The organism is Streptomyces sp. NPDC033178 (assembly GCF_055577685.1).
Genome location: NZ_JBVIPT010000016.1, coordinates 223,588 through 281,258, shown reverse-complemented (window position 1 = coordinate 281,258; position 57,671 = coordinate 223,588). Strand labels below are relative to the sequence as shown.

At 69.5% G+C, this 57,671-nt stretch carries 40 protein-coding genes, 1 pseudogene and 2 riboswitches (2 of these 43 only partly in view); of the genes and pseudogenes, 25 read left to right on the top strand and 16 right to left on the bottom strand.

The window, feature by feature from the left end; all coding sequences use genetic code 11:
- From ACZ5VQ_RS34920 to ACZ5VQ_RS34910, 3 genes are all read left to right on the top strand, one after another.
- Window positions 1–2,997, top strand: partial view of a LamG-like jellyroll fold domain-containing protein gene (locus ACZ5VQ_RS34920; RefSeq protein WP_469108456.1) — the 3' portion only. It extends 717 nt beyond the left edge of the window; only the last 2,997 of its 3,714 coding nucleotides appear in the window; its start codon lies off the left edge, out of view; its stop codon occupies window positions 2,995–2,997.
- Window positions 2,998–3,100: 103 nt separating this feature from the next.
- Window positions 3,101–10,105 carry an RHS repeat-associated core domain-containing protein gene (locus ACZ5VQ_RS34915; protein WP_469108441.1) on the top strand — a complete coding sequence of 2,335 codons (7,005 nt, stop codon included), beginning with the start codon at window positions 3,101–3,103 and terminating at the stop codon, window positions 10,103–10,105.
- Window positions 10,102–10,524 carry an Imm10 family immunity protein gene (locus ACZ5VQ_RS34910; RefSeq protein ID WP_469108440.1) on the top strand — a complete coding sequence of 141 codons (423 nt, stop codon included), beginning with the start codon at window positions 10,102–10,104 and terminating at the stop codon, window positions 10,522–10,524. The genes ACZ5VQ_RS34915 and ACZ5VQ_RS34910 overlap by 4 nt, the downstream gene beginning before the upstream one ends.
- 610 nt (window positions 10,525–11,134) lie before the next feature.
- Here ACZ5VQ_RS34910 and ACZ5VQ_RS34905 read toward each other — a convergent pair.
- From ACZ5VQ_RS34905 to ACZ5VQ_RS34870, 8 genes and pseudogenes are all read right to left on the bottom strand, one after another.
- A pseudogene (locus ACZ5VQ_RS34905) lies at window positions 11,135–12,057 on the bottom strand (transcriptional regulator).
- Between the two features lie 222 nt (window positions 12,058–12,279).
- Window positions 12,280–12,792 (bottom strand): DUF1990 family protein, encoded by a 513-nt coding sequence (locus ACZ5VQ_RS34900; protein ID WP_469108439.1) that lies wholly within the window; start codon window positions 12,790–12,792, stop codon window positions 12,280–12,282.
- Between the two features lie 98 nt (window positions 12,793–12,890).
- Window positions 12,891–14,543, bottom strand: a complete 1,653-nt coding sequence (locus tag ACZ5VQ_RS34895) for a M4 family metallopeptidase (RefSeq protein ID WP_469108438.1) — start codon at window positions 14,541–14,543, stop codon at window positions 12,891–12,893.
- 356 nt (window positions 14,544–14,899) lie between these two features.
- Window positions 14,900–16,936 (bottom strand): M4 family metallopeptidase, encoded by a 2,037-nt coding sequence (locus ACZ5VQ_RS34890; RefSeq protein WP_469108437.1) that lies wholly within the window; start codon window positions 16,934–16,936, stop codon window positions 14,900–14,902.
- Between the two features lie 414 nt (window positions 16,937–17,350).
- Window positions 17,351–19,123 carry an ABC transporter ATP-binding protein gene (locus ACZ5VQ_RS34885; protein ID WP_469108436.1) on the bottom strand — a complete coding sequence of 591 codons (1,773 nt, stop codon included), beginning with the start codon at window positions 19,121–19,123 and terminating at the stop codon, window positions 17,351–17,353.
- A complete protein-coding gene (locus ACZ5VQ_RS34880; protein ID WP_469108435.1) occupies window positions 19,120–20,937 on the bottom strand; it encodes an ABC transporter transmembrane domain-containing protein in 1,818 nt (605 codons plus the stop codon). Before ACZ5VQ_RS34880 ends, ACZ5VQ_RS34885 begins: the two co-directional genes overlap by 4 nt.
- Before the next feature lie 89 nt (window positions 20,938–21,026).
- Window positions 21,027–22,883: an ABC transporter ATP-binding protein gene (locus tag ACZ5VQ_RS34875; protein ID WP_469108434.1), complete on the bottom strand. Its 1,857-nt coding sequence runs from the start codon at window positions 22,881–22,883 to the stop codon at window positions 21,027–21,029.
- On the bottom strand, window positions 22,880–24,937 hold the full coding sequence (locus ACZ5VQ_RS34870; protein WP_469108433.1) for an ABC transporter ATP-binding protein: 2,058 nt from the start codon (window positions 24,935–24,937) through the stop codon (window positions 22,880–22,882). The genes ACZ5VQ_RS34875 and ACZ5VQ_RS34870 overlap by 4 nt, the downstream gene beginning before the upstream one ends.
- Window positions 24,938–25,203: 266 nt before the next feature.
- On the opposite strand from ACZ5VQ_RS34870, the gene ACZ5VQ_RS34865 reads away from it, so the two are divergent.
- Genes ACZ5VQ_RS34865 through ACZ5VQ_RS34850 form a run of 4 tightly spaced genes read left to right on the top strand, consistent with a single transcriptional unit; the run spans window position 25,204 to window position 28,893 of the window.
- Window positions 25,204–26,166 (top strand): ABC transporter ATP-binding protein, encoded by a 963-nt coding sequence (locus tag ACZ5VQ_RS34865; protein WP_469108432.1) that lies wholly within the window; start codon window positions 25,204–25,206, stop codon window positions 26,164–26,166.
- Entirely contained in the window at window positions 26,163–26,942 is a 780-nt protein-coding gene (locus tag ACZ5VQ_RS34860) for an ABC transporter permease (RefSeq protein WP_469108431.1), read from the top strand. Before ACZ5VQ_RS34865 ends, ACZ5VQ_RS34860 begins: the two co-directional genes overlap by 4 nt.
- Before the next feature lie 27 nt (window positions 26,943–26,969).
- The gene (locus ACZ5VQ_RS34855) at window positions 26,970–28,223 is read left to right on the top strand and encodes a sensor histidine kinase (protein WP_469108430.1); all 1,254 of its coding nucleotides are present in this window, start codon (window positions 26,970–26,972) and stop codon (window positions 28,221–28,223) included.
- The gene (locus ACZ5VQ_RS34850; RefSeq protein ID WP_469108429.1) at window positions 28,213–28,893 is read left to right on the top strand and encodes a response regulator; all 681 of its coding nucleotides are present in this window, start codon (window positions 28,213–28,215) and stop codon (window positions 28,891–28,893) included. The genes ACZ5VQ_RS34855 and ACZ5VQ_RS34850 overlap by 11 nt, the downstream gene beginning before the upstream one ends.
- Before the next feature lie 205 nt (window positions 28,894–29,098).
- On the opposite strand, the gene glgX is transcribed toward ACZ5VQ_RS34850, so the two are convergent.
- Entirely contained in the window at window positions 29,099–31,411 is a 2,313-nt protein-coding gene (gene glgX, locus ACZ5VQ_RS34845; protein ID WP_469108428.1) for a glycogen debranching protein GlgX, read from the bottom strand.
- Window positions 31,412–31,614: 203 nt separating this feature from the next.
- Here glgX and ACZ5VQ_RS34840 point away from each other — a divergent pair, with 203 nt between their 5' ends.
- From ACZ5VQ_RS34840 to ACZ5VQ_RS34810, 7 genes are all read left to right on the top strand, one after another.
- A complete protein-coding gene (locus tag ACZ5VQ_RS34840) occupies window positions 31,615–32,847 on the top strand; it encodes a L,D-transpeptidase (protein WP_469108427.1) in 1,233 nt (410 codons plus the stop codon).
- Window positions 32,848–33,082: 235 nt separating this feature from the next.
- Window positions 33,083–34,330: a L,D-transpeptidase gene (locus ACZ5VQ_RS34835; protein WP_469108426.1), complete on the top strand. Its 1,248-nt coding sequence runs from the start codon at window positions 33,083–33,085 to the stop codon at window positions 34,328–34,330.
- 229 nt (window positions 34,331–34,559) lie between these two features.
- Entirely contained in the window at window positions 34,560–35,327 is a 768-nt protein-coding gene (locus ACZ5VQ_RS34830) for an enoyl-CoA hydratase/isomerase family protein (protein WP_469108425.1), read from the top strand.
- Between the two features lie 229 nt (window positions 35,328–35,556).
- The gene (locus tag ACZ5VQ_RS34825) at window positions 35,557–36,165 is read left to right on the top strand and encodes an ATP-binding protein (protein WP_469108455.1); all 609 of its coding nucleotides are present in this window, start codon (window positions 35,557–35,559) and stop codon (window positions 36,163–36,165) included.
- 363 nt (window positions 36,166–36,528) lie between these two features.
- Entirely contained in the window at window positions 36,529–37,320 is a 792-nt protein-coding gene (locus ACZ5VQ_RS34820) for a polysaccharide deacetylase family protein (protein ID WP_469108424.1), read from the top strand.
- A complete protein-coding gene (locus tag ACZ5VQ_RS34815; protein WP_469108423.1) occupies window positions 37,320–38,570 on the top strand; it encodes a YncE family protein in 1,251 nt (416 codons plus the stop codon). Before ACZ5VQ_RS34820 ends, ACZ5VQ_RS34815 begins: the two co-directional genes overlap by 1 nt.
- Window positions 38,571–38,658: 88 nt before the next feature.
- Window positions 38,659–39,303 carry an ADP-ribosyltransferase gene (locus tag ACZ5VQ_RS34810; protein ID WP_469108422.1) on the top strand — a complete coding sequence of 215 codons (645 nt, stop codon included), beginning with the start codon at window positions 38,659–38,661 and terminating at the stop codon, window positions 39,301–39,303.
- 85 nt (window positions 39,304–39,388) lie between these two features.
- Here the strand turns inward: ACZ5VQ_RS34810 and ACZ5VQ_RS34805 are convergent, their stop codons facing one another.
- Window positions 39,389–40,027 (bottom strand): GNAT family N-acetyltransferase, encoded by a 639-nt coding sequence (locus tag ACZ5VQ_RS34805; protein WP_469108421.1) that lies wholly within the window; start codon window positions 40,025–40,027, stop codon window positions 39,389–39,391.
- 65 nt (window positions 40,028–40,092) lie between these two features.
- Here ACZ5VQ_RS34805 and ACZ5VQ_RS34800 point away from each other — a divergent pair, with 65 nt between their 5' ends.
- The 3 genes from ACZ5VQ_RS34800 to ACZ5VQ_RS34790 all read left to right on the top strand — a co-directional run bounded on the left by ACZ5VQ_RS34800 (window position 40,093) and on the right by ACZ5VQ_RS34790 (window position 42,140).
- Window positions 40,093–41,007, top strand: a complete 915-nt coding sequence (locus ACZ5VQ_RS34800; protein WP_469108420.1) for a helix-turn-helix domain-containing protein — start codon at window positions 40,093–40,095, stop codon at window positions 41,005–41,007.
- Window positions 41,008–41,049: 42 nt separating this feature from the next.
- On the top strand, window positions 41,050–41,262 hold the full coding sequence (locus ACZ5VQ_RS34795; protein WP_362075349.1) for an EF-hand domain-containing protein: 213 nt from the start codon (window positions 41,050–41,052) through the stop codon (window positions 41,260–41,262).
- A 215-nt stretch (window positions 41,263–41,477) separates the two neighbouring features.
- Window positions 41,478–42,140: an NADPH-dependent F420 reductase gene (locus ACZ5VQ_RS34790; protein WP_469108419.1), complete on the top strand. Its 663-nt coding sequence runs from the start codon at window positions 41,478–41,480 to the stop codon at window positions 42,138–42,140.
- A gap of 30 nt (window positions 42,141–42,170) precedes the next feature.
- On the opposite strand, the gene ACZ5VQ_RS34785 is transcribed toward ACZ5VQ_RS34790, so the two are convergent.
- The 6 genes from ACZ5VQ_RS34785 to gcvT all read right to left on the bottom strand — a co-directional run bounded on the left by ACZ5VQ_RS34785 (window position 42,171) and on the right by gcvT (window position 47,803).
- Window positions 42,171–42,713 (bottom strand): MOSC domain-containing protein, encoded by a 543-nt coding sequence (locus ACZ5VQ_RS34785; protein ID WP_469108418.1) that lies wholly within the window; start codon window positions 42,711–42,713, stop codon window positions 42,171–42,173.
- Window positions 42,714–42,723: 10 nt separating this feature from the next.
- Window positions 42,724–43,278, bottom strand: a complete 555-nt coding sequence (locus ACZ5VQ_RS34780) for a glycoside hydrolase family 25 protein (protein WP_469108417.1) — start codon at window positions 43,276–43,278, stop codon at window positions 42,724–42,726.
- A gap of 91 nt (window positions 43,279–43,369) precedes the next feature.
- Entirely contained in the window at window positions 43,370–44,737 is a 1,368-nt protein-coding gene (locus ACZ5VQ_RS34775; RefSeq protein WP_469108416.1) for an L-serine ammonia-lyase, read from the bottom strand.
- A gap of 137 nt (window positions 44,738–44,874) precedes the next feature.
- Complete coding sequence (gene glyA / locus ACZ5VQ_RS34770; RefSeq protein WP_469108415.1) at window positions 44,875–46,152, bottom strand: serine hydroxymethyltransferase; 1,278 nt, start codon at window positions 46,150–46,152, stop codon at window positions 44,875–44,877.
- Between the two features lie 13 nt (window positions 46,153–46,165).
- The gene (gene gcvH, locus ACZ5VQ_RS34765) at window positions 46,166–46,543 is read right to left on the bottom strand and encodes a glycine cleavage system protein GcvH (protein WP_200395756.1); all 378 of its coding nucleotides are present in this window, start codon (window positions 46,541–46,543) and stop codon (window positions 46,166–46,168) included.
- 132 nt (window positions 46,544–46,675) lie between these two features.
- Window positions 46,676–47,803, bottom strand: coding sequence for a glycine cleavage system aminomethyltransferase GcvT (gene gcvT, locus ACZ5VQ_RS34760; protein WP_469108414.1), 1,128 nt, complete (start codon window positions 47,801–47,803; stop codon window positions 46,676–46,678).
- Between the two features lie 33 nt (window positions 47,804–47,836).
- Window positions 47,837–47,965, bottom strand: a riboswitch (glycine riboswitch).
- A riboswitch (glycine riboswitch) is annotated at window positions 47,966–48,073 on the bottom strand.
- A gap of 233 nt (window positions 48,074–48,306) precedes the next feature.
- Between gcvT and ACZ5VQ_RS34755 the strand changes: the two genes are divergently transcribed.
- The 8 genes from ACZ5VQ_RS34755 to ACZ5VQ_RS34720 all read left to right on the top strand — a co-directional run.
- Window positions 48,307–48,993, top strand: coding sequence for an AAA family ATPase (locus ACZ5VQ_RS34755; RefSeq protein ID WP_362075391.1), 687 nt, complete (start codon window positions 48,307–48,309; stop codon window positions 48,991–48,993).
- A 116-nt stretch (window positions 48,994–49,109) separates the two neighbouring features.
- The gene (locus tag ACZ5VQ_RS34750; protein WP_469108413.1) at window positions 49,110–49,898 is read left to right on the top strand and encodes an enhanced serine sensitivity protein SseB; all 789 of its coding nucleotides are present in this window, start codon (window positions 49,110–49,112) and stop codon (window positions 49,896–49,898) included.
- A gap of 184 nt (window positions 49,899–50,082) precedes the next feature.
- Window positions 50,083–50,874: an enhanced serine sensitivity protein SseB C-terminal domain-containing protein gene (locus ACZ5VQ_RS34745; RefSeq protein WP_469108412.1), complete on the top strand. Its 792-nt coding sequence runs from the start codon at window positions 50,083–50,085 to the stop codon at window positions 50,872–50,874.
- Between the two features lie 405 nt (window positions 50,875–51,279).
- Window positions 51,280–52,293 carry an ABC transporter permease gene (locus tag ACZ5VQ_RS34740; RefSeq protein WP_200395751.1) on the top strand — a complete coding sequence of 338 codons (1,014 nt, stop codon included), beginning with the start codon at window positions 51,280–51,282 and terminating at the stop codon, window positions 52,291–52,293.
- Window positions 52,294–52,354: 61 nt separating this feature from the next.
- Window positions 52,355–54,145, top strand: a complete 1,791-nt coding sequence (locus ACZ5VQ_RS34735; protein WP_469108411.1) for an ABC transporter substrate-binding protein — start codon at window positions 52,355–52,357, stop codon at window positions 54,143–54,145.
- Window positions 54,146–54,262: 117 nt separating this feature from the next.
- Window positions 54,263–55,261, top strand: coding sequence for an ABC transporter permease (locus tag ACZ5VQ_RS34730; protein WP_200401494.1), 999 nt, complete (start codon window positions 54,263–54,265; stop codon window positions 55,259–55,261).
- The gene (locus ACZ5VQ_RS34725) at window positions 55,258–56,355 is read left to right on the top strand and encodes an ABC transporter ATP-binding protein (RefSeq protein WP_398896443.1); all 1,098 of its coding nucleotides are present in this window, start codon (window positions 55,258–55,260) and stop codon (window positions 56,353–56,355) included. The genes ACZ5VQ_RS34730 and ACZ5VQ_RS34725 overlap by 4 nt, the downstream gene beginning before the upstream one ends.
- A 23-nt stretch (window positions 56,356–56,378) precedes the next feature.
- Window positions 56,379–57,671 carry the 5' portion of an ABC transporter ATP-binding protein gene (locus ACZ5VQ_RS34720; protein WP_469108454.1) on the top strand. 18 nt of this gene lie beyond the right edge of the window, so the window shows 1,293 of its 1,311 coding nt (coding positions 1–1,293); it begins with the start codon at window positions 56,379–56,381; its stop codon lies off the right edge, out of view.

Below are 57,671 nucleotides of genomic sequence, written 5' to 3'. Positions count from 1 at the left end.
GAGGAAGGCGTTGCCGCCGATCCGGCGCATCCTGGCGAGGGCGATGCCACCGCGGAGCTGCCGGTCTCGGTGGGCGAGGGCACGGTCTCGGTGAAGCCGGACCTGGATCTGCTGCGCGGACAGAAGACGGTGTACCCGGTCTTCATCGATCCTTCCGTCGGCCTGGGTGCCTCCGAGTGGACCAAGCTGTCGTCGGACGGCGACAAGTTCTGGAAGTTCAGCGAGCCCAAGGGTGTGGGCCGTTGTGGTGTCGCGGACGGATTCGCCTGCAGCACGGGCGGCTACACCGACCGGATGTACTTCGAGTTCGGCGCCGGGAAACTGGCCGGTGAGCAGGTGCTGGACGCGACCTTCCGGGCGTACGAGACCTGGTCGTTCAACTGCACGCCCTACTGGGTCGATCTGGAGCGCACCGACAACATCGGCGAGGGCACTCGCTGGCCAGGGCCCAAGCAACTCGACCAGATGGGCGACCGGTACGTGTCCGCGGGCCGCGGCGACCTGTGCAGTCCCGACCAGCCCAATGCCTGGGTCGAGTTCAATGACAACCCTGACGAGTCGGACGAGAACCTGACCTCCACCGTACGGGCCTTCGCCGATGGCAAGATCTCCCGGCTGACGCTGATGCTGCGCGCCAAGGACGAGGGCGAGCCGCGGGCGTGGAAGCGTTTCGACTCCAACGCGGAACTCAAGGTCTGGTACGTGCACAAGCCCGGTGTGCCGACCTCCGTGGGAGCGATTCCCGGGACGGGCAACACGGCTGTGTGCCGTCCGGCTTCGAATCCGCTGACCGTGACGGTGATCACGCCGACTGTCCAAGCGCGGGTGCAGACACTGGTCCAGCCTGGTGCGGGCGAGGAAAAGGGCAGTCTGCAGGCGGAGTTCGTCATGCAGCGCTCCAGCACCGACACCACGTCAGGTACGTGGTCCCAAGTGTGGAGTGATTACAAACCGGACTCCGGTTGGCATCCGGACGGGACCCTTGAGGAGACCACGACGACCAATCGGGCCGACGGAGGCCTGTACCGGTTCCGAGCCCGCACTCAGTCGCACTGGAGTTACAGCGGTAAGTCCGGTGACCTCTTCTCGCCGTATTCCTCCTGGTGTTACCTGAGGATCGACTCCACCGCCCCCAAGGTGCCTACTGTCACCTCCGGTGGCCCGTACACCGAGTGCCTCACCAACGACTGTGCGGCCGGCGGGAATCCCGGGATACCCGGCACGTTCACCTTCAAGCCGAATACGGCCGACGGCGATGTGAAGGCGTATCGCTGGCGCCTGCTCACCAGCGACGCCGATGCCACCAGGCAGACCAACGCCGCCACCACCAACGCTCCCGTCACGGTCAAGGACGTGACGCCGGGTCTGTCGGGTACGCAGACGCTGTCCGTGGAGGCCAGCGACCTGAAGCTGGACAAGGACGGTCGTGTGCGCTGGGGCCCACCGGCGGACTTCGTCTTCAAGGTCGGTCTCGCTCCCGGCCCGACAGGCCGCTGGCGGTTCGACGACTCCATTCCCGGATCTGCCGCGACCGTGGCCAAGGACACCGGTGAGGTCGGTGTGCGACACGATGCCGTACTGCGGGACGGGGCCGGCTGGTCGACGATGGCCCGCCGCGGAGCCGGTGACCGCTCGCTGTGGCTGAACGACACCTCCGACACGACCAAGCAGGCGGGATACGCGGCGACCAACGGAGTGGCGGTCAACACGCAGGACTCCTTCACCGTGTCCGCGTGGGTGTATCCGACGGAGATGTCCGCGAACCGGGTCGTGCTGTCCGCGCCCGGCGAGTACGGGTCGGCGTTCACGCTGTACTACTCGTCGGCGTACAAGAAGTGGGTGTTCAACCGCACCGCCCAGGACAAGGAGAGCGGCGCTGTCTACATCCGTTCGCTGGCGAACGACGCAGATCCACCGCTGAGGACCTGGACCCACCTGATCGGTGTCTTCGACACCAAGAGGGACACCGACAAGAGCAATGACACCATCCAGTTGTTCGTCAACGGGCAGCCGCAGGGTGCCCCGGTCGTGGCGGCGCAGGCGGCATCGACGTACGAACCCTGGGTGGGGCACGAGAACCTGATGATCGGCCGCTCGAAGGTGGGCGGGTCCTACGGGGAGTACTTCCGCGGCCGGGTCGACGAGGTCGCTGTGTGGCAGGACGCGCACCAGCCCGACCAGATCCGCGACGAACACCGCCTGACCAAGGACGGCTTGCCGACCAACGAACTCGTCGCACACTGGGACGCCACGATCTCGTCCGGCACACAGGTGGCCGAGAGCCCGGAGGACCCGGACGACCCGGCCAGTACCTCGTTCGCCTACAAACGCGGCGCTCTCGCCCTGTCGCCCTCCGGTGCCGGGCTCACCGGCGACGACACCACGGCCCTGGTACTCAACGGCACCAGCGGATACGCGTCGGGGGCGAGGCCGGTGGTCGATGAGACCGGATCCTTCACCGTGTCCGCCCGGGTGCGGCTCAACAAGGCGCTCCTGGCTTCGAAACCGGTCGGATACCGAGGTCTGGTCGCCGGCCAGGCGACCCCGGTGGGCAAGGAGTCCTCCTGGGCTCTCTGGGTGGAGAAGGTCGCGGACGGCCTCTACCAGTGGAAGTTCGGGCGCACGGCTGTCGACTCCACGGGAAAGGTGCTCGACACCGCTCTCGCACCGGCACAGGACGCGGTCGGTGACAAGGAGTTCGACACGTGGGTCGACGTGACCGGAGTCTTCGACGTCACGAAGGACTTCACGGATGGTGACGGAACCCAGCGGTTCGGGGTGGCTCAGCTGTATGTCGGTTCCTTCGTCCAACAGGGCGAGGAGGATGCCGGCCTGGCGGTCGCCCAGCAGGGCGCAGGCGAACTCGCCGTCGGACGCGGCTCGGCCAACGGCACGACCGGGCACTACCTTCCGGGCGACCTGGCGAAGGTCCGGGCATGGACCGGCGCGATGACGAAGGAACAGGTTCACAGCCAGATCGCGGAGCCATCCACGTAGCCCGTGCAGCGGCAACCCCGCAGGGCATCTCCCACTTTCTTCTTCCGGCCTTCAACGGCGTGCGGCCGCTCCACCGACAGCGGCCGCCGCGAGGAGACATGTCATGACCCAGTTCGCCTCTGGCCTGCCCAGGACAGGGAAAACCGCCCGAGGCAGACGCCTTTGGCTGCGCCGCGTCGCTTCGGTGGCAGGGCTCGCCATGGTGCCGGGCCTGCTGACGCCGGTCACCTTCGCGGCGGACGTGGAACCGCTGGGGAAGCCGGACCTGAAGGCGCCCAGGTCGGCGAAGGTCACTCCGTTCACAGACGAGGTGAACAAGAAGACTGCCGCCGCCCTGGCGCAGTCCGCCGCGGCGGACAGGACCGCGGCCGACCGGGCCCGAGACGATCAGAGCCGAAGTGTCACCTGGCCCAAGGGCGGCACAGCGACTCTGCAACTGTCCGGGTCCGGGACTGCCGAGGCCGCTCCGGGTGCCTTGCCGGTGACTCTCTCCGCCGCCAAGAGCGCCAAGGGAAAGAAGGCGCCGCAGACCACGGATGCGGTGGAGATCCAGGTCCTGGACCAGAAGGCCACCAAGAAGCTTGGCATCAAGGGTGTGGTGCTGGCCGTCACCGGGCCGAAGGACGGAGCTCAGGCACGCCTGGGTATCGACTACGGCGCCTTTGCCACGGCCTTCGGAGGCGACTGGGCCGGACGACTGCGGGTCCTCAAGTTCCCCGCATGCCTGTTGAACGAGGGCGCCGAAGCCAAGTGCCGTACGTCCGAGACGCTCGAATCGAGCAATGACCGCGGCGCCGAACGCCTCTCGACGACGCTCGCGTTCAGCGCCCCTTCCACCAGCTCCTCCGCTGCTTCATCCGGCTCGCAGGAAGCCGAGACGATGGTCCTGGCCGTGGCCGCGGGCACGCAGTCCGGCAGCGGCGACTACAAGGCCACGCCTCTCGCGGCTTCCTCCACCTGGGAAGCGGGCGGCTCCTCCGGCACCTTCACGTGGTCCTACCCGCTGCGCACACCTCCGGCCGCGGCGGGCCCGGCACCGGGCCTCAACATCTCCTACGACTCCGGCGGCGTGGACGGCCGTACCGCCTCGACCAACAACCAGGGCAGCCAGATCGGCGAGGGCTTCGACCTGACCTCCTCGTACATCGAGCGCAAGTACGGCTCGTGCGACGACGACGGCCAGAGCGACAAGTACGACCTGTGCTGGAAGTACGACAACGCCTCGCTGGTCCTCAATGGCAAGGCGACCGAGTTGGTCAAGGACGACACCACCGGCACCTGGCGGCTGAAGAACGACGACGCATCCACCGTCACCCGCCGCACCGGGGCGGACAACGGCGACGACAACGGCGAGTACTGGACCGTCACGACAGGCAACGGCACCACCTACACCTTCGGGATGAACAAGCTCGACGGCGCGGGGGCCGCCGACCGTACCGACTCGGTGTGGACGGTTCCGGTCTTCGGCGACGACGAGGGCGAGCCCGGGTACGCCGACGGCACAGGCTTCTCCGGCCGGGACAAGAAGCAGGCCTGGCGCTGGAACCTCGACTACGTCGAGGACACCCACAGCAACGCCATGAGCTACTGGTACGCGGCCGAGCACAACAACTACGACAAGCTCGGCGACGACACCACCGGGACCGACTACACCCGAGGCGGCTACCTCAAGGAGATCCGCTACGGTCAGCGCGCGGGCGCCCTGTTCTCCGCCACTCCCGCAGCCTCCAACAAGGTCACCTTCAGCTACGACGAGCGCTGTCTCGCGACCAACTGCGACTCGTTGACCGAGGACACCCGTGACAACTGGCCGGACGTCCCGTTCGACGCGGTCTGCAAGGACGGCGACAAGTGCACCGGCAACACCGGGCCGGCCTTCTTCACCCGTAAGCGCCTGACGGGCGTCACCACCTACGCGTGGAACACGGCCGCCGCTACGCCGGCCCACGCGGCTGTGGACAGTTGGTCGTTCAAGCAGCAGTACCTGGACCCGGGAGACACCGGCGATTCCACCGACCAGTCGCTGTGGCTGGACGAGATCAAGCACACCGGCAAGCGTGGCACGGACCTAGCCCTGGACCCGGTGAAGTTCACACACGTCTTCCTGCCGAACCGTGTCGACGGCCCGTCGGACGACATCCTCTCGCTGGACAAGCCGCGCCTGCGGACGGTGACTTCGGAGACCGGCGCCGCGACGATCGTCTCCTACAAGGAGGCCGACTGCGTCTACGGGCAGACCATGCCCAAGGTCGACGAGAACACGAAGCTCTGCTATCCCGTCTACTGGTCGCCCAACGGCGAGAAGACCCCGAAGCTCGACTGGTTCCAGAAGTACCCGGTCACCGCCGTGTCCACCACGGCCCCACATGGTGGTTCGGAAGCCGTCCTGCACACGTACCAGTACTCGGGCGGCGGTGCCTGGCACTACAACGAAGACCCGATGACCCCGGCCAAGGAACGCACCTGGTCGATCTGGCGGGGCTTCGGCCGAGTCACCCACCTCACCGGTGACAGCGACAGCAGGCAGCTGAAGTCGACCACGGTCTACATGCGCGGAATGAACGGTGACCGCGTTCTCGGCTCGGACGGCAAGACCCCCGACGCCGACGCGCGCAAGACAGCCGAGGTGACCGGCATCAAGGCCGCGAAGATCACCGACTCCGACCGGTACGCGGGCTTCACCCGCGAATCGGTCACCTACAACGGCGACACCGAGGTCTCCGGCACCGTCAACGACCCCTGGTCCAAGAAGACGGCCACCCAGCACAAGTCGTACGCCGACACCGAGGCGTACTACGTCCGCACGGAGGCCACCCACGCCCGCACCAACATCACCAGCGGCATCACCCCTCATGACAGGGTGCGCACCACCACGACCACGTACGACGACTACGGCATGGCCGCGACCGTCCAGGACGGCGGCGACGACGCCGTCACGGGCGACGAGACCTGCACCCGTACCTGGTACGCCCGTAACGACGACAAGGGCATCAACGCCCTGACCTCCCGCACGCGTACGGTCGCACGGACCTGTGCGACCACGGACGCGAGCCTGGACCTGCCGGCCGACTCCTCGCGCCCGGGAGACGTCATATCCGATACCGCCGTGGTCTTCGACGACACCGGTGCCACAGCCTGGTCCGCGTCACAGAAGCCGACCAAGGGCGAGGCCGTATGGTCCGGCCGTGCCAAGTCCTACGGCGGCGACGACGCTCCGTCCTGGCAGAAGGTCGCGACGACCACGTACGACACACTCGGCCGCCCGTTGGTCGTGAAGGACACCAACGGACTGACCGCCGCCAGTACGGCCTACACGCCGGTCGCGGCGGGACCGCTGACCGCGACCACCGTCACCAACGCCAAGTCGTACGGGACCACCACCGACGTGGACTTCGCGACCGGCGCTGCGCTCAAGGTCAAGGACCCCAACGACAAGATCACGGTGTCCGAGTACGACAGTCTTGGCCGCGTCACCAAAGTGTGGCTACCCAATCGCCTCCAGTCGCTGAACCAGTCGCCCAACTACGTCTACGAATACAAGGTGACCAGCTCAGCCATGTCGTGGGTGTCGACGGGGGCCCTCAAGGGAACCGGCTCCGGCTACAACACCACGTACGAGTTCTACGACTCCCTGTTGCGCAGCCGTCAGGTCCAGACCCCGAGCCCCGCAGGCGGCCGCCTGATCTCCCTAACCCTCTACGACGACCGTGGCCTGGCCATCAGCACCCAGGGTGACATCTGGGACGACAGGTCCGGTCCGTCCACTACGCCGGTGCAGACCGAGGGTGCCCAGGCACCGGTCCAGAACGACACTACGTACGACGGCGTGGGCCGGGCGATCAAGACGGTGACGAAGAACCACGGCGTCACCCGATGGACCATCGACACGAGTTACACGGGTGACACGGTCGCCACCTCCGCTCCTACGGGCGGCCAGGCCACGACGGTCGTCACCAACGCCCTCGGGCAGACGATCGAACGGCGCGAATACGGCGGCCCCAGGCCGACCGGGACGGACTTCACCAAGACCGCCCACACCTACACGCCTGCCGGACAGCAGAAGACCATCACTGGCCCGGACCAGGCCAAGTGGTCCTATGGCTATGACCTGTTCGGCCGCCAGATCGACACCAGCGACCCTGACAAGGGAACGAGCGTCACCGAGTACGACAGCCTCGACCGCGTCACGAACACGACTGCGAACGGCGACACGACCAAGAAGCTGCTGTACGAGTACGACGAGCTGAGCCGCAGGACGGGCATGTGGCAGGGCGGCAAGACGGACGGCAACAAGCTCGCGGCCTGGACCTTCGACAGCCTGGCCAAGGGACAGCAGGACACCGCTGTGCGCTACGACGGCGGGGCGAACGGCAAGGCCTACACCCAGAAGGTCAACTCGTACAGCAACCTCTATCAGGTCACGGACAGTCAGCTGACTCTGCCGGAGAACGACTCTCTGGTCGCTGCGGGCGTGCCCAAGACGTTCAACTTCCTCACTGGTTATCGACCCGACGGCACGGTCAGTCAGGCGTCGCAGCCGGCCGGGGGTGGTCTGGCTTCGGAGATGGTGGGGTTCGAGTACAACGCGACCGGACAGCAGATCGCCGCGGGGGGCACGACCGGCTATCTGCACGGCGCGGTGTACTCGCCGCAGGGTGACCTGAGACAGCTCGCCCTGGGCATGGACGGCGGCGACTCGGCGAAGAAGGCGTACCTCAACTACGAATACCAGGCCGGCACCCGCCGCCTCACCCGCTCCTTCGTCACCGACGACGTCCACGGCTACATGCCGCAAGACCTGCAGTTCACCCAGGACGACGCGGGCAACGTCACCTCGATCTTCGACGGCGCGACCCAGGGAGGCACGACCAAGGCCGACCACCAGTGCTTCTCCTACGACGGATACAGCCGCCTGACGGAGTCCTGGACCCCCAAGACGGCCGACTGCGCCACGTCGGGGCGTGCCGCGGCCAACATCGATGGCGCCGCTCCGTACTGGATGTCGTACACCTACAACGACGCGGGCCAGCGCAAGACGGAGACCGAGCACGGCGTCGGCATCCGTCAGGGCCAGAACACGGAGCGCAGGTACTCCTACCCCGCGTCGGGGGAGGCCCAGCCACACGCCTTGGACGAGGTCTCCACGACCGGCGACGGCTCGCGCAGCGAGAACTTCGACTACGACAAGAGCGGTAACACCACCAAGCGCACCACCACGACCTCCCACCAGTACTTCCGCGCCGGCTGGAAGCTCACGTCGGGGGAGGAGGTCCGCGCCCAACGCGCCCGCCTGGTCATGCGGGAAGACGGCGACCTGGCCCTCTACGACCGTAAGACCGGCGAGGTCGCCTGGCACACCAACACCGGTGGTCACGCGGGTGCTTGGGCCACCATGCAGGAAGACGGCAATCTCGTCGTCTACGACAAGGACAACAAGCCCCTGTGGGACTCGAAGACCTGGGGCTCGGGGTACTTCGCCACGCTCCAGGACACCGGGGTCTTCATCGTCTACAACAAGAACTGGGAACCGCAGTGGAGCGCGGGGACCTGGATGGGCTCCGAGCCCGTCACGTCCGGCTCCCAGCAGCACACCTGGAACAGCGAGGGCAAGCTCGCCACGACGACCAACCCGAAGGGCGAGCAGACCAGTTACCTGTACGACGCGAGTGGCGAACTCCTGATCCGCCGCGCCACGGGTGACGGCGACACGATCCTCTACCTCGGCGGCACCGAGGTCCGCCTGACGACGAAGGGCACAACGAAAACCCTCTCCGGCAGCCGCTACTACTCGGCCGCCGGCCAGACGATCGCGGTCCGCACGGCGACGTCGGGGGTCTCGGGCACAAAGCTCAGCTTCCTGGCCGCCGACCACCACGGCACGTCGAGCATCGCGATGGACGCGACGACGTACGCGGTGACGAAGCGGTACACGATGCCGTTCGGAGCGCCGCGGGGCGAGAAGGCTGCGAACTGGCCGGACGACAAGGCGTTTCTGGGCAAACCGGCTGATGAGGGTACGGGCCTGACGCATGTCGGTGCGCGTGAATACGACCCGGGAATCGGCCAGTTCATCAGCGTCGACCCGATCCTCTCCCTCACACAGCACCAGTCCCTGAACGGCTACAGCTACGCCGGCAACACGCCGGTCACCAGCTCGGACCCGACGGGCCTGCAGTACCCCGCCGATCAGGGCGGCAGCGGCGGCCACAACGGCTCTGGGTGTTACTTCGTGATGCCCGACCCGTGTGGAGGCGTCACCACGCAACCAGGTGGGGGTGGCGGAAGCGGCGGTGGCGGCACGTGTTACTACGTGCTCACCAATCCGTGTGGGGTCGGCAGCGGCGGTACTTCCTACACCAGCAGTTCCGGGAACACCCGTGGTGGTGGCGGTGGTGGCGGTGTACGCCAGGGACCCGGTGACTCCGAGTCGGGGTGCGGTTCTTGGGGATTCCTCTCCGGGGCCTGTTCGAGCGTCGGCGAAACTTTTTACGGCGTGGTAGGAAACGTTCCTCGTATGGCGGAGTACGCGGGGTGGCTCGTCGATGGCGACTGCCGGGGAGACGGTGGGCCCGGGGCTCCCGGCTGTGACTATGGAGCGAATTTCGATGCCTGGGTGGCCAGTCATGGTTACGACACCTCTAGCGACGCTTATCAGGTGCCGAGCGCCCTCGCCGCCATCTTTGCCCACAGGCCTGTATACGGGGCGAGGAATAAGCCCTTCGGGGGATCTATCGTCGGCTCGACAGGAAAGAAAACTCACTGGGCAGGAGTGGAGGTGCGAAACGCTGAGGGGGCCTTGGTCAACGCGTACAGTCTGCGAAGCGGAAGTCAAACGCCTGAAGAGCGTGCGCTAAAATATCCCAACAATGCGCAAGCCAGTCATACGGAGGCTCGCGTGGGGCGTATGTCGGGGGCGACTCCAACGGTTCGCATTCCTGGGGATGGCTATGCGAACCTGGCTCCCGTGAACCGTGGTGAAACTGTGACGATTACTGGCACCAAGCCGCCCTGTACCCAGTGTCAGGGATCCATGAGGCGGGCGGCCGCTGAAACAGGGGCAGCTTTCGTGTACGTTTGGGGCGACAAGCGTTGGAGTAGTGCGGGGTGAACAACGTGGTGGGTCGTTCTGAGTGGCTCGTCAGAGTCGTGGTAGTTGAAGAAAATGTTCCTGATTCCTGCTTCACGGTTGGGCTTGCAGAAGATGAATATGGCGAGGGGAGATATCTTACTTTCCAATGTGGCCTAGAAGTGCCCGGTGATCAGGAACGGGAGCTGGGGCTGGATAGCTATTGCATCCTGAACGAGGTTGGGGGGGTCAGCTACGGGGGCGTCGAAGTGGTCTCTTTGATGGCAGATAGACTGTCTTTTCGCTTCAGGCCTGAAGCAGTTGAGGAGCTTGAAATTCCATCTGGAGAGATGACTCTTGAAGTCGCGCCCGGGTGTGATATTGAAAACCTTCGTATCGGTCTTCGGAGGGTACTGAATTACGGAAACCCAGAGAAGTTTCCGGTCGCCTTGCAGATCTGATGCTCCAGTTGGGGGCCAGCGGACTACGGCAGGGCTGCAAATCTCCAGATGAAGGGGCAGGTGCGGCGACTGCGGGCTTTGATCGTTGATGCGCTCGTGCTGGTCAGCAGCCGGGTATGGGTGCTGCTGGCACGAGGTGGTCTTCTCGGCGATGATCGCTTGTGGGGACGAACGCGACATGCCGGCCGGGTTGCTGCGATGCCCTACACGGATCGGCGCGAGTGCTTTTTGGGCGGCGATGACTGCAGAGGTCGGCTTTCTTCCGCTCAGGGGAGTTACGTTTGCTGGTCCGAAACATCCAGAGATCCACCTTGCTGCCCTGCTCCGTAGCGGCGCCGCCAGGCCGACTCGCCGAATGTCACGTCATGCCGCCGCAGTTGGAAGCCGCGATCGTCTCTGCCATGCGGGTCACGCGCGAAGATGCGGACTGGGCAGCAGCTCAAGCCACTGCCACCGGCCAGACCAGAGCCGGGCGGATGCTCTGACGGAACGAAAAGGTGTGATTGAGGTCGGCCGCGGGGTTGCTTGAGACATGCGTTGTAGGCGATCTCTCGGCGCACCCGCCGTGGTGGCTGGATTTCTGCGGCTGAGCTTGAAGGTGCGACGGGCATCAGGCCACCATTGACGGTGGTGCGATTGTCCGCGCTCGGTCGTACAGGTCGAGCGCCGTCGCGTTCTTCAGATGAGGGCGCAGGAGACCGAACATCGTCTTGACGCGCTCGTCGGCGCGGCCGGACTGCACCTTGGGGTAGTCGTCGAGGGCCTGGTGCCAGGTGGCGCAGGCCGCTTCCCGGTGGCCGAGTTCCAACTGCCGTTCGGCCAGCAGGCCGCGGCGGTGTACTCGTGTGCGCTGGTACACGCTGGGGCGGAGCCGGTCGGCCTGTTGCGTGGCTTCGACGGCTCCGGTCTTGTCACCGAGTTCGTAACGTACCTGGCTGACGTGGTAGTTGAGCGAGGAGGGGTCGTACGAACCGAACGCTCTGCCGCGTGACTCGGCGCGGTCCATGGCCCCCTCGGCCTCCCAGATGTGGCGCAACGCGCCCGTACGGTCGCCGGTCTGTGCGGCGGCAGCGGCGTCGGCCAGCTCCATGGCCTTCGCCCCGTGGTGGAGGTCGACCGCCTGGACGCTCATCCCTCGCAGGGTGGTGCAGTACGTCAGGTGGTCCTCGGCTGCGCCCGCCAGCTCCAGGCCTTGACGTAGTAGCGCTTCGCGAGACCGTGAAGCCCTTCGGCCACGGCCATGTGGCCGGTCAGGTAGAGCAGGTCCGAGGCGGCAGACAGCATCGCCTTGCGTACGTCCTCGGGGGCGTAGGCGCGTAGGTAGGCGGCCACGGTGTTGACCATGAACGAGGCCGCCATGGGGCGTGCGTGGCGACCACCGAACTCGTCATCCAGTTCCGAGACACGCTCGGTCATGGCGATGACCATGTCTACTTCGTTCATGCCGATGCGTGTCGTGCGACCGGACTGGACGGCCTCGGCTCGGCAAGCGAGTTCGGAGTCCAACGACGGGCTCGGCCGACTGGACCGCAAGTCCTGGTGAACCGCTGCAAATCTGGACCACGAGCCCAGAGAATGAGATAGGAATACGTTTGGTTTGGCAGGGGTTCTGCCTTCCCGACGCAGGTGCGCCTGGTAACCCGGCACTGCAACGGGCCGCCTGCGGTCGACGTACCCACTCTCGGTGGGCGCTCTTCCGCGGGCGAATCTGGTGATCCGCGGTGAGTCTGCTTCGGCGAAATCGGTCGCACCCCGCTACCTCAGGAAGTCGCCCTTCGGGTCCTCGCACATCCGCCGCAACACCACCCCGCACCGTCGTGCGTAAGCATGCTGCAACCCCCGAGTCGCCGCCCCGCCCGCCTTCGCGTACCACTTCGCCGGGCGGCTGAAGGCCGTTATCGTCAGCCAGACCGTGCCGTCGCCCGTGCGGTCGACGACGAAGGCTTCCTCGCCGGATTCGGGGTGGCCGGGGAGAGTGCCGTAGGCCCAGCCGGCTCGGCGGGGTTCGTCGATCGTCCAGACGATGCGGCAGGGGGCCTGGAGCAGGCCCAGGCCGACCGTCACGTCGACGCCGGGGGCCGCCTGCGGGGCGTCCGTCGTGATCTTGACGCCCACCGCTCTGTGGAGGTCCCAGGTCAGGACCGCCTGGGACGCGGATTTGAAGACCTCCTGGCCCTCGCCGATGCGGCTGCGGACGTGCAGGGGATGGAAGCCGGGTGGGCACCGGCCGTCGCGGGTCGCACCCACGTCCTCGTACGTGTAGGGCATGGGAACCAAGAGTAGGGCGGTACCCGGGAATGCCTTCGTTCCGGGTACCGCCCACGCTCAACTGTCCTGCGGTCAGGCCAGGTTCGACTGTCCTGCGGTCAGGCCACGTTCACCGCGGACCAGGCCGCCGCCACCGCCTTGTACTCAGCGCTGGCCGTGCCGCCGTACAGCGCCGACGCCGCGCTCAGCGTCGCCGTACGGGCGCCCGCGTACTTCGTCGTGGACGTCATGTACTCGGTGAGCGCCTTGTACCAGATCTTGACCGCCTTGTCGCGGCCGATGCCGGTGAGCGTCGAGCCGTTGGAGGTCGGGGAGTTGTAGCTGACGCCGTTGATCGTCTTGGCGCCGCTGCCCTCCGAGAGGAGGTAGAAGAAGTGGTTCGCCGGGCCCGAGGAGTAGTGGACGTCGATGCCGCCCAGGCTGGAGGACCAGCTGTCCTTGGACGAGCCGTCCTTGCTCGGCTGGTCCATGTAGCGCAGCGGGGTGCCGTTGCCCCTGATGTCGATCTTCTCGCCGATGAGGTAGTCGCCGACGTCGGACGCGTTGGCCGCGTAGAACTCCACCGCCGTGCCGAAGATGTCGGAGGTGGCCTCGTTCAGACCGCCCGACTCACCGCTGTAGACCAGGCCCGCCGTGTTGGACGTGACGCCGTGCGTCATCTCGTGGCCCGCCACGTCGAGCGACGTCAGCGGCTTGGTGTTGCCCGAGCCGTCGCCGTACGTCATGCAGAAGCAGCTGTCGCTCCAGAAGGCGTTGACGTACGCGTTCCCGTAGTGGACGCGGGAGTAGGCGGCGACGCCGTTGTTCTTGATGCCGTTGCGGCCGAGGACGTTCTTGTAGAAGTCCCAGGTGACCTGGGCGCCGTAGTGCGCGTCCACGGCGGCGGTCTGGGTGTTCGAGGCCGCGCCCGTGCCCCAGGTGTCGTCCGCGTCGGTGAAGAGCGTGCCGGTGCCGGACGTACCCCGGTTGAGGTTATACGTCTTGTGGGCGCCGCGGCCGGTGTCGTTCAGCTGGTACGTCGAGCCCGAGAGCGAGGTGCCGATGGTGACCTTGCCGGCGTACTGGCTGTTGCCGGTGCCGGTCTGGATCGCCTCCCACTCGTACAGTTTCTTGCCCGTCTGCGCGTCGGTGATGACGTGCAGCTGCTGCGGGGTGCCGTCGTGCTGGAAGCCGCCGACGACCGTCTCGTAGGCCAGGGCCGGCTTGCCGTCGGCCGCCCAGACGACCTTGCGGGGGGCCTTGTCGGCCGCCGACTTCGTGCTGCCTTCGGCCTTCGCGGCCTTCAACGCCTGCTTCTCGGCGGTGGACTTGGCGATGTCCGGGGTGACGTCGGAGACCTTGATGGCCGCCTTCGTCGCCTTCGTCACGCCCTCGGTCTTGCCGGCCTTGGTCTCGTGGATCACCAAGTCGCCGCCGAGGACCGGGAGTCCGTCGTACGTGCGCTCGTACCGGGTGTGCGTCGTGCCGTCGGCGTCCTTGACGACGTCTCTGACGACCAGCTTCTCCTTGACGCCGAGACCTATCTCGTCGGCCGTCTCCGCCGTGGCGGCGTCGGCCTTCTGGATGAGGCTCGTACGGGCTGCCGCGGTCAGCTGGACCGGCGCCGCGGCGAGGGTCGTCCCGCCGGACTGCTCGGCCGGGGACTGGGCGGAGGCACCGGTGGTCAGACCGGTGGTGAGAAGTGCTCCGGCCGCGACTGCGGTGGCGATGGCCAGAGTGGTGCGCTTGTGACGCGCGTAGAGGGGGGTCACACAAGCTCCTTCGTGGGGGGTGTCCGACTGGCATGGGGGACCGGTCGGGCGGTTGTGAAGTTGCGGTGCGGGTGTGCCGTGATCGGTGATGCGGGGTGAACGTTGCCAGTTGAGTCCTGTACATGTCAGTGGGGCGAATAAAGGTTGGCCGGAAATCGTCCGCTGCCCGAAGATCCGCGTACGGATTGCGGACTTGATCGCCCGCAAAGGCCTGGCAAAGGGCGAGGAAGGGTGTCGTAAGGCGGCGGCAACGGCACGGCAAAGAAGGCGCCGCCCCGGGGAGTCGGATCCCCGGGGCGGCGCCCTCTGCGCGTGAGCCTGAGCGAGCCCGAGTGGCCGGGGCTCACCCGGATCGGTTACACCTGCGGGAAGGTGATCTTCCAGCCATTGATCCTGCCGGTGTCCTGCGCCGCCTGGTCCTGGACCTTCAACTGCCAGTTGCCGTTGGCGACTTCGGAGGACGCGTTCACCGTGTACGGCTCGTTGACGTTGTCCGCCGAGTCCGAGGAGCTGAACGGCTTGAGGCGGTAGCTCGTGCCGTCCGGCGCCACCAGGTCGACGACCAGGTCACCGCGCCACGTGTGCGTGATGTTCGGGGTGACGACCAGGTTGGTGGGAGCGTTTCCGGCCTGGCCGGTGACCGTGATCGATGACGTCACCGCCGCTCCGTTGTCCGGAATCGCTACGGCCGTCGTGCTCTCGAACGACGTGCCGCCGCCCCCGCCGCCGGGCCGGGCGCCGACGTTGATGCCGGCCCACGCGTTCTGCACCGCCGTGTACTCGGCGCTCGTGGTGCCGTACAGCTCACCCGCGACCGCGAGCGTGCCGGTGCGGGCCGCCGCGTAGTTGGTCGTCGAGGTGAACTTCGTGGTGAGCGCCTTGAACCAGATCAGCGCGGCCTTCTCGCGGCCGATCCCGGTCACCGGCAGACCGTCGGAGGTCGGCGAGTCGTACGAGACGCCGTTGACGGTCTTGGCGCCGCTGCCCTCCGAGAGGAGGTAGAAGAAGTGGTTCGCCGGGCCCGAGGAGTAGTGGACGTCGATCGAGCCGATGCCCGAGTACCAACTGTCCTTGGACGCCCCGTCCTTGCTCGGCTTGTCCATGTAACGCAGCGGCGTCCCGTTGCCGTTGATGTCGATCTTCTCGCCGACCAGGTAGTCGCCGACGTCCTGCGAGTTGGCGGCGTAGAACTCGACGGCCGCCGCGAAGATGTCGGAGGTCGCCTCGTTCAGGCCGCCCGACTCGCCGCTGTAGACCAGGCCCGCGGTGTTGGAGGTGACGCCGTGCGTCATCTCGTGCGCGGCCACGTCGATCGACGTGAGCGGCTTGGCGTTGCCCGAGCCGTCGCCGTACGTCATGCAGAAGCAGGAGTCCTGCCAGAAGGCGTTGACGTAGTTGTTGCCGTAGTGGACGCGGGAGTACGCGCCGACCCCGTCACCGCGGATGCCGCTGCGGCCCTGCACGTTCTTGTAGTAGTCCCACGTCAGCGCGGCCCCGTAGTGGGCGTCCGCGCCCGCCGTCTCCAGGTTCGACGCCGCTCCGTTGCCCCACACGTCGTCGGCGCCCGAGAAGAGCGTGCCCGTGCCCGACGTACCGCGGTTCAGGTTGTTCGTCCTGTGGTTGCCGCGGGTCGTGTCCGTGAGGTTGTACGTCGACCCGGACTGGGCGCTGCCGAGGGTGACCGAGCCGCTGTACTGGGTGTTGCCGGTGCCGGTCTCGACGGCCTGGTACTCGAAGAGCTTCTTGCCGGTCGCCGCGTCCGTGATGACGTGCAGCTCGTTCGGGGTGCCGTCGTGCTGCAGACCGCCCACGACCGTCTCGTACGCGAGGCTCGGCGTGCCGTCGGCCGCCCAGATCACCTTGCGCGCGCCGTCCGCCTCGGTCTTCTTCGAGCCCTCCGCCGCGGCGGCCTTCAGGGCCTGCTTCTCGGCGACCGCGGGCTTCACCGCCGCGCTGGTGGTGATGCCCTTGAGCTGGGCCTTCACCGCACGCGTAACGCCTTCTGTCTTCCCCGACTTGGCGGTGTCGACGACCAGGTCGCCGCCGAGGACCGGGAGTCCGGCGTACGTGCGCTCGTAGCGCGTGTGGACCGTACCGTCGGCGTCCTTGACGACGTCACGGACGACGAGCTTCTCCTGGGCGCCAAGGCCGAGCTCCTTCGCCGTGTCCGCCTTCGCCGAGTCGGCGTCGCGGATCAGTGCCGCGCGCTGGGCGGGGGTGAGCTTGACGGACAGGGAGCCCTTGTCGAGCTTGCCCGGGGCGGGTTTCGTGTCGGCGGTGGCCGCGCCCGTCTGGACGGCCGCGGCGAGCAGGGCGGCGACGGCGACGAGCGCGCCGGCGGCGGCCTTGCGCGGGGTGGAGCGGGAGGCGAACGAGGAACGGGAGTTACCCACGGTCTGAGAAGTGCCTGCGGTGTGGGAGGTGCGTCTGTGGGAGGTGCGTCTCAACACGGACTCCTTCTGCGTGGCCGCGGATCGCGGATCGCGCGGCCAAGGGGGGCCGGACGGTTGGGATCCGTCCGGGCAGAACAAGGCAGTACGCGGAACCACTTGCATGGGGCACGTGCGGGCGTGCGTGGGGGTCCACCACGGCACAGCGGTTCTTGTGAGGTTGCTGTGGAGTGGTCGTGGGAAGAGTGGCAGCAGATTGCGCTCTCTGTCAGGTGCGCATCAAGAAGTTGGCTGGAAACAGTTCGTTGTCCGGGTGGTCATGTTCGGTATACGGACTCGTTGCCGACGGGTGCGTTGCCGGTGCCTGGCCCACGCGGGCTCTGGCCTGCGCAGGACCAGGCGTACGAAAGACCAGGCTCATGACGGCCGTTGCTCGGGAAGCCCCGGCCGCTCCCCGTGCCACGAGTGCCACAGGGACGCGTACGCACCGTCGGCGGCCACCAGGCCGTCGTGGGTGCCCAGTTCGGTCAGGCGGCCGTCCTCCATCACGGCGACCCGGTCCGCGTCGTGGGCGGTGTGCAGGCGGTGGGCGATGGCGATGACGGTGCGGCCTTCGAGGACGGCGGCGAGCGCGCGCTCGGTGTGGCGGGCGGTCGCCGGGTCCAGGAGGGCCGTGGCCTCGTCGAGGATCAGGGTGTGAGGGTCGGCCAACACGACCCGGGCCAGGGCCAGTTGCTGGGCGCGGGAGCCGTCCGCGCGGTGGGCACTGTCGGGCCCGAGCCCGGTGTCGAGGCCGTCCGGCAGTTCCTGGACCCAGTCGTCGGCGCCGACCGCCGCGAGGGCCGCCCACAACTCGGCGTCACCGGCGGACGGTTCGGCGATGAGGAGGTTGTCGCGGACCGTGCCGAGGAACACGTGGTGCTCCTGGGTGACGAGGACGACCTGCCGCCGCAGTTGTTCCGGGTCGAGGTCGACGATCGGCACCCCGCCGACCGTCACCGAACCGGAGCGCGGCGCGTCGATGCCCGCCAGCAGCCTGCTCAGGGTGGTCTTCCCGGCGCCGGAGGGCCCGACCACGGCCAGCCGTTCACCGGGCCGCACGGTCAGGTCCACGCCGCGCAGGACCTCGCCCCCGCGGTCGTACGAGTAGCGCACGTCCGTCACGTCGATCCGGTCGTCCGCCGGGGCCGGGGAACCGGACGGGACGGCCCGCGGCGCCCGGCCGAGGCCCTCCACACGGGCGAACGAGGCGCTGCTGGCCTGCAGTTGCTCCACCCGCATCAAGACCTGGTCGAGCGGCGACTCCAGCTGCCGCAGATACAGGGCCGCCGCGATGACGGCGCCCAGGCTCACCGTCCCCCGCTCGTGTAGGGCTCCGCCGACCAGCAGCGCGACGGCCACCGGGAGTACGAACGAGATCTCCACGGTCACGAAGAACACGGTCCGCAGGTACAGCGTGTACAGCCGGGTGCGCCGGGACGTCTCCAGCGCGTCCCGGCTCGCGGCGATCCGCCGCCGCTGGAGACCGAACGCCTCGACCGTGCGCCCGCCGGACGCAGTCGCCGTGAGGATCTCGGCGACCTCCGACGTGGCGGCCCCCTCGGCGAGATAGCCGGTGCGCGCCCGGCGCAGATACCAGCGCAGCGCGAGCCAGATGCCGGCCTGGGCGAGCACCGCGCAGCCGCCGAGCAGCGGGTCGAGCGCGAAGACCGCGCCGAGGAGGAACAGACACTGGACCGAGGAGATCAGCAGCTCGGGACCGGCGTCGCGCAGGGTCGTACCCACCGCGGAGACGTCCGCGGTGCCCCGGGCCGTCAGATCGCCCGTGCCCGCCCGCTCCACGACAGAGGCGGGCAGCGTCAGCGTCCGATCGACGAACTCCTCGCGCACCCGCGCCAGCGTCCGCTCCCCGAACCGGTACCCCACGTACCGGGCGCCCCGCGCCAGCAGCAACTGCCCCAGCGCGCACACCAGGATGACCAGTGCGAGGCGGTCCACGACGGCCACGCCGCCACCGGCCCGGACCTCGTCGATGATGCGGCCGAGCAGCCACGGACCGACCAGACCGGCAGCGGCGGCCAGCGCGTTCAGGGCGAGTACGACGGCGAAGGCGCGGCCGTCCGCGCGGATCAGCCGGCCCGCGGCCCTGCGTACGTCGGCCGGTTCGGCGACGGGCAGCTGCGCGGTCATCGCACGGCCTCCTCTGCGTCCAGATCCGATGCCGGGGCCGGGCCCGATGCCGTGTCCAGGTCCGACTCGTCGGCGTCCGTGTGGTCCACGCCGCCCACACCGTCCGTGTCATCCGTGTCGTCCGCGTCGCGGGCCACCAGCGCGCGGTATCCCGGCTCCCCGTCGAGGAGTTCCTGATGGCCGCCGACGGCCGCGACCTTGCCGTCGACCAGGTAGTACACGGTGTCCACCTGGTCGAGGACGAGCGGCGAGGTGCTGGTCACGAGGGTCGTACGGCCCGAACGCGCCGCCCGCAGCCGGGCGGCGACGGCGGCCTCGGTGTGCGCGTCCAGCGCCGAGGTGGGCTCGACCGCGAGCAGCACCTCGGGGTCGGCGAGCAGTGCCCGCACCAGGCGTACGCGCTGTCGCTGGCCTCCGGAGAGGCTGCGGCCCTGCGCGTCGACGGCCGAGTCGAGCCCCTCCGGCAGCCCGAGCACGACGTCGTCCGCCACGGCCGCGTGCACCGCCCCGGCGACGGTCTCCTCGTCGGGGTCCCCGCGCCCCGAGACCAGGTCGCGCAGGGTGCCCGCGAACAGGTCGGCCTCGTTGTCCGCGACCAGAATGCGCGCCCGGACCTGTGGCAGGGCGATCGCGTCGAGGCGTACACCGCCCCAGGTCGCCGCCGACGCGGTGTACCGGCCGAGCCGGTCGACCACGGCGGTGGACTCCGCCGGACGGGCGCCGACCAGCGCGGTCAGCCTGCCGGGCGCCACCCGCACACCGGACCGCGGATCGTGCAGCACGGAGGGTTCGGCCGGCGCGTCCACGGAGGCGCGGCCCGTCTCCATCGGCTCCAGGGACAGGAACCGTACGATGCGCCGGGCGGCCACCACACCCCGGCTGAGCTGATAGCCGCACTCGACGAAGAAGGCCACCGGTGCCACCAGGACGGCCACATAGCCGTACACGGCCACCAACTCGCCGATCGTGATGGACCCTTGGGCGGCGAGCCGGGCCGCCAGCCATGTCACGACGGCCAGGAACACCGTCGGCAGTCCGACGCCGAGCGCCTGGATCCAGCTGGTCACCGACCCGACGCGGTACCCCTGCACCCGCAGCCGCTGCGAGTCACGGCGGAAGGCGTCGGCGAACAGCCCTTTGCCACCAAGGCCGTTGAGGACACGCAGCCCGCCCGCGAGATCGCCGATCCGCGCCGTCAGCACACCCTGCCGCTCGCGGTACTCCGTCTCCGCGCCCCGCAGCCGCCCCATCAGCGGACCGACGAGTACGACTATCACCGGCACCCCGAGCAGCACCACCGCGGCCAGCGGCAGCGAGACCGACAGCAGCAGTCCGGCCACGACGGCGTAGGCGACGGTCGCGCCCACGCCGGGGCCGACCACCGTCAGGGACTGGCTGATCGTCTGCACGTCACCGACGCCGATGGTGACGACCTCCCCGGCTCCCGTCCGGCGCGACAGTGTGGCACCCAGCCGGGTCGCCTGCCCCACCACGAGCTTGACCGACCGGAAGTTGGCGTCCATCCGGAGCCTGGTCATCGTGCGGTGCCGCATGATGCTCACCCAGGAGTTGAAAACCCCGACACCCAGCAGCGCGGCGGACCAGGCGGCCAGCGCCGACTGGTCGCCCGGTTCCAGGCCGTCGTCGATCGCACGGGACAGCAGATACGGCGTCAGCGCCATGAGCGCCATCCAGACGGTGCCAAGCAGCGCTCCGGCCGCGGCCCGGCCCGGCTGCCTGGCGACCAGCCACCAGAGATACCGCGCTCCACCGCGACAGTCGGGAGTACCCGGATCCTCGTACGCGTCGACCATTCGCCCCCCCTTTTTTTTGGGCTCGGTTCGCCTTCGGGGCGCCAAAGCCTGTGCCGAGCCCTCGGCTCACTCGCTGTGTCCGACAGGACCTAGACCAGGCTGTCCCGCCACGCCTGGTGCAGGTCCGCGAACCTGCCCGTGTCCGCGACGAGTTGGGCGGGGCTGCCGTCCTCGACGATGCGGCCGTGTTCCATGACCAGCACCCGGTCGGCGATCTCGACGGTCGACAGGCGGTGGGCGATGACGACCGCCGTCCGGCCGCGCAGAACCGTGTCCATGGCGCGCTGGACGGCCCGCTCGCCCGGCACGTCCAGCGAGCTGGTGGCCTCGTCCAGGATCAGGACCGCCGGATCGGCGAGCAACGCCCGTGCGAACGCCACGAGTTGACGCTGACCGGCCGAGATCCGGCCGCCCCTCTTGCGTACGTCCGTGTCGTAGCCGTCCGGCAGCGCGGTGATGAAGTCGTGGGCGCCGATGGCCTTCGCGGCCCGCTCGATGTCCTCGCGGGAGGCGTCGGGGCGGCCGATGGCGATGTTCTCCGCGACCGTGCCGGAGAAGAGGAAGGCCTCCTGCGTCACCATCACCACCCCGCGGCGCAGTTCGGGCACCGACAGCTCGCGCAGGTCGACGCCGTCGAGCAGGACCCGGCCGTCCGTGGGGTCGTAGAAGCGGGCCAGGAGCTTGGCGAGCGTCGACTTGCCCGCGCCCGTGGAGCCGACCACGGCGACGGTCTGGCCCGCCGGGAGGGTCAGCGAGAAGGACGGGAGCACCTCGCCGCCGGTGCGGTACGCGAAGCGGACGTCGACGAAGTCGACCTCGCGGCCCGGGTGTTCGGAGGCGAGCTCCGGCAGCTCACGCGGCTGCGCGGGCTCCGGCACCGAGGGGACCTGGGCCAGCAGCCCCGCGATCTTCTCCAGGGACGCGGCCGCCGACTGGTACGAGTTGAGGAACATGCCGAGCCGGTCTATCGGGTCGTACAGCCGTCGCAGGTACAGCACCGCGGCGGCCAGCACGCCCAGCGCCAGCGAGCCCGACGCCACCCGGTAGGCGCCCCACAGCACGATCCCCGCGACCGCCGTGTTGGCGACGAGCCGGGAGCCGATGACATAGCGGGCCATCTCCAGGATGGCGTCGCCGTTGACGCGCTCGTGGCGGCTGTTGAGTACGTGGAAGTCCGCGTCGTTGACGGCCTCGCGGCGGAACGCGCGCACCGGCCGGATGCCGTTCATCGTCTCCGCGAACTTCACGATGACGGCGGCGATCGCGGTCGAACGGACGCTGTAGATCCGTCCGGCGCGGCGACGGTAGAGCCGGATGAGGAGGTACAGCGGCACGAACGAGGCCACGGCGACCGAGCCGAGGCCCAGGTCGAGCCAGAGCAGCAGCGCCGAGATGTAGACGAACGACAGGATGACGGTGATGAGCTCCTGGAGGCCCTCGCTGAGCAGTTCGCGCAGCGACTCGACGTCCGTCGTGGAGCGCGAGATGAGCCGGCCCGAGGTGTAGCGCTCATGGAAGTCGACGCTGAGCGCCTGCGCGTGCCGGAAGATCCGGCCGCGCAGGTCGAGCAGGACGTCCTGGTTGACGAGGGCGGAGGTGCGGACGAAGCCGTACTGGAGCGTGCCGGCCGCCACCGACGCCAGTACGTAGGCGACCGCCACGGCGATCAGCGGACCGTGGTCGTCGCCGCGGAAGGCCGGTACGGCACGGTCGATGGCGTACGCCACGAGGAGCGGGCCCGCCTGCACGGCGGCCTGCTGGAGGAGCAGCAGGACCGCGGCGAGGACGACGCGGGCCTTCATCGGCGCGAGCAGGGAGCGCAGGAGGGCGGCCGTCGCGCGCGGGGGAGCGGGGAGGGAGTCGCGGTCGAAGGGATCGCCGTGCTTGGGCGGAGGTGCCGGACGGTCCTCTTCGTCGGTCGGCGCGGTGGTCGTGGGCGCCGTCATCGCTTGTCCCCCTCGAACGTCTTTTTCGTCGTCTCTGTCGCCGTCGCTTGCGTCGTCTCTGTCGTCTCTGTCGTCTCTGCCGTCCCGGACATCAGCCAGGCGTACTCCGCACTCGTACGCAGCAGTTCGTGGTGCGTGCCGACGGCGGTGATGCGGCCGTCGGAGAGCAGGGCCACCCGGTCGGCGAGCATGACCGTGGACGGGCGGTGGGCCACGACCAGGGCGGTCGTGTCGGCGAGGACGCGGCGCAGGGCCGCCTCGACCAGGGCCTCCGTGTGCACGTCCAGGGCCGACAGGGGGTCGTCCAGGACGAGGAAGCGGGGTCTGCCGACCACGGCCCGCGCCAGGGCGAGGCGCTGGCGCTGTCCGCCGGAGAGGCTGAGGCCCTGCTCGCCGACCTGCGTGTCCGTGTCCTGGGGGAGCGCGTGGACGAAGTCCGCCTGCGCGACGGCCAGGGCACGGTTCAGCTCGGTCTCGCCGGCGTGGGCCCCGGCGCCCATGAGGACGTTCTCCCCCACGCTCGCGGAGAAGAGGGTCGGCTCCTCGAAGGCGACCGCCACGAGTGCGCGCAGCGTTTCCCGGGGCATCTCCGTGATGTCCACGCCGTCCAGGGTGATCCGGCCCGACGTGACCTCGTGCAGCCGGGGGACGAGCGCGGTGAGCGTCGTCTTCCCGGTCCCGGTCCCGCCGACGAGGGCCATGGTCTCGCCGGGGCGGATGTGGAGGTCGATGCGGTCGAGTACGGGAGCGGAGCCGGCCGGGGCGTCCGGGTAACGGAACTGGACGGCGTGGAAACGGAGTCCGCCGGTGGCGGTGGCGGTGGCGGTGGCGGTGGCGGTGGCGGCGGCCGTGCCGGTGCCTGTGGCTGAGCTAGTGCCGGTGCCCGTGGCTGAGCCGGTGCCCACGGCCGCGCCCGTCTTCGCCTCCGCCCCTGCCTTCGCCTCCGCCCTCGCCCCCGCCTCCGCCCTCGCCTTCGCGGCCACGGCGTGCCGAGGCGGGACGGCCAGGCCGGACCCGGACTCCGGTTCCGCGTCCATCACCTCGAAGTACCGCTCCGTCGCCGTGGCCGCCTCCTGGCTCATCGCCAGCAGGAAGCCGATCGACTCGATGGGCCAGCGCAGCGCGAGAGCCGTGGACAGGAAGGCGACCAGCGTGCCGGTGGACAGCTCGCCGTCGGCCACCTGCACCGTCCCGAGCACGAGCGCCGCGCCGATGGCGAGTTCGGGCAGGATCGTGATCGCGGCGAAGATCCAGGCGAGCAGGCGCGCCTTGGCGAGCTCCGTGCCGCGCAGGGTGCGGGAGAGGTCCCGGAAGGCGAGGGCCTGGCTGCGGTGGCGCCCGAAGCCCTTGATGATCCGGATGCCGAGCACGCTCTCCTCGACGAGCGTCGTCAGATCGCCGACCTGGTCCTGCGCCCGCCGCGCCACCTTCGAGTACCGCTTCTCGAAGAGCCAGCAGACGATCATCACGGGCACGGCGGGCGCGAGCAGCACCAGCCCGAGCGTCCACTCCTGGGCCAGCATGATGACGAAGCCCACCAGAATCGTCACGCCGTTGACCAGCAGGAACGTCAGCGGGAAGGCGAGGAACATGCGCAGCAGCATCAGATCCGTCGTGCCGCGCGACAGCAACTGCCCCGAGGGCCAGCGGTCGTGGAAGGCCACCGGCAGCCGCTGCAGATGCCGGTACAGATCCGCCCGCATCGACGCCTCGACCCCGGCGAGCGGCCGGGCCACCAGCCACCGCCGCAGCCCGAACAGCACCGCCTCGGCGAGCCCGAGCAGCAGCAGGTACAGCGCGCCGAGCCACACCCCGCCCGTGTCGCGGTCGGCCACCGGTCCGTCCACGATCCACTTCAGAACGAGCGGAATCACCAGCCCCGTACACGAGGCGAGGACTGCGACGACGGCCGCCGTGAAGAGCCGGGCACGCACGGGACGCACGTACGGCCACAGGCGCAGCAGGCTTCGTACGGCGGAACGGCTCCTGGCCGGTCGGGTTTCTAGGGCTGCTTCCTCGGCGGGGGTGTCGGCGGGCGCGGGTGTAGTGGGCATCAACGCGAGCCTACGGATCGGCACTGACAACGCCCACCGAGTTTTGGCCGGTCCCGGATCCGCCGCTGGTCCTACGACCTGCGTGTTCGACGGGTCGTACGTGCCGGCGGGCGGGTCGTACGCGCGGGGCGGGCGGTACGCGCGGGGCGGCCGCGTCGTACGCACGATGCAGGCCTGGTCGTACGACGGCATCAACCGATCGGTTGATGCGCCTTCGAGCGCGACGGCCGATGTGGCGGACCCCGCCGCGGAGGGACTCTCGGAGCATGGCATCCACACCCGTGATCGAAGTCAGCGATCTGCGCAAGTCCTACGGCGGCAGGCCCGCCGTCGACCGCGTCTCCTTCACCGTCGAGGAGGGCGAGATCTTCGGCGTCCTCGGCCCGAACGGCGCGGGCAAGACGACCACCGTCGAATGCGTCGAGGGCCTGCGCGTACCCGACGCGGGCCGTGTCCGGGTGACCGGCCTCGACCCCGTCACCGAGCACGCGGCCACCCGCCAGGTGCTCGGCGCGCAGCTCCAGGAGAGCGAGCTGCAGGCCAAACTCACCGTCCGAGAGGCCCTGGAGCTGTACGCCGCCTTCTACACCGGCCCGCTCGACTGGCGGCCCCTCGCCGAACGCCTCGGCCTCACCGACAAGCTCACCACCCGCTTCGCCAAGCTCTCCGGCGGTCAGAAGCAGCGCCTGTTCATCGCGCTCGCCCTCATCGGCAACCCCCGGATCGTCGTCCTCGACGAGCTGACCACCGGTCTCGATCCGCGGGCCCGCCGCGACACCTGGGAGCTCATCGAGGACATCCGCGCGAACGGCGTCACCGTCCTGCTCGTCACGCACTTCATGGAGGAGGCGCAGCGGCTCTGCGACCGGATCGCCGTGATCGACAAGGGCCGGGTGGCCGCGCTCGACACCCCGGCCGGTCTGATCCGCCGCTCGGCCGGCGCCACCGTCATCAGCTTCACCCCGTCCGCCCGGCTGGACGACCGTGACCTGAACGCGCTCCCCGCGCTCGCGTCGGTCGAGTACAGGGACGGCCGCGTCACCCTGTCCGGCACCGACGAGACGGTCAACGCCGTCATCACCCTCCTCGCCCGCACCCACGTCACGGCCCACCAACTCCGCGTCACCGACGCCACGTTGGACGACGCGTTCCTCGACCTCACGGCGGACGCGACCAAGGACGCCACGAAGGACGCCGCCAACGACGCCACGAAGGAGGCAGCGGCATGAGCACGGCCCCCGGCACCACCGCCCTCGGCACCACCGCCCTCGTCCACCCCGCCGTACTGAAGAGCGAGGTCCGCCTCTTCCGCAGGGAGCCCGGCAGCCTCTTCTGGATCCTCGGGTTTCCGACCCTGCTGCTGGTGATCCTCGGCTCGATCCCCGCCTTCCGCGACACCGACCCGGACTTCGGCGGGTTGCGCCCGGTCGACGCCTACGTCCCGGTGAGCGTGCTGCTCGGCCTGACCGTCGGCGGTCTGCAGGCGATGCCGCAGACCCTCACCGGCTACCGCGAGCGCGGCATCCTGCGCCGGATGTCCACCACGCCGGTCCGGCCCGCCGCCCTGCTGTCCGCGCAGATGCTGCTGTACGGCGGGGCCGCCCTGGCGTCGTCCCTGCTCGCCCTCACGGTCGGCCGCCTCGTCTTCGACGTACGACTGCCCGAGCAGCCCTTCGGATACGCGCTGGCCCTGGTCCTGGCGGTGCTGGCGGCCCTCGCCCTGGGCGCGGTGATCTCGGCGCTGTCCCGGACGACGAAGATCGCGGGCGCCATCGGGTCGGCCGTGTTCTTCCCGGCGATGTTCTGCGCGGGTGTGTGGATGCCGGTGCAGACCATGCCCGACGTACTGGCCCGGGTTGTCGGCTACACGCCGTTCGGCGCGGCCGCCGAGGCGCTCAACCAGGCGGCGGCGGGAGACTGGCCCGGCTGGGGCCACCTGGGCGTGCTCGCGGCCTGGACGGTGCTGCTGACGGCCGGTGCCTCGCGCTGGTTCCGGTGGGAGTAGGAGAGAGGGCCCGTGCAGACTGGGGAGATGACCGAGGCGGACCAGCGGATCGAGCACCGTTGGGACCAGCTCCACACCTGGGGTCCCTATGGGCTGCTCCTTGTCTCCACCGTCCTTTCGCTCCTCGCCGGCGAGCTCATGGAGGGTCCCGCCGAGTGGTACGCGGCCGGGGCGCTGGTGGTCGCCGCGGTGGCGCTCCAGCTGTGGCACGGGCCCCGCCGTGGCCGCCGGACCCCGTCCCGCGGCGGGGCCGTCTACTACGTCGTGCGCTGGGTGATCTCCTTCGCCCTCACCTGGCTGAACCCGTTCTTCGCCTTCTACGCGTCCACCGGCTACTTCGACACCGACGAACTGATGTCCGGAACGCGCCGGCAGCGGCTCGGCCTCTTCGCCACCGTCGTCGTGGTGGCGGGCGCGCAGGCCGGCGGGCTGCCGTTCCACAGCCCGGTCCAGTGGGTGCTGTTCGGCGTGATGCTGGTCGCGAACAGCGCCCTGCTGATGGCGGTCGGCCATCTCACCGAGCAGGAGGAGCAACGCTCCCGCGACCGGGCCGTCACCATCTCCGAACTCGAACGCACCAACACGGCGTTGCAACAGGCCCTCGACGAGAACGCCGCCCTGCACGCCCAACTCCTCGTCCAGGCGAGGGAGGCCGGGATCGCCGACGAACGCCGACGCCTCGCCGCCGAGATCCACGACACCATCGCCCAGGGCCTGACCGGCATCATCGCCCAGCTCCAGGTCGTCGGGAGCGCCCCCGACCTGACCACGGCCCGCACCCATCTCGACCGCGCCTCCGCCCTCGCGCGCCACAGCCTCGGCGAGGCCCGCCGCTCCGTGCAGAACCTCGCCCCCGTGGCCCTGGAGAACGACGGACTGCCCGAGGCCCTGAAGAAGACGGTCGCCGAATGGGGCGAACGGACGGGCGTACGCGCCGAGTTCACCGTCACCGGCACCGCCGAGCAGCTCCACGAGGAGATCTCGGCGACCCTCCTGCGCATCGCCCAGGAGGCCCTGTCCAACGCCTCCCGGCACGCCCACGCCACCCGCCTCGGCCTCACCCTGACCTTCCTCGGCGACGAGGTGATCCTGGACATCCGCGACGACGGCCGCGGCTTCGACCCGCTCGCCGTCCCCGCCCGCTCCACCGCCGCCGGCTTCGGCCTCGACGGCATGCGCGCCCGCGCCGAACGCGTCACGGGCTCCCTCACGGTCGAGTCCGAGCCGGGCCACGGCACGGCCCTCTCGGCTCGCGTACCGTTGCTACGCCATGACAGATGACGCGACAGACGACGGCACGGAAGAGAGCAGGGAAGAGGGCACGATCTCCCTCCTCGTCGTGGACGACCACCCCGTCGTACGGGACGGTCTGCGCGGCATGTTCGAGTCCGCGCCCGGGTTCCGCGTACTGGGAGAGGCGTCCAACGGCGTCGAGGCGGTCGAGAAGGCCGCCGCGCTCGACCCCGACGTGATCCTGATGGACCTGCGCATGCCGGGCGGCGGCGGTGTCGAGGCGATCGCTCACCTCACCCGCGCGGGCGCCCGCGCCAAGGTCCTCGTCCTGACGACGTACGACACCGACTCCGACACGATCCCCGCGATCGAGGCGGGCGCGACGGGCTACCTCCTCAAGGACGCGCCCCGCGACGAGCTTTTCACCGCCGTACGGGCGGCCGCCCAGGGCCGTACGGTCCTCTCCCCGGCCGTGGCCTCCCGCCTGGTCTCCGCGGTCCGCGCCCCCCGGGCCCCCGGCAACGAGCCCCTCTCCGCCCGCGAACGCGAGGTCCTGGCCTTGGTCGCCAAAGGCACCTCCAACCGCGAGATCGCCCGCGAGCTCTTCATCAGCGAGGCGACGGTGAAGACCCACCTCACCCACCTGTACGCCAAGTTGGGCGTCAAGGACCGGGCGGCGGCGGTAGCGGTGGCGTACGAGCGGGGGATCCTCGGGTAGGGCTTTCTTCGCCCCCGCCGCCCCTACCCGTCCCGTCCCTGGGGGCTGCCGCCCCCAGACCCCCGCTTCGGCCTGAACGGCCTCGTCCTCAAACGCCGGACGGGCTGAGAATCAGCCCCTCCGGCGTTTGAGGAGCGGGGGTTCGGGGGCGGAGCCCCTGAGTAAGGGACGGGAATGGGTAGGGGCGGCGGGGGCGAAAAAAGCCCTACCCCGCCACCCGCAGCAGCAGAACCGCCCGCGCCGGCACAGTGATCGCAGCCCCTGCCCGGTGCACCACCCCGGGCACCTCCCCCTGCTCCTCCCGCGACGTGTCGACGACGGCCTCGTACGCCTCCGCCCACGGCGGTCCGGGCAGGACGAAGCTCGTGGGCCGGTCGCCCGCGTGCAGGACGGCCAGGAAGCTGTCGTCCGTGACGGGCACGCCCCGGGCGTCCCGGCCGGGGATGTCCCGCCCGGACAGGTACATACCGAGCGTCGCCGCAGGTGCGTACCAGTCCCGTTCCGTCATCTCCGCACCGCGGGCCGTGAACCACGCCAGGTCGCGCAGCCCGTCGGCAGAGTGGGCGCGGCCGGAGAAGAAGGCTCGCCGCCGCAGCACCGGATGGGCGTGGCGGAGGGCGATCAGACGGGCGGTCAGGTCGAAGAGGGCCCGCCAGTCGGGATCGTCGAGCAGGGTCCAGTCGATCCAGCTGATCTCGTTGTCCTGGCAGTACGCGTTGTTGTTGCCGCCCTGGGTCCGCCCGAGTTCGTCCCCCGCGACCAGCATCGGCACGCCCGTGGACAGCAGCAGGGTGGTGAGGAGGTTGCGCAGCTGACGGCGCCGCAGGCCCCGTACGCGGGCGTCCTCCGTCTCGCCCTCCGTCCCGCAGTTCCAGGCGCGGTTGTCGTCCGTGCCGTCCCGGTTGCCCTCGCCGTTGGCCTCGTTGTGCTTGCGCTCGTACGACACCAGGTCCCGCAGGGTGAAACCGTCGTGGGCCGTCACGAAGTTCACCGAGGCGTACGGCCGCCGCCCGCCCCACGCGTACAGGTCGCTCGACCCCGACAGCCGGTACCCGAGATCCCGTACGTCCGGCAGCGCGCCCCGCCAGAAGTCCCGTACGGCGTTGCGGTAGCGGTCGTTCCACTCGGTCCACAGGGGTGGGAACGCGCCCACCTGATAGCCGCCCGTGCCGACATCCCATGGTTCCGCGATCAGCTTCACCCTTCGCAGCACCGGGTCCTGCGCGATCACCGCCAGGAACGGGGACAGCATGTCGACGTCGTGCATGGAACGGGCCAGCGCGGCCGCCAGGTCGAACCTGAAGCCGTCCACCCCCATCTCCGTCACCCAGTAGCGCAGCGAGTCCGTGATCAGGCGCAGGACATGCGGCTGGACCACGTGGAGCGTGTTTCCGCAGCCCGTGTAGTCCGTGTAGCGGCGCGCGTCGCTCTGCAGGCGGTAGTAGCCCCTGTTGTCGATACCGCGCAGCGACAGCGTGGGGCCCAGCTCGCCCGCCTCCGCCGTGTGGTTGTAGACCACGTCGAGGATGACCTCGATACCGGCGGCGTGCAGCGCGCGCACCATGCTCTTGAACTCGCCGACCTGCTGGCCGGTCGTCCCCGAGGCCGCGTATCCGGCGTGCGGCGCGAAGTAGCCGATCGAGTTGTAGCCCCAGTAGTTCTTCATGCCCCGGCGCAGCAGATGGTCCTCGTGCGCGAACTGGTGCACCGGCAGCAGCTCCACCGCCGTCACACCCAGCCTGGTCAGGTGCTCGATCGCCGCCGGATGTGCCAACCCCGCGTACGTGCCCCGCAGTTCCTCCGGGATGTCCGGGTGCAGCTTCGTGAAGCCCCGTACGTGCAGCTCGTAGATGACCGAGTCCGCCCAGGGTGTCTTCGGGCGGCGGTCGTCCGTCCATTCGTCGTCCGGCGCGTCGTCGTGGACGACGACACCCTTGGGGACGTACGCGGCGGAGTCCCGGTCGTCGCGCACGGTGTCCGCGACCTGCTGCTGGGGCCAGTCGCGCACATGCCCGTACACCTCCGGCGGCAGCGTGAAGTCGCCGTCCACGGCACGGGCGTACGGATCGAGGAGCAGCTTCGCCGGGTTCCAGCGGGCGCCGGTCCACGGGTCCCAGCGGCCGTGCACCCGGAAGCCGTACCGCTGCCCGGGCCGTACGCCGGGCACGAAGCCGTGCCAGATCTCGTGGGTCAGCTCGGTGAGGGGCACCCGGATCTCGGTGCTCGTGCCGTCAGTGCCGCCCGCACCTCCTGGGTCGCCTCCGGAGTCGCCGTCGTAGTCGAAGAGGCACAGCTCGACGGACTCGGCACCGCCCGCCCACAACGCGAAGTTGGTGCCCGAGACACCGTCGGGCCCGGTCCGGAAACGCGCCCCGAGCGGGGTCGGCGCACCGGGCCACACGGGGACGGCCGGCGCGACGCGCGGACTGCCGTTCAGCACGGGAGCGGGCTGCGCGGGCAGCCCGACATCCGGGGCGCGCCCCTCCTGCACTGCCTCCTGCTCGGCTGCGCTCGACACCTCACGGCCTCCTGCGGCTCGATGGGAGCGACGCGCGGAGATGCCCATGGCGTCCCGGCCACGGCTCCCCGTCGCGTCGTCCTTCCCACTGTTCTGCCCAGCGCCGGGCTCGCACTCACGTTTCCCCAGGAGAGGGCTGACCGGCCTCGGGCGGATGGGGCATGCCCCCACTTCTCCGGGGCCGCTTGGTCGTTGGGCCCCACGTGATGCACGCACAGACGCGCGCGGCGCGCGCAGGGGCCACGCTGGCCGCCGTACTGACATGGGCAGGGCTGCTGTCCGGAGCCGCGGGATGCACCTCGCACGGCGTGGACAGGGTGCTCGGCAAGCCCCGTTCGCCCCAGACCACGATCCGTGTCTCGCCCGACGACGGCAGCAAGGCCGTACGCCCCGAGGAGAGCCTGCGGGTACGGGTGCCGGCCGGGCGCCTGGAGTCGGTGAAGGTCGTCAGGTCCCAGGACGCGCAGGACTTCCCGGTGCCGGGCCGGATCGCCGAGGACGGCATGACCTGGAGCCCCGACGACCCCGGACTGGCCCTGGCGGCCAAGTACTCGGTCGACGCGGTCGCGCTCGACGGCCACGGCCGGCGGGTGGCCCGGCACGCGACGTTCACGACGTACGTCCCCGACGAGCGCTTCATCGGATACGTCATGCCCGAGAACCGCTCCACTGTCGGCACCGGAATGATCGTTTCGCTGGACTTCAACCGTGTGATCGAGAACCGCGCGGCGGTCGAGCGTGCCGTCCGGGTGACCTCCGTTCCGGAGGTGGAGATCGCCCCGCACTGGTTCGGCGAGAAGCGTCTGGACTTCCGGCCCGAGGAGTACTGGAAGCCGGGCACCAAGGTCACCGTCGCGCTGCGGCTGCGCGACGTCGAGGCGGCCCCGGGCGTGTACGGACTGCAGTACAAGACCTTCTCGTTCACGGTCGGCCGCAGCCAGGTCAGCCTCGTCGACGCCGCCGCCCACACCATGGAGGTGCGCCGCGACGGCGAGGTCCTCGCCACCGTGCCGATCACCGCGGGCGCCCCCAAGAGCACGACGTACAACGGGAAGATGGTGGTCACCGAGATGCTGGAGGTGACCCGGATGAACGGCGCGACGGTCGGCTTCACCGACGCCGACGGCAAGGGCGAGTACGACATCCCCGACGTGCCGCACGCGCTGCGCCTCACCACCTCCGGGACCTTCCTGCACGGCAACTACTGGGCGCAGGGCGTCTTCGGCACCGCCAATGTCAGCCACGGCTGCGTGGGCCTGCGCGATGTGAAGGGCGGCAGCTCCGCGACCCCGGCGGGCTGGTTCTTCGACCGCAGCCTCATCGGTGACGTCGTCGAAGTCGTCAACAGCAATGACAAGAAGGTCGCTCCTGACAACGGCCTCGGCGGGTGGAACATGGGATGGAAGGCCTGGAAAGCGGGCTCCGCGGTGAAGTAGCCGGACATACGGGTACGGACAAGACGTACGCCGGTGGCACCACGGGCTGTTGAAGTTGGGACGGAACAGTGACAATCCCAGGAGGTCAACGCTCCTGGCGGTGTGATTAATTAGCGCGATACACGCGTGGGACGCGGCTGTGAGCTGCGGGCTCCCGCCATGGGCCCAGGCGTCACGGGGCGACCAACGATGGGCAGTGCGGGCCTTGATCAGGCCGTGCGAGGGGAGAACGAACTTGAACGGGCGACCGATATCGGGGGCGTCGGTTGGCGCGCGGACACGGCGTGGAAAGGGGGCCCTGGCGCTGGCGCTGGGGAGCCTGATGCTCGTCGTGACCGCATGCGGCGGGGGAGGGGACTCGGATTCCGGGTCCGGCTCGGGGAAGGGCGGGGACAAGGATTCCGGCCAGGCGGACACCAAGGTCTCGCAGGCGGTCGTGACCGTGGCCCCGAAGGACGGCGCCGACGGAGTGAAGACCAGCGGCGCGCTCAAGGTGACGGCGGCCAAGGGCAAGCTGACCGAGGTCGAGGTCGAGGACACCAAGGGCAACCCGGTCGAGGGGAAGATCACCGACGGGGGTACGACCTGGACGCCCGCCACGCACCTCGCCGCGTCCACCAAGTACAAGGTCCACGCGGTGGCCAAGGACTCCGAGGGCCGTGAGGCCGCGGAGGAGTCGGCGTTCACCACGCTGACCCCGAAGAACACGTTCGTCGGCATCTTCACGCCGGAGGACGGCTCGAAGGTCGGCGTCGGGATGTCCTTCTCGGTCAACTTCACGCGGGGGATCACGCACCCCGAGGACGTCGAGAAGGCGATAGACATCAAGACCGAGCCGGCGGTCGACGTCGAGGGTCACTGGTTCGGCAACGACCGCCTCGACTTCCGCCCCGAGAAGTACTGGAAGCCCGGTACGAAGGTCACCGTGAAGCTCAACCTCGACGGCGTCGAGGGCCGGCCCGGTGTCTACGGCGAGCAGGCCAAGACCGTGAAGTTCACGATAGGCCGCAGCCAGGTCTCCACCGTCGACGTCAAGACCAAGAAGATGACCATCAAGCGCGACGGCAAGGTCATCAAGACCATCCCGGTCACGACGGGCAAGCCCGGCTACGAGACCTGGAACGGCCAGATGGTCATCACCGAGCGCCTCCGGGTGACCCGGATGAACGGCGAGACCGTCGGGTACGGCGGCGAGTACGACATCAAGGACGTGCCGGACGCGATGCGGCTGACCACGTCGGGCACCTTCATCCACGGCAACTACTGGGGCGGCGACGCCTTCGGCAACTACAACGCCAGCCACGGCTGCATAGGCCTGCGCGACCAGCGTGGCGGCGGCGACCGCGGTGCTCCTGCCGCGTGGTTCTTCGACCGCTCGATCGTCGGTGACGTGGTGGTCGTGAAGAACTCCAACGACCGGATCGTGGACCCGGACAACGGGCTCAATGGCTGGAACATGTCGTGGGAGAAGTGGAAGGCGTGACCCTTCGTGGGCGGGGGCGGCACTGACCGCGCTTCTCCCGGCCCGCCTTGTCGCGGCTTGTACGGCCCCGGTGTGCTGCTCCTCTGTGACGCGGCGCACCGGGGCCGTTGCGTGTGGCGGCCACACCGGCCGACGCCTGTGACGCAGCGCACCGGGGCGGTCGCCGTTAGCCCCCGTGCTGCACTTGCCCCGGGGGACGACCCCCCAGACCCCCCGATACGGTGCCTTCATGACTGTGCATCTCGAAGTCGCCGAAGGTGTCGGCACGATCCGTCTCGACCGCCCGCCCATGAACGCGCTGGACGTCGCCACGCAGGACCGCCTCAAGGAACTCGCCGAGGAGGCCGCGCGCCGCGAGGACGTACGCGCGGTGATCCTCTACGGCGGCGAGAAGGTGTTCGCGGCGGGCGCGGACATCAAGGAGATGCAGGCCATGGACCACGCGGCGATGGTCGTACGGTCCCGTGCCCTGCAGGACTCCTTCACCGCCGTGACCCGCATCCCCAAGCCGGTCGTCGCGGCGGTCACGGGTTACGCGCTGGGCGGGGGCTGCGAGTTGGCGCTCTGCGCCGACTTCCGTATCGCCGCGGAGAACGCCAAGCTGGGCCAGCCGGAGATCCTGCTCGGGCTGATCCCGGGTGCGGGCGGCACCCAGCGCCTGTCCCGTCTGATCGGCCCCTCCAAGGCCAAGGACCTCATCTTCACCGGCCGCATGGTCAAGGCCGACGAGGCCCTGTCGCTCGGCCTGGTGGACCGGGTCGTACCGGCCGACGAGGTGTACGCCGAGGCGCACGCGTGGGCCGCGAAACTGGCGCAGGGCCCGGCGCTCGCGCTGCGCGCCGCCAAGGAGTCGATCGACGCGGGTCTGGAGACGGACATCGAGACCGGGCTCGCGATCGAACGCAACTGGTTCGCGGGGCTGTTCGCCACCGAGGACCGGGAGCGGGGGATGAAGAGCTTCGTGGAGGAGGGCCCGGGCAAGGCCAAGTTCCTCTGACCGGGGTCTGTGGAGAGGGCCGGTGGCAAGGGGTCGCGGGTGACTTGAAAGTCACCCGCCGAATTCCGCTGATCCACTTGCAGTTGACGCGATGTCTTACCCGCGTCCCTCGAAGGGGCGGTTTATCCGAGCCTTAAGGCAACCTTAAGGCTTCCTTGTCGGGCGCGGCGGGCGATTGCCCCGAACGAGGCTGTTCTCGCAGGCCAGGTGGGCTGCGGTCGCGCCCGAACTGCCGCTGGCATATGCCGGTCGAATCGCGCGGAATGGGAGGTTCCGGGGGGCGTATTCCTCCGGAACGCCCCCAACGGGGCCTCTGGGCGGCCATGATGGGGGCATGGCGGGGCTGGAGGGTATCGAACAGCCGCGGCGGCACGGGAGTGCGACCGCGGCGCGCTGGTCGCCCGCGGTCGAGGACGAACACGCGCTCAAGGCGCTGGAGTTGTTCGGCAATCCGACCGAGGGGGAGGTGCCGTTGCCCTCCCGGCCCGAGTCCGCGGCCGCCGCGCGTCGGCTGACCCAGGTCGTGGTTCTGCGTCACTGGGGGCTCTCGCCGAAGATGACCGAGGATGCGGTCTTACTGGTTTCGGAGTTGGTGGGCAATGCCGTGCGGCATACGGGGGCACGGGTGTTCGGGCTCCGTATGCGGCGCCGCCGGGGGTGGATCCGGGTCGAGGTCCGGGACCCTTCCCGTGGTCTCCCCTGCCTCATGCCGGTCCAGGAAATGGACGTGAGCGGCCGAGGCCTCTTCCTCGTCGACAAACTCTCCGACCGCTGGGGCGTCGACCTCTTGCCTCGCGGCAAAACAACCTGGTTCGAAATGAGGGTGGCGGACCGCTAGGTTTCCTCGCCCCCGCCGCCCCTACCCGTCCCGTCCCCTGGGGGCTGCCGCCCCCAGACCCCCGCTTCGGCCTGAACGGCCTCGTCCTCAAACGCCGGACGGGCTGGAGGTGTCGGCCCGGGCTGCGAAACCTTCAGCCCCTCCACCATCCGAATCTTCAGCCCCTCCGGCGTCCGAATTCTCAGCCCCTCCGGCGTCCGAATTCTCAGCCCCTCCGGCGTTTGAGGAGCGGGGGTTCGGGGGCTGGCCCCCGAAAGGGACGGGAATGGGTAGGGGCGGCGGGGGCGATAATCCGCGCGAAGGGCGACCCGCCCCACCCACCGGCGGAGCCAATCGCCACTTTTCCCCACAAGTCGCCCTTAAATGGTGCGCGTGACCACGTCCGATCGTCGCGCCGCCCTCAGAACGACCGCCGGCCTGGCCGCCGCAGGCGCGCTCGCCGGCTGCTCAACGCCCCGCACGCTCCCAGGCCCGCCCGCCGCCACAGTCACTCCCGCCAGGGGCCCCTCCTCCACAACCCCCACCCCGCCGCAGACCCCCCGAACCTTCCCCCACCACCCCACCCAGATCACCCACGGCCCCCGCACCCACCCCCGCATCGCCCTCACCTTCCACGGCCAGGGCGACCCCGCCACCGCCCGAGCCCTCCTCGGCGAAGCCGAGAAGCGCGGCGCCCGCCTCACCGTCCTCGCCGTGGGCGGCTGGCTGGACGCGAACCCCGCCCTGGCCCGCCGCATCGTGGACGGCGGCCACGAACTCGGCAACCACACCCAGCGCCACCTGGACATCAACGCGATGCCCGAGGCGGGGGCATACGCGGAGATCACCGAGTGCGCACGCCGTCTGCGCAGCCTGACCGGCTCCATCGGCACCTGGTTCCGCCCCTCACGAGCCGCCCGCGCCTCCCCCCTCGTGGAAACCCTGGCCCGCCGCGCCGGCTACCCGCACGTCCTCTCGTACGACGTCGACTCGCTCGACTTCACCTCGCCCGGCGCCCCCGCCGTCACCCGCAACGTCACCACCGGGATCCGCAACGGCTCGGTCGTGAGCCTGCACTTCGGATACGCGGACACGGTCGCTGCGTTCCCCACCCTTCTGGACGAACTGGACCGCCGCGGCCTGCGCGCGGTGACCACCACGGAGTTGCTGACCTGATGACGACGCCCCGCACGACACTCCGAACACACCGCAACCTCACCAGGCGCGCCCTCGGCACCGGCGCCGTACTCGCGGCCCTCGTCCTGGCGGGCTGCGGCACCGGTCCCAAGGACGAGGCGGACAGAACCCTGGGCGCGGTCAGATCCGACCAGCCCGCCCATCCCGCCGAGCCCGACCATCCCGCAGAGCCCGCCGAGCCCGCGAAACCGGTCGTCAAGGGCCTGCCCGGGATGCCGCCGGTCCTCGACAAGGCGGACGTCTACGCCGCCGACCGCCCGAACAGACTCTCCCCGGTGGTCAAGGACTTCCCGTCCCGCGTCTACGTCCCCAACACCGAGTCCGACACGGTCACCGTCATCGACCCGAAGACGTACGAGGTCGTGGAGACGATCCCGGTCGGCGTGCAGCCCCAGCACGTCGTCCCCTCCTGGGACCTCAAGACCCTCTGGGTCAACAACAACCGCGGCCACACCCTCACCCCCATCAACCCGAAGACGGGCAAGGCGGGCAAGCCGGTCGAGGTGCACGACCCGTACAACCTCTACTTCACGCCGAACGGCAAGTACGCCGTCGTCATGGCCTCCCTCGACCGCGAACTGGTCTTCCGCGACCCGCACACCATGAAGCGGCTGAAGACCGAACCGGTGAGCTGCTACGGCGTCAACCACGCCGACTTCTCCCTCGACGGCCGGTACTTCATCGTCTCCTGCGAGTTCAGCGGCGAACTGCTGAAGGTCGACACGGAGAGGATGAAGGTCGTCGGGAAGCAGAAGCTCCCCTTCGAGGGCGCGATGCCGCAGGACGTGAAGATCTCGCCCGACGGCAAGAAGTTCTACATCGCCGACATGATGGCCCACGGCATGTGGGTCCTGGACGGCGAGAAGTTCGACCAGCCCACGCTCCTGCCCACCGGCAAGGGCACCCACGGCCTGTACGTCAGCCGCGACTCCCGGGAGATGTTCGTCTCCAACCGAGGCGAGGGCACCATCTCCGTCTTCGACTTCACCCAGGCCCGGCTCACCAAGAAGTGGCACCTCCCGGACGGCGGCAGCCCCGACATGGGCGGCGTCTCGGCCGACGGCAAGGTCCTGTGGCTGTCCGGCCGTTACGACTCCGAGGTGTACGCCATCGACACCGGCACCGGCGCCCAGCTCGCCCGCATCCCGGTCGGCAACGGCCCGCACGGTCTCGCGGTCTACCCCCAGCCGGGCCGCTACTCCCTCGGCCACACGGGCATCTTCCGCTGAGACGGCCGAGGCAACGCCCGTCGGCGGCACGCCGCCGTACGAGTGAAGATCCACGGCCCGCCCCCGCAGAACCGAGATGGTGCTCCTCATGATCACAACTCGCCTGCGGCGGCGGGCCGCTGCCGTCGTCCTGTCCCTGACGGCCGTCCTCGCGACGTCCGCCGCGACGCTCCCGGCCGCTTCCGTCCCAGCTCCCGCCTCCGCTTCCGGTCCCGCAAAGGCGCCCTTCGCCGCCAAGGCCGCAGCGCCCACCTGTCCCCAGTTCGCCGACCCGGTCCACGCCGCCGCGGACCGCCGCGTGGACGTCGACCGCATCACGCCCGAGCCCGTCTGGCGCAAGACCTGCGGCACGCTCTACCGCAGCGACGGCCGCGGCCCCTCGGTCGTCTTCGAGCAGGGCCTCCACCCGAAGGACGTCATCAACGGCCAGTACGACATCGAGCAGTACGTCCTGGTCAACCAGCCCTCCCCGTACGTCTCCACGACGTACGACCACGACCTCTACAAGACGTGGTGGAAGAGCGGCTACAACTACTACATCGACGCCCCCGGCGGCGTGGACGTCAACAAGACCATCGGCGACACCCACAAGTGGGCCGACCAGGTCGAGGTCGCCTTCCCCGGCGGTATCGAGCGGAAGTACATCATCGGCGTCTGCCCGGTCGACAAGAAGACCAAGACCGAGATCATGAGCGACTGCGAGAGCAACCCGCACTACGAGCCCTGGCACTGAGCTCCGGTACTGAGCCCCGGCGCTGATCCCTGGCACTGAGCCCCGGCCTCCGGCCCGACGTCCGAAGCCGGCCCGCCGCTCCCGCCTAGCGGGCGACGAGCAGTGCCTCCGCCCCGACCGGGCGGAACCCGGCCGCCTGGAAGGCCCGTACGCTGCGGGCGTTCCCGGCGGCCTGCTGCGCCCAGACCGGCTCGCCCCCGCTCAGATGCCGCGCCGCCACCGCGAGCGCGCGCCCCAGCCCCCGGTGCCGTACCCCCTCGGCCACCTCGACCGCGGCCTCCAGCCGCCCCGCGACCCCATGCCCCAGGACGAGTACGCCCCCGTCGGCGGCCCACACCCGCACGTCGTCCCGCCGCTTGCGGGCCCGGGAGACCCTGGGATGGCCGGGATCTTCGAGTTCCGTCAGCCTCAGCGGCGGCGGGCTGGACAGCGGCGCGGCGACCGTCAGCAGGTCGATCGTGTCCGTCGTACGCCCCGTACGTTCCATGAACGCCGCAAGGAACCGCGGGTTCATGGTCGCGGCGAGCGGATCGCAGTCGGCCCCGGCCAGCGTTTCGCGAACCCATCCCTCCCCCTCGTCGGTGAAGACGACGGAGTGCGCGGTGAAGGCGATGACCCCGGCGTCCCGGTGGGCGTGCTGGGGCACGACTGTCGTACCGCCGTCAGGCGGCGGGAAGACTCCTCGCGCCGCCGCGTCGAGAATGTCCCGCAGAGTGCCGGCCACCGCGCCGCCCCTTCCCTCGCCCGTCCCTTGAGTCTCCACCCACTGGAAGGCCCAGACTTCACCCCATGATCGACGACGGCACCGGGCTGCTCACCATCGGGCAGCTCTCCCGGAGGACCGGACTGCCGGTGCGCACCATCCGTTACTGGTCGGACGCGGGCGCCCTGCCGCCCGTGACCCGCTCCGGGGGCGGCTACCGGCTGTACGACGCCGGGTCCGTGGCCCGCCTCGAACTCATCCGTACGCTGCGGGAGCTGGGTCTCGGCCTGGACGACGTACGCAGGGTGGTGGGCGGCGAGACGACGGTCGCGGAGGTGGCGGCCACGCATGTGGCGGCCCTGGACGCGCAGATCCGGTCGCTGAGGGTGACCCGGGCGGTGCTGTCGACCGTGGCGCGACGCGGTTCGACCGCGGAGGAGACGACCCTGATGAACAAGTTGGCGCGGCTGTCGGCCGCGGAGCGCAAGCACATCGTCGACGACTTCATGGCGGAGACCTTCGACGGCCTCGACACCGCGGACCCCGACATCCGCACCCGGCTGCGCTTCGGCGTGCCCGACCTGCCCGACGACCCCACGACCGAGCAGGTGGACGCCTGGGTCGAGCTCGCCGAGCTGATCCAGGACACGGGCTTTCGCGCGCGGATGCGCAGGATGGTCGAGTTCAACGCGGCGGACCGGGGGCCCGACGTGCCGGCCGGTACGTCCCTGTGGTTCATGAGCCGCCTGGTGCAACTGGCCGGCGAGGCACGGCAGCGGGGGCTCGTGCCGGACGCCCCGGAGGCCGCCACGGTCCTGGCCGAGCTGCTCGGCGACGCCGACAGGGCTGCCGTACTGGAACGCATGGTGTCGGCGAGCCATGCCGAGCTCGCCCGCTTCCGGGAACTGCTGGCGCTCGTACGGGGGACCGAGCCGCTGCCCACGCACCGGGAGGAGTTCGCGTGGGTGGTCGCCGCGCTCAGCGCTCAGCTGGCCAGTTAATCTGACCTCGGCAAGTACGGCACATCAGAAGGGGCGGGTCCGGTGGCGGACATCGAGGAAGCACGCAAGGCGTTCGAGCGCATCGACGTGGACGGGGACGGCTACGTCACCGCCGCCGAGTTCAAGAAGGCCCTGGCCCAGGGCGGCGACTGGAACGTCACCGAGTCGGTGGCCGAGGCCGTGATCGGCTCCCAGGACCTCAACGGCGACAAGCTGCTGTCGTTCGACGAGTTCTGGTCCCACCTGAACAAGTAGCCGAACGCGAGGATCGCGAGGGGCGCTCCCGCCGGACGGGCGGGGGCGCCCCTTTGCCGTTGCGGCGCGTGACCGGTCGCGCGATGGCCGGGACAGTGGTTTCCGGACGTTCGAAACGCTGTGCGACCTTTCCGGTGATGCCCGGAATAGCCTGCTTGCCCCGGAGGTTGGTGCTCCACATCGGAGTCATCGACCCCCGGAAGGACGCGCGAGTCATGAAGATCGGCATCATCGGAGCGGGCAACATCGGCGGCAACCTCACCCGGCGGCTCACCGCCCTCGGCCACGAGGTGTCCGTCGCCAACTCCCGGGGTCCGGGGACCCTCACTGCACTGGCCGAGGAGACCGGCGCGACGCCCGTCCCGGTCGAGGAGGCGGCACGCGGCGCCGAACTGGTCGTCGTCACGGTCCCTCTGAAGGCGGTTCCGAACCTGCCGTCCGGCCTCTTCGATGAGGCAGCCGACGGAGCGGTCGTCGTCGACACCGGCAACTACTACCCGCGGCAGCGGGACGGCAGGATCGCCGGGATCGAGGACGAGGGCCTGACGGAGAGCCGCTGGACGGCCCAGCAGCTCGGCCACACGGTCGTCAAGGCCTTCAACGGCACGTACGCCCAGGACCTTCTCGACCGGCACCGCCCGGCCGGCGCCCCGGACCGCCTCGCCCTCCCGGTCGCCGCCGACGACGAGTCCGCCAAGCAGGTCGTCCGCGACCTCATCGACGAACTCGGCTTCGACACGGTCGACGCAGGCTCCCTCGACGACTCCTGGCGCCAGCAGCCCGGCACCCCGGTCTACGGCCTCCAGGAAGGCGTGGACGCGGTGACGAAGGCCCTGGCGGAGGCGCCGCGGGAGCGCTCGGCGGACTTCCGGGCATAGGGCTCCGGCGGCAGCGCTCCGGCTTCCCGCTCAGACGATCTCCAGGGGCAGGCGCGGCCCGTCCGGCAACTCCACCTCGACCGGGTCACCGGGTCGCACCACCCCACCCGTGACGACGACACTCATGATCCCGGCCCGGAACCGGACGGTCCCGTCCTGATCCCGCCCGACGACCTGCTTCATCAGCCCCTTCTGGAAGCCGTCGATCTGCGCACAGGGATTCCGCAGCCCGGTGACCTCCACGACGGCCTCGTCCCCGACCCGCAGCAGTGTCCCGGTCGGCAGCCCCAGCAGATCGATCCCCCGGGTGGTGACGTTCTCCCCGAGTTCCCCGGCCGCGACCTCGAACCCGGCCTCCCGCACCTCGTCGAACAACTCCTCGTGAATGAGGTGCACCTGCCGCAGATTCACCTGCGAAGGATCCTTCTCCATCCGGAACCGATGCTTTACCGTCACCCCGGCATGCACGTCCCCCTCCACCCCGAGCCCGGCAAGCAACGTAATGCCGTCCCGATTCGGCTTGGAGAACGAATACCTACCGCTGCTGCTGACCGCAGTCACTGTCCCGCCCATGCCCGGCAGCCTACGGTGTCGCCCATTCCCGCAGGTCGGCGAGGGTGCCGAACTGTGCCACGTTCTTGTCCAGCGGGTCGTCCGTGTACTGGTGGAAGCGCCACTTCGCCTGGATCCGAGGCTTGCCCGCGGTCACGTAGTCGGCGATCCAGAGACCGTCACCGGCATACGAGGTCGTGTCGACGTTCAGCCAGTAATTCCGGTTGCAATAGAGCACGACCCGGTTGTTCGGCCGGAGTTCCTTCACCTTGCGGATGAAGCGGTCCTTTTCGGCGTTGGACGCGTGGGTGCCGTCGCCTGTTGTCTCCCAGTCGACGGCGAGGATGTCGCCGGCCTTTTCGGGGGCCTTGCCGACGAAGTACTCGGCCTGGGCCGTGAGGTTGCCCGGCCAGAGGAAGTGGTAGAAGCCGACGACGCAGCCGGCGTCACGCGCCCGCTTCGTCTGCGCGCTCAGCTTCGGGTTGACGTACGTGCGGCCCTCGGTGGCCTTGACGAAGACGAAGGACACGCCTTCGGTGCTGTACGAGGACGACTGGTAGGCGCTGACGTCTATGCCGCGCAGCATGTGGTTCCTCCGTGCGGTGGGGGGACGGGTGCCGGTGGTGCCTGTGGGGGGCAACTTCCTTTGCTCTTCCCCCACTTCGCCCGTCCCACCCTCAGCACTCGATGATGTTCACCGCCAGCCCGCCCCGCGCCGTCTCCTTGTACTTGACGCTCATGTCCGCGCCCGTTTCCTTCATCGTCTTGATGACCTTGTCGAGGGACACCTTGTGGGAGCCGTCGCCGCGCATGGCCATCCTGGCCGCCGTGACGGCCTTGACCGCGGCCATGCCGTTGCGTTCGATGCAGGGGATCTGGACGAGGCCGCCGACCGGGTCGCAGGTGAGGCCGAGGTTGTGCTCCATGCCGATCTCCGCGGCGTTCTCGACCTGTTCGGGAGAGCCGCCGAGCACCTCGGCGAGGGCGCCCGCCGCCATCGAGCAGGCCGAGCCGACCTCGCCCTGGCAGCCGACCTCGGCGCCGGAGATGGAGGCGTTCTCCTTGAAGAGCATGCCGATCGCGCCGGCCGCGAGCATGAAGCGGACCACGCCGTCCTCGTCCGCGCCGGGCACGAAGTTGATGTAGTAGTGCAGGACCGCCGGGATGATGCCGGCCGCGCCGTTCGTCGGGGCGGTCACGACGCGGCCGCCCGCCGCGTTCTCCTCGTTCACCGCCATCGCGTAGAGCGTGATCCACTCCATCGCATGGGCCAACGGGTCGCCCTCGGCGCGCAGTTGGCGGGCCGACATGGCCGCGCGGCGGCGGACCCTGAGGCCGCCGGGCAGGATGCCCTCGCGGGACATGCCGCGCGAGACGCACGCCTGCATCACCCGCCAGATCGCGAGCAGCCCCTCGCGGATCTCGTCCTCGGTGCGCCAGGCCCGCTCGTTCTCCAGCATCAGGGCGGAGATCGACAGGCCCGTCTCGCGGGTGAGCCGCAGCAACTCGTCGCCCGTGCGGAAGGGGTACTTGAGGACCGTGTCGTCCAGCTTGATGCGGTCCGCGCCCACCGCGTCCTCGTCGACGACGAACCCGCCGCCCACCGAGTAGTACGTCTTCGACAGCAGTTCGGAGCCCGAGGCGTCGTACGCCCACAGCGTCATGCCGTTCGCGTGGTACGGCAGCGTCTTGCGGCGGTGCAGGACCAGGTCGTCGTCGAAGGAGAAGCCGATCTCGTGCTCGTCGAGCAGGTTGATCCGCCCCGAGGACTTGATGCCCTCCACCCGTTCGTCGGCCCCCTCCACGTCCACCGTGCGCGGTGAGGCGCCCTCCAGGCCGAGCAGCACCGCCTTGGGGGTGCCGTGGCCGTGGCCGGTCGCGCCCAGTGAGCCGTAGAGCTCGGCGCGTACCGAGGTCACCGAGGACAGGACGTCCTCGGTGCGCAGCCGGCGGGCGAACATCCGCGCGGCACGCATCGGGCCGACCGTGTGGGAGCTGGACGGGCCGATGCCGATCGAGAACAGGTCGAAGACCGAGATGGCCACGGGGACTCCTCAAAGCGGGGGTGGTGCAGAAGAACGAAAGGCGCGAAGCGCCGCGACCAGGGCGGTGGTGGTGGGTGACGGGCGGACGGGGCTCCGCGCACACCTCCCAGTGTGCGCGGAGCCCCGGTGAAACGGGACTAGCGGCCCAGACCGGGGTACAGCGGGTGCTTCTCCGCCAGTGCGGACACCCGGGCCTTCAGCGCCTGCGCGTCGGCCTCCCCGAAGGACGCGGGGGCCTTCAGCGCCTCGGCGATGACGTCCGCGACCTCGGCGAAGTCCTCGGCGGTGAAGCCGCGGGTGGCGAGGGCGGGCGTGCCGATCCGCAGGCCCGAGGTGACCATCGGCGGACGCGGGTCGTTCGGGACGGCGTTGCGGTTGACCGTGATGCCGACCTCGTGGAGGCGGTCCTCGGCCTGCTGGCCGTCCAGCTCCGAGTCGCGCAGGTCGACCAGGATCAGGTGGACGTCCGTGCCGCCGGACAGGACGTTCACACCGGCCGCGCGGGCGTCGGGAGCCGTCAGCCGCTCGGCGAGGATCCGGGCGCCCTCGACCGTACGGCGCTGGCGCTCCTTGAAGTCCTCCGAGGCGGCGACCTTGAAGGAGACGGCCTTGGCCGCGATCACGTGCTCCAGGGGGCCGCCCTGGAAGCCCGGGAAGACGGACGAGTTGAGCTTCTTCGCGAAGGCCTTCTTGGCGAGGATGATCCCGCCGCGGGGGCCGCCCAGCGTCTTGTGGGTGGTGGAGGTGACCACGTCCGCGTGCTCCACCGGGTTCGGGTGGAGACCGGCCGCGACCAGACCCGCGAAGTGCGCCATGTCGACCCACAGGTAGGCCTCGACCTCGTCCGCGATACGGCGGAACTCGGCGAAGTCCAGCTGCCGCGGGTACGCCGACCAGCCAGCGATGATCACCTTCGGGCGGTGCTCCTTGGCGAGCCGCTCGACCTCCGCCATGTCGACCAGGCCGGCCTCGTCCACGTGGTACGCGACCACGTTGAACTGCTTGCCGGAGAAGTTGAGCCGCATCCCGTGGGTCAGGTGGCCGCCGTGGGCCAGGTCCAGGCCGAGGATGGTGTCGCCGGGCTGGGCCAGCGCGAACAGCGCGGCCTGGTTGGCGGAGGCGCCCGAGTGCGGCTGCACGTTGGCGTACTCGGCGCCGAACAGCTCCTTGACCCGGTCGATGGCGATCTGCTCGGCCACATCGACGTGCTCGCAGCCGCCGTAGTAGCGGCGGCCCGGGTAGCCCTCGGCGTACTTGTTGGTGAGGACCGAGCCCTGGGCCTCCATGACGGCGACCGGGGCGAAGTTCTCCGAGGCGATCATTTCGAGGGTGGACTGCTGACGGTTCAGCTCGGCGTCGACGGCGGCGGCGACGTCCGGGTCGAGCTCGTGGAGGGACTGGTTCAGAAGCGACATCGGTCAGGAGTCCTTAGCTGCCGGAGAATTCGGTGTACTCGTCCGCGGAGAGCAGGTCCTTCGGCTCCTCCGCGACCCGTACCTTGAACAGCCAGCCGCCCTCGAACGGGGCGGTGTTCACCAGCGCGGGGTCGTCCACGACGTCCTGGTTGATCTCGGTGATCTCACCGGAGACGGGCGAGTACAGATCGCTCACCGACTTGGTCGACTCCAGCTCGCCGCAGGTCTCGCCCGCGGTCACCGCGGAACCCACCTCCGGGAGCTGGACGTACACGACATCGCCGAGCGCGTTGGCCGCGTGCTCCGTGATGCCGACCGTCGAGACGCCGTCCTCGGCGCCCGACAGCCACTCGTGCTCCTTGCTGTAGCGCAGCTGCTGGGGGTTGCTCATGGCCTGAATTCTCCTGTACGCGGGGGAGTGCTGATGCAGGGGGACTGGGGGTGACCTGGGCGGATGTGCTCAGGGTCACTTCATGACGCTCACGGACCAGGGTTCACTGTCCGGCGCTCGCTGGACCAGGATCTACTTCTGGCGCTTGTAGAAGGGCAGCGCCACGACCTCGTACGGCTCGTGGCTGCCCCGGATGTCCACGCCGACACCGGGCGAGCCGGGTGCGGAGTGCGCGGCGTCGACGTACGCCATCGCGATCGGCTTGCCGAGGGTCGGTGAGGGCGCGCCGGAGGTGACCTCGCCGACGACCTTGCCGTCGGCGACGACCGGGTATCCGGCGCGCGGCACGCGGCGGCCCTCGGCGATCAGGCCGACGAGGACGCGCGGGGGCTGCGACTCGGCGCGGGCGGCGGCCTCGGTCAGCGCCTCGCGCCCCACGAAGTCGCCCTCCTTCTCGAACTTCACGACCCGGCCGAGCCCTGCGTCGAAGGGCGTGAGTGAGGTGCTCAGCTCATGCCCGTACAGCGGCATGCCCGCCTCCAGGCGCAGGGTGTCCCGGCAGGAGAGGCCGCAGGGGACGAGCCCGACGGGGGTGCCCGCGTCGGTCAGCGCCTGCCACAGCTTCTCGGCGTCGGCCGGTGCCACGAAGAGCTCGAAGCCGTCCTCGCCGGTGTAGCCGGTGCGCGCGATCAGGGCAGGGACGCCCGCGACCGTGCCCGGCAGGCCGGCGTAGTACTTCAGGCCGTCCAGGTCGGCGTCGGTGAGGGACTTGAGGATCCCGGGGGACTCGGGGCCCTGTACGGCGAGCAGCGCGTAGGCGTCCCGGTCGTCTCGGACCTCGGCGTCGAAGCCCTCGGCCCGCTCCACGAGCGCGTCCAGGACCGTCTGCGCGTTGGAGGCGTTGGCGACGACCATGTACGTGGTCTCCGCGAGCCGGTAGACGATCAGGTCGTCGAGGATGCCGCCGTCGGCCCGGCAGATCATGGTGTAGCGGGCCCGGCCGGGCTTCACACCCCCGATGTTGCCGACCAGGGCGAAGTCGAGCAGCGCGGCGGCCTGGGGCCCGGTGACGGTGATCTCGCCCATGTGGGAGAGGTCGAAGAGACCGGCCTTCGTCCGTACGGCGAGGTGCTCGTCGCGCTCGGAGCCGTACCGCAGGGGCATGTCCCAGCCGGCGAAATCGGTCATCGTCGCGCCGAGCGAACGATGCAGGGCGTCGAGCGCGGTGTGGCGCGGTTCAACGGGGGCGTTACTGCTCACGGTGGGGCTCCCAAGGCATGACGGCGAGGTCGTTCCTCCCCATCTGTCATCGGAACCTGAGAGGTTCGCCGTGACCACCGGTCGACCGGACGGTCACTGACTTGCACCTTGGGTGGAGCCGAAGCCCTGGTGACAGGGGGACGGCCCGCTTTTCAGATGTGCCTCGCCCGCGCGGTAACGGTGCCTGAGAGATTCAAGGGAGGGACTTGCTCCTTCGGCGCCCGGACCACGTACGCAAAAACGTGTCCGGAACTCTCCCGCGCGGATTCAAGCGGCCGGTATGCAGTTGGCGGGCACATCATTGCACGCATCGGAGCGGCGCGGCAGGGGACTCTTCGCGAGGGGGCGGTGCGCGGCGCCTGGCCCGGCCGCATGGCGTCCGCACAGGATCCACAGGCATCCACAGTGATCTGTGACGGGGCTGTGGCAGGACGAGAACAGAAATGAGGGGACCAGCGCATTACCTTCTCTTTACACTCGACGGGGATGGGTCTCCCGACCCCATGGGGAGGACGATCAGGGTGAACAGGACCACGGCGTACGCCACGAGCGCGGCCATCGCGCTGCCCAAGCAGCCCACTGCCCCGGCCGGGGAGGCGTGCGGCCCGCTTCCGGCGCCCGTCGTCCGCGATCTGCGGGAGCGCGCGGGACACAGCCCGCACGGCCTCCGCTTCGGCACGTCCGACCTGGTGGTGGTCACGGGCCTGCCCGGCAGCGGCAAGTCGACCCTGATGCGCCGGGCGGTGACAGGCCGCCGCATCGACTCCCAGGACACCCGCGACCGCTGGGACGGCAGGCTCGCCCGCTTCCTGCCGTACGCGGTCTACCGGCCTCTGGTCCGCGCCGCGCACTACGCGGGCCTGCGCCGGGCCCTGCGGTCCGGCGAAGGGGTCGTGGTGCACGACTGCGGGACGCAGGCCTGGGTGCGCAGCTGGCTGGCCCGGGACGCCCGGCGGCGCGGCGGCACCCTGCACCTGCTGCTGCTCGACGTGGACCCCGGCACGGCCCTGGACGGCCAGCGCGAGCGGGGCCGGGGTGTCTCGCGGTACGCGTTCGCGCGGCACCGCGGCGCGTTCGGCCGGCTCTTGCGTTCCGTGGAGAAGGGCGACCTGCCGGACGGCTGCGGTTCGGCGGTGCTCATCGACCGGGCGGCGGCGGACGTGCTGCGGCGGGTGGACTTCGGCGACTGAGGTCCCAGTGACCGGACGGACCGAGGTCCCGGTGAGCCGGACGGACTGCGGCGGGGGAGGGCGCGTACGCGTAATCTCGACAGCCGCAGACGGCGGTTCGAGCAGGCGGTAGAGAGATGGACTTCCCGGCACAGGACATTCCGGTGCAAGCGCACCCACACCCCCATGTCGGCTGGCCCGGCAACGAGTTGGAGGCGGTACTGGCCGCCTCCCTCGGTGCGGCGTCGCCTTCCGCGGGGGCCCGGATCGTGGAGGTCATGGGCCGCAGCTTCCTCTGGGTGCCGCTGCCCGAGGGCGGCGGCCCGCACAGCGGCCCGCTCGACCTGCCCACGATGGAGCTCGGCGGACAGGCGTACGTGCCGGTCTTCAGCTCGGAGCAGCAGTTCCGCCAGGTCGTCGGAGACCACCTGTCGTACACGGTGGCGCCCGCCGTCGAGTTCGCGCGCGGTCTGCCGCCCCAGGTGGGCATCGTGGTGAACCCGGACGGCACGGTCGGGGTGCCGCTGCCGCCGCCCGCCGTGGCCGAGCTGTGCCGGGCCGGGCGCAGCGAGCTGGACGGGCCGTCGAGCGGCGGCCGTGTGCGGCTCTTCCAGCCGGACTGGCAGCACGACCCGGTGGACTTCCTGGCCGCCGCCTCCGCGGAGTTCGCCGCGACCGGTGTCGTCCTGAGCGCCCGCCGCTGTCTGGCGAGCGTCGAGGGCGCCGACCCCGTGATGTTCATCGGCGTCGAGCTGGCCCACTGGCACGACGACGCCCGCACCCTCCCCCTGGACGCCGTGGGCCGCGCCCTCGGCCAGGTCCCCGTGCCGCACCCGGTGAACCTCGTCTTCCTGGACGTGGCCCAGGACCCGGTGGGCGACTGGCTGCGGGCCCAGGTGCGGCCCTTCTACACCCGGGCCCACTAGCCTTCGCCGCCCCACGGAAAATCCCGAGCTCTCAACAGCTTTCCCAGCGGAGCGCAACGGTGCTGTCGGGATCGCCACTTAAGCTGGTTTCATGGCTCGGTCGGGGTGGTGCCATGCTCAAGCGAGCACGGCGCCCCGTCGAATGGACCTGTATGTCAGGGATGTCACGAAGGGGCGGTAGAAGGTGAGCGCGTCGGGCACGGCCGCGGCCGGGCAGGTCGAGCACATGCTGCGCCAAGTGACGCCCGGGCGTTACGACGCCTACGAGGCGCTCCTGCGTGCCCTCGCGACCCCGTCGTCCGGCCAGGTCTGGATGCTGCTCTGGCACGGCCAGGCGGGCTCGCCCGACGCCCAGTACGGGAACATGGAGGTCGACGGCTTCGGCTACGCGCCCTGTGTGACCTCCGCCCAGGAGCTCTCGGCGAGCGGCTGGAACCGTTCGTACGAGGTGGTCGACGGACTCGACGTGGCCCGCACGCTCTACCCCGACCACTACGGCCTGTGGCTGAACCCGCACGCGCCGGGCGGCGGCGTCGGCATCCCCTGGCTGGATCTGCGTCGTATCGCAACCGGCCTGGAGCGGCAGCCCGCGGGCCCGCTCAGGCTGTCCGAGCCGGGCATCGAGATCCCGCAGTTCTACGCCCTGCTCACGCAGAACGCGCACCGGACCACCGCCGTCAGATCGCTGCGCCGCGCCTGGGTGCAGCCCGCGCTCGGGGCGCCGTACCTCGCCATCGGGCTCGATGTGTACGACACCAGCCCGCCCGCCGTGGACTCGGTGCGGGCGATGATGCAGCAGTCCATCGGTGCGGTGCCGGACGGTCTGCCGGTGTCGACGGTCGCGATGTCCGACGAGTACGACCCGGTGGCCCTGTGGCTGCGGATCAACGCGCGGCCGTTCTACGATCGTGAGGCCCACGCGGCGCCCGCCCAGGCGCCGGCGGCCGGCGGATACGGATTCCCGGGCACCTACTGAGATGACCCGGGCGCCTGCTGAGACGATTCGTTGGGTCTGAGACGATCCGGTCGAAGCACCTGAGACGATCCGGGTCATGTCGAGTCCAACCCGTGGAGCACCGGCTCCCACTCCCGCATCATCCGTGGGTGGTATGTCCCGATCTACGCGGGTAAATGGGCTGCGAGGCCCCTTTCGTACCAAAACTCCCGCGTCCGACCCCCGTTACCCGGCGTTCGGATAACGGAACCCTCCTGACAGCATCACGTTTGCGCATCCATTCACCGTCAGGTCTGGCAACAGATCGCCGAGGCGTTGAAGACTCCCGGTCCAGGGGGTTTATCCCCCGTGTACGACGGACTGATCACGCCGCTACAGCGGCAAGTGTGGGCCGGCTACCGCCGGTTGAGAGGGGTCCCTGCCACGATGACGGCACCATTGCACGAGCCGACGGCCGAAGCCGCCCCGAGCGCGGCCGAGGAGGCGGCGCTCGTAGCCGGCTCCGCCGAGGCGAAGGCGGTACAGGGTCGTTCCCTCGGCCGCATCGCCTGGGAGCGCCTGAAGCGGGACAAGCTCGCCCTGACGGGCGGCGTCATCGTTCTCGTGCTGATCGCGATCGCGCTGCTCGCTCCCGTGATCACGAACCTGGTCGGGCAGGACCCCGAGTCCCACCACGAGGACCTGATCGATCCGCTCTTCTCGACCCCCACCGGGTCCTTCGGTGGAATCAGCGGAGACCACCTTCTCGGCGTCGAACCGGTCAGCGGCCGCGACATCTTCGCCCGGATCGTCTACGGCGCCCGCATCTCGCTGCTAGTCGGCTTCCTTTCGGCCCTGGTGGCCGTGGTGCTCGGCACCGTGCTCGGCGTCCTCGCCGGCTACTTCGGCGGCTGGGTCGACGCCCTCGTCAGCCGCGTGATGGACGGCCTGCTGGCCTTCCCGCAGCTGCTCTTCATCATCGCGCTGGTCTCGGTCATGCCGAACGAGATGCTGGGCCTGACGGGTACGGGCGTGCGCCTGTTCGTCATGATCCTGGTGATCGGATTCTTCGGCTGGCCCTATGTGGGACGCGTGGTGCGCGGTCAGACGCTGTCCCTGCGTGAGCGCGAGTACGTGGAGGCCGCGCGCAGCCTCGGGGCCGGGCGGTTCTACATCCTGTTCAAGGAGCTGCTGCCCAACCTCGTCGCGCCCATCATCGTGTACACGACGATGATGATCCCGACCAACATCCTCACCGAGGCGGCGCTCAGCTTCCTGGGCGTGGGCGTCAAGCCGCCCACCGCCTCCTGGGGACAGATGCTCTCCTCCGCGATCGACTACTACGACTCGGACCCCATGTACATGGTGATCCCGGGTGTGGCGATCTTCATCACCGTGCTCTCCTTCAACCTCTTCGGCGACGGCGTACGCGATGCGCTCGACCCGAAGGGTTCCCGCTGAACTGCCGTACCCCCAGGGCCCCGTCATCTGTCGACGGGCCGCTACATATCGGAGGATCCGAGTGAGTACCCAACGCACCACAGGGCGGCGCAAGCAGGCCGCGGCCGCCGCAGCCGTGGTCGCTGCGCTGCTGTCCACGGCGGCGTGCGGCGGCGGCGGCAACGACGACGACGGCGGCTCGAAGAACGGCGCGGCCGGCTTCAACGCAGCCAACAACAAGGTCGCGCAGGCCTCCCTCGCCAAGAAGGGCGGCGAGCTGAAGTTCGCGGGCGCCCAGGACGCCGACTCGTGGGACACCACGCGCGGCTACTACGGCTTCGCCTGGAACTTCATGCGGTACTACAGCCGCACGCTGGTGACCGGCAAGGCGGAGCCCGGAGCCAAGGGCGCCGAGGTCACCCCGGACCTCGCCACCAGCACGGCGAAGATCTCCGACGACGGCAAGACCTACACGTACACGCTGCGTGACGGGGTCACCTGGGAGGATGGCAAGCCCATCACCTCCAAGGACGTCAAGTACGGCATCGAGCGCGTCTGGGCGCAGGACGTCCTGTCCGGCGGTCCGGTCTACCTGAAGGACGTCCTCGACCCCAAGGGCGAGTACCCGGGCCCGTACAAGGACAAGTCCAAGGACAAGCTCGGTCTGAAGGCGATCGAGACGCCGGACGACAAGACCGTCATCTTCAAGCTGCCCGAGGCCAACTCGGACTTCGAGGACATCCTCGGCCTGGCTTCGGCGTCCCCGGTCCGTCAGGACAAGGACACCAAGTCGAAGTACGGCCTGAAGCCCTTCTCCTCCGGCCCGTACAAGTTCCAGTCGTACACGCCGAACAAGAAGCTGGTCCTGGTCCGCAACGAGAACTGGAAGCAGTCCTCGGACCCGATCCGCAAGGCGTACCCGGACAAGATCTCGCTGACGCTGTTCACCAACGCCAATGACATGGACCAGCGTCTGATCAACGGCGACTACGACCTGGACATCGGCCAGACCGGTCTGTCCCCGCAGGGCCGCACCACCGCCCTGAAGCAGCACAAGGGCAACCTGGACAACCCGGTCTCCGGCTACATCCGCTACGCGGTCTTCCCGCAGAGCGTCAAGCCGTTCGACAACGTGCACTGCCGCAAGGCCGTGATCTACGGCGCCGACCACGAGTCGCTGCAGACCGCTCGCGGTGGCCCGGTCGCCGGTGGCGACATCGGCACCAACATGCTGCCGCCGTCCGTCCCCGGTTCCGAGGGCCAGAAGTACGACCCGTACGAGTCGGCCACGACGAACAAGAACGGCAACGTCGCCAAGGCCAAGGAAGAGCTCAAGCTCTGCGGTCAGCCGAACGGCTTCAAGACCACCATCGCGGTCCGTAACAACAAGCCGGTCGAGGTCGCCACCGCCGAGTCCCTCCAGGCCTCGCTGAAGAAGGTCGGCATCACCGTCGACATCGACCAGTTCGACGGTGCCCAGACCACCGGCATCATCGGTAGCCCCGAGAACGTGAAGAAGAAGGGCTACGGCATCATCATCATGGGCTGGGGTCCGGACTTCCCGACCGTCCAGGGCTACGGCATGCCGCTGTGGGACAGCAAGTACATCCTCGAGAGCGGCAACAACAACTTCGCCCTGATCAAGGACAAGTCGATCGACGGTCTCTTCGACGACTACGTCAAGGAGCTCGACGAGGCGAAGAAGGTCGAGATCTCCACGGAGATCAACCACAAGGTGTCGGAGGGCGCGTACTACCTGCCCTTCGTCTTCGAGAAGTTCATCAACTGGCGCTCCAGCCGTCTCGCGAACGTCTACACGACCGACAACTACAGCGGTCAGTACGACTTCGTGAACCTCGGCCTGAAGAAGTAACACCGACCGGCGCACCCGCCATACGGCACGAAAGGCAGGTGAAGGCCGGCGCGGCGTGACCCGCGGGCCACCGGAAGACCTCCGGTGGCCCGCGGCACCGCCGCCGGGCCGAGAGCAGTGCTCGCATACCTCATCAGGCGGCTCTTCGCCGCCGCAGTGATGCTGGTGGTCATCATTCTGGTGGTCTTCGGCATCTTCTTCCTCGTCCCCCGCTGGGCGGGCGTGGACCCGGCCACGATGTTCGTGGGCAAGCAGGCCGACCCCGCGGCGATCGAGGCCGTGCGGCAGAAGCTCGGTCTGGCCGACCCGATCTTCGCCCAGGTCTGGGAGTTCTTCAAAGGCCTCTTCGTCGGGCGCACCTACGCGGCCGGCGGCGACGTCACGAACTGCGCGGCCCCCTGCTTCGGCTACTCCTTCCGCAACGAGCAGGCCATCTGGCCGGTGCTCACCGACCGCTTCCCAGTGACCCTGGCTCTCGCGCTCGGTGCCGCCATCCTGTGGCTGATCTTCGGTGTCGCGGCGGGCGTGCTCTCCGCGCTCAAGCGCGGTTCCCTCTGGGACCGCGGCGCGATGATCGTCGCCCTCGGCGGCGTCTCGCTCCCCATCTACTTCACCGGCCTGCTGTCGCTCGCGATCTTCAGCTACGGACTGGGCTGGATCGACGCCCAGTACGTGCCCATCGAGGAGAGCTTCACCGGCTGGTTCGGCGGCATGATCCTGCCCTGGGTCACGCTGGCCTTCCTCTACGCGGCGATGTACGCCCGGATCACCAGAGCCACCATGCTGGAGGTCCTGGGCGAGGACTACATCCGCACGGCCCGAGCCAAGGGCCTGCGCGAACCCGTCGTCATCGGCAAGCACGCGATGCGTTCCACCATGACGCCGATCCTCACCATGCTCGGCATGGACCTCGGCGCCCTGATCGGCGGCGCGATCCTCACCGAGACCACGTTCAGCCTTCCCGGCCTCGGGCAGGCGGTTCTCAAGGCGATCAGCGACAAGGACCTGCCCGTCATCCTGGGCGTCACGCTGATCACCTCGCTCGCGGTGATCATCGCGAACCTCCTGGTGGACCTGCTGTACGCCGTGATCGACCCCCGCGTGAGGCTCTCATGACCGAACTCAGCAAGAGTGGAGCCGCGGTGGGCGAGCCCGTCAAGGACTCGCCCGCCCCCTCCGCCTTCCTCGAAGTCCGCGACCTGAAGGTGCACTTCCCGACCGACGACGGCCTGGTCAAGTCCGTCGACGGGCTCAGCTTCACGCTGGAGAAGGGCAAGACCCTCGGCATCGTGGGCGAGTCGGGCTCCGGCAAGTCGGTGACCTCGCTCGGCATCATGGGCCTGCACACCGCGGGCCAGTACGGCAAGCGCAAGGCGCAGATCTCCGGTGAGATCTGGCTCGACGGCACGGAACTGCTCTCCGCCGACCCGGACTACGTGCGCAAGCTGCGTGGCCGCGAGATGGCGATGATCTTCCAGGACCCGCTGTCGGCGCTGCACCCGTACTACACGATCGGCCAGCAGATCGTGGAGGCCTACCGGATCCACCACAAGGTCGACAAGAAGGTGGCGCGCAGGCGCGCCGTCGAGATGCTCGACCGGGTCGGCATCCCCCAGCCGGACAAGCGGGTCGACAGCTATCCGCACGAGTTCTCCGGCGGTATGCGCCAGCGCGCGATGATCGCGATGTCGCTGGTCAACAACCCCGAGCTGCTGATCGCGGACGAGCCGACGACCGCCCTGGACGTGACCGTCCAGGCGCAGATCCTCGACCTCATCCGGGACCTGCAGCAGGAGTTCGGCTCCGCGGTCATCATCATCACCCACGACCTGGGCGTCGTCGCCGAGCTCTCCGACGACATCCTGGTGATGTACGGCGGCCGCTGCATCGAGCGGGGCCCGGCCGAGAAGGTCTTCTACGAGCCCAGGCACCCGTACACCTGGGGCCTGCTCGGCTCCATGCCGCGCCTGGACCGTGAGCAGACCGAGCGGCTGATCCCGGTCAAGGGCTCCCCGCCCTCGCTGATCAACATCCCGTCGGGCTGCGCCTTCAACCCGCGCTGCTCGTACGCGGACGTCCCCAAGGACAACGTCACCCGCACGGTCCGCCCCGAGCTGACCGAGGTCGGCAGCCAGCACTGGGCCGCCTGCCACATGACGCAGGAGCAGCGGGAACGGATCTGGACCGAAGAGATTGCGCCGAAGCTGTGAGTGACAAAGCAGAGGACAAACCCGTGGTCATCCCCGCGCAGAGCGACGGCGTGGCGACCCTCACCAAGGACGCCGCCCCCGGCGAGACGCTCCTGAAGGTGACCGGCCTGCAGAAGCACTTCCCGATCCGCAAGGGCCTGCTCCAGCGGCAGGTCGGCGCGGTGCGGGCGGTCGACGGCATCGACTTCGAGGTCAGGTCCGGCGAGACGCTCGGTGTCGTGGGCGAGTCGGGCTGCGGCAAGTCGACGATGGGCCGGCTGATCACGCGGCTGCTCGAACCGACGGCCGGCAAGGTCGAGTTCGAGGGCAAGGACATCACGCACCTCAGCGTCGCCGGCATGCGGCCGATGCGCCGTGACGTCCAGATGATCTTCCAGGACCCGTACTCGTCGCTGAACCCGCGCCACACCATCGGCACGATCATCAGCGCCCCCTTCAAGCTCCAGGGCGTCATGCCCGAGGGCGGCATCAAGAAGGAGGTCCAGCGGCTGCTGTCGGTGGTCGGTCTCAACCCCGAGCATTACAACCGCTACCCGCACGAGTTCTCCGGCGGCCAGCGCCAGCGCATCGGCATCGCCCGCGCGCTCGCGCTCAACCCGAAGATGGTCGTGGCGGACGAGCCGGTCTCCGCGCTCGACGTGTCGATCCAGGCGCAGGTGGTGAACCTGCTGGACGACCTCCAGCAGGAGCTGGGCCTCACGTACGTGATCATCGCGCACGACCTGTCCGTCGTACGCCATGTCTCGGACCGTATCGCCGTGATGTACCTCGGCAAGATCGTCGAGCTGGCCGACCGCGAGTCGCTGTACAAGGCGCCGATGCACCCGTACACCAAGGCGCTGATGTCGGCCGTGCCGATCCCGGACCCCCGGCGCAAGTCGGCCAAGAGCGAGCGCATCCTGCTCAAGGGCGATGTGCCCTCGCCGATCTCGCCGCCGAGCGGGTGCCGCTTCCACACGCGGTGCTGGAAGGCCACGCAGATCTGCACGACCACCGAGCCGCCGCTCCTGGAGCTGAAGCCCGGTCAGCAGGTGGCCTGCCACCACCCGGAGAACTTCGAGGACCAGGCCCCGCAGGACACCGTGCTGCTGACCGCCGCGAAGGAGGCGGCGGAGCTGGTGGCCGACGAGGTGCTCGCGGAGTCGGCGGAGACGTCGGCGGCGGTCGCGGCCGAGGTGGCGGCCGCCACGGAGACGCCGGTCACCAAGGAATCCCCGGCGGTTTCCAAGGAGGCTCCGGCTTCCGAGGAGGCCCCGGCGAAGGACGCTGTTCCCGAGGCCGCCCCGGAGGCCGCCGAAGCCTCCGAGGGTGACACT

Bases quoted from the DNA above. Each gene is read 5' to 3' on its own strand.
- ACZ5VQ_RS34810 (WP_469108422.1), top strand. From the start codon at position 38,659: ATGATCACAACTCGCCTGCGGCGGCGGGCCGCTGCCGTCGTCCTGTCC.
- ACZ5VQ_RS34855 (WP_469108430.1), top strand. From the start codon at position 26,970: ATGACCGAGGCGGACCAGCGGATCGAGCACCGTTGGGACCAGCTCCAC.
- ACZ5VQ_RS34790 (WP_469108419.1), top strand. From the start codon at position 41,478: ATGAAGATCGGCATCATCGGAGCGGGCAACATCGGCGGCAACCTCACC.
- ACZ5VQ_RS34820 (WP_469108424.1), top strand. From the start codon at position 36,529: ATGGTGCGCGTGACCACGTCCGATCGTCGCGCCGCCCTCAGAACGACC.
- gcvH (WP_200395756.1), bottom strand. From the start codon at position 46,543: ATGAGCAACCCCCAGCAGCTGCGCTACAGCAAGGAGCACGAGTGGCTG.
- ACZ5VQ_RS34850 (WP_469108429.1), top strand. From the start codon at position 28,213: ATGACAGATGACGCGACAGACGACGGCACGGAAGAGAGCAGGGAAGAG.
- ACZ5VQ_RS34870 (WP_469108433.1), bottom strand. From the start codon at position 24,937: ATGCCCACTACACCCGCGCCCGCCGACACCCCCGCCGAGGAAGCAGCC.
- ACZ5VQ_RS34800 (WP_469108420.1), top strand. From the start codon at position 40,093: ATGATCGACGACGGCACCGGGCTGCTCACCATCGGGCAGCTCTCCCGG.
- ACZ5VQ_RS34885 (WP_469108436.1), bottom strand. From the start codon at position 19,123: ATGACCGCGCAGCTGCCCGTCGCCGAACCGGCCGACGTACGCAGGGCC.
- ACZ5VQ_RS34830 (WP_469108425.1), top strand. From the start codon at position 34,560: ATGACTGTGCATCTCGAAGTCGCCGAAGGTGTCGGCACGATCCGTCTC.
- ACZ5VQ_RS34900 (WP_469108439.1), bottom strand. From the start codon at position 12,792: ATGCCCTACACGTACGAGGACGTGGGTGCGACCCGCGACGGCCGGTGC.
- ACZ5VQ_RS34915 (WP_469108441.1), top strand. From the start codon at position 3,101: ATGACCCAGTTCGCCTCTGGCCTGCCCAGGACAGGGAAAACCGCCCGA.
- ACZ5VQ_RS34865 (WP_469108432.1), top strand. From the start codon at position 25,204: ATGGCATCCACACCCGTGATCGAAGTCAGCGATCTGCGCAAGTCCTAC.
- ACZ5VQ_RS34860 (WP_469108431.1), top strand. From the start codon at position 26,163: ATGAGCACGGCCCCCGGCACCACCGCCCTCGGCACCACCGCCCTCGTC.
- ACZ5VQ_RS34815 (WP_469108423.1), top strand. From the start codon at position 37,320: ATGACGACGCCCCGCACGACACTCCGAACACACCGCAACCTCACCAGG.
- ACZ5VQ_RS34780 (WP_469108417.1), bottom strand. From the start codon at position 43,278: ATGCTGCGCGGCATAGACGTCAGCGCCTACCAGTCGTCCTCGTACAGC.
- ACZ5VQ_RS34875 (WP_469108434.1), bottom strand. From the start codon at position 22,883: ATGACGGCGCCCACGACCACCGCGCCGACCGACGAAGAGGACCGTCCG.
- ACZ5VQ_RS34740 (WP_200395751.1), top strand. From the start codon at position 51,280: ATGACGGCACCATTGCACGAGCCGACGGCCGAAGCCGCCCCGAGCGCG.
- ACZ5VQ_RS34725 (WP_398896443.1), top strand. From the start codon at position 55,258: ATGACCGAACTCAGCAAGAGTGGAGCCGCGGTGGGCGAGCCCGTCAAG.
- glyA (WP_469108415.1), bottom strand. From the start codon at position 46,152: ATGTCGCTTCTGAACCAGTCCCTCCACGAGCTCGACCCGGACGTCGCC.
- ACZ5VQ_RS34785 (WP_469108418.1), bottom strand. From the start codon at position 42,713: ATGGGCGGGACAGTGACTGCGGTCAGCAGCAGCGGTAGGTATTCGTTC.
- ACZ5VQ_RS34880 (WP_469108435.1), bottom strand. From the start codon at position 20,937: ATGGTCGACGCGTACGAGGATCCGGGTACTCCCGACTGTCGCGGTGGA.
- ACZ5VQ_RS34750 (WP_469108413.1), top strand. From the start codon at position 49,110: ATGGACTTCCCGGCACAGGACATTCCGGTGCAAGCGCACCCACACCCC.
- ACZ5VQ_RS34755 (WP_362075391.1), top strand. From the start codon at position 48,307: ATGGGGAGGACGATCAGGGTGAACAGGACCACGGCGTACGCCACGAGC.